Genomic DNA, 42,987 nt, shown 5'->3' on the forward strand with positions numbered 1-42,987 from the left:
CACCGCGCAATTGCTGGCCGTTGTCGAGGGTCACCAGCGTCGAGAGTTCGTCCACTTGCAGGTCGACCACTTCGCCGCGCACATGCTCCACGGTGGACGCCGACAGCGCCTTGGCCTCGGCCAACCGCTGCTGGGCATACAAGCCGAAAATCCCCCGTGGCGGGAACAGTTCGCTGATAGGCACGTGTTGTTGATCCGATTCCGGCCAGCCACCGGCAACGATGTAGTCGGTGAGCCATTGGGTCAGGTCATCGGCGTTGTCCGGGTCGACACTCATGCGTGCGGCGTTGCCGTTCAGGGTGTGGCCCAGTTCGACCGCGCTGTAGGCCTCGCCACGGCCCAGTTCGGCACGCGGCTCGATGACCAGGATGCGACGCTCGCCCGGCTGGCGCAGCAGTTGCACCGCCAGCATCGTGCCGCTTAGCCCGCCGCCGATGATCAGTACATCAGCGTTGCGGATGGAGTCAGTCATGCAGGTTCGCCTTTACTGTTTACCCAGATAAATGTCATGCAAATCGCCCCGCGACAATAACTCGGCGGCGCTGCCACTCACGGCCACCCGGCCAGTATCCAGCACGTAGCCGTGGGACGCATAGTTCAGCGCGACGTTGATGTTCTGTTCGGCGATCAAAAAACTCACCTGCTGCTCGCGATTGAGCTGGGCGATGATCTCGAAAATTTCCTGCACGATCATAGGCGCCAAACCCATGGACGGTTCATCAAGCAGTACCAAAGTAGGACGGGTCATCAAGGCCCGGCCGATGGCGACCATCTGCTGCTCGCCACCGGAAGTGAGGCCGGCGCGGGTGTGGCGCTTGGTCTTGAGCCGTGGGAACCAGGCGTAGATGCGTTCCAGGTCGTGCTCCATGTCCTTGCGGCTCAAACGCCGCACAAAGCCGCCGCTGCGCAGGTTGTCTTCCACGGTGAGCTGGCCGAATACATGGCGGCCTTCCAACACGTGGACCATGCCCTGGCGCACGCGCTGGCTGGGGTCGATGCCGGCCAAGTCGTGGCCGGCATACTCGATCACCCCACGGCTGACCTCGGCGCGCTCGGCCCGCACCAGCCCGGAGATCGCCTTGAGGGTGGTGCTCTTGCCCGCGCCATTGGCGCCGAGCAAAGCGACAATGGCGCCCTTGGGCACGCTCAGCGACACGCCGGCCACCGCCAGGATCGCGCCGTCGTAGATCACTTCGATGTCGTTGACCGTCAGCAACGACGGGCTAGGGGACTGCGCGGCAGGCTGGCTCATGGCTTATTCATCCCCGGTGCAAGTGCGCGGCGTCAGGCCTTTTTCCTTGGCGAACGCGGCGGATTTTTCATCGATCAACGGGCGCAGCAATGCACGGTCCGCCGGGATCCACTCACTGACCAACGTCCAGTTAGCGCCGTCCCATTGCTGCACCCGGGCCGAGCCGCCGCCTTCGTGGTCGCGGCATGACAGTTTCAGGTTCTGCATCAGGCCCAGGTAACCCATGGCCTTTAAGCGCGCATCGTCGATGTTCAGGTGTTCCAGGCCCCAGCGCCCTTCTTCGCCATTGAGCGGGCGCTTGCCGAACTTGGCCTGGCCGGTGCGGATCGCTTCCACCGCCACCGCAGCGTTCACCAGGCCGGAGTTGTAGTAGACGCTGCCAAAATTCTTCAGGTCCTTGAGGTCGCTGTGGCCCTTGTCGAGGATGTACTGCTTGAGGCGCTTGTGGATCTCAAAGTCGGCACCCGCCGGGTACGGCGTGAGGGCCAGGTAGCCCTTGGCGGAAGCACCGGCTGGCAGCACGTCTTCGCTGGAACTGGCCCAGATGTCGCCGATGATATGGTCCACCGGAAAGCCGAAGCGCGCGGCGGTCTTCACCGCGACCGGGGTGGACACGCCCCAGGTGCGCAGGAACACCCAGTCCGGGTTGGCCTGGCGCACCTGGCGCCATTGCGCGGATTGCTCGTTGCCAGGGTCGGCCACCGGGATCTGGATGTTCTCAAAGCCATACTTCTCGGCCAGCAACTTCAGCGGGCCGAGGGTTTCGCGACCGTAGGCCGAGTCGTGGTACACCGTGGCGATCTTCTTGCCCTTGAGTTTGTCGAACCCGCCCTCGCGCTGGGCGATGTAGTTCACCAACGTCGAGGCCTCGCTGTAGAAGGTCAGCATCACCGGGAAGTTGTAGGGGAACACGGTGCCGTCGGTGGCTTCGGTGCGCCCGTAGCCGAGGGTGATCAGCGGGATCTTGTCCACCTCGGCCCGCTCACTCAGGGCATAGGCCGCCGGTGCGCCGTTGGGCTGGTACACCGCCACCGGCGCGCCATCCAGGCCATTCTTGAAGCGCTCGTAGCACTCAATGCCCTTCTCCGCCGTCCACTCGGTTTCGCATTCCTGCCATACCAGTTTCACGCCATTGATGCCGCCTTCGACCTCGTTGATATAACGCAGGTAGTCAATCATCCCCGCCCACACTTGTACGCCGCTGGAGGCGTAAGCGCCCACGCGGTAGGTGGCCAGGGGGAAGAATTGCTGGTCGGCCGACGCCACGGCCTGTGGCACTGCGCCGGCCAGTGCAGCCAGCGCGAAGGCGGTGCCGACCAGGGAACGTTTCAAGGATGCACGCATGGAGAGTTCTCTTAGAAGTTAGAAGCGCAGCGGCCACTGCCGCAGACGGTCACGCAGGTGGTGCAACAGGCGAATCAAACCCTCGGGTTCCTTGATCAGGAACACGATGATCAACGCGCCAAAGATGATTTTCTGCAGGTTCTGCAACTGCCCCGCATCCACCGAGCCACCGAACAACACCTGCCCGGCATGGCTGAGAAAGATCGGCAGCAAACTGATGAAGGCCGCGCCCACGAAGTTGCCGGCAATGCTGCCCATGCCGCCGATAATGATGATGAACAGGATCTGGAATGAGCGATTGATATCAAAGCTGCTGGCGCTGGCCGTGCCCAGGTAGGCAAAGGCCCACAGCGCACCGGCAATCCCCAGGTAGAACGAACTGACCGCAAACGCCAGGCGCTTGTAGCGCACCACCGGAATGCCGACCACGGCGGCGGCGGTGTCCATGTCACGGATCGCCATCCAGTTGCGGCCGACCTGGCTGCGCACCAGGTTGATGGCGGTCCAAGTCAGGATCACCACCGTGACCAGCGTCAGCAGGTAACGGCCCAGCGGGGTATTGAGGTCATGCCCGAACAGCGCAAGCCTGGGCGCGGAAATGGTCCCGGACGAGCCGTAGTTGTAGAACCAGGGGAATTTGACGAACAGCCACTCCAAAAAAAACTGCGCGGCCAGCGTGGTGACCATCAGGTAGAACCCTTTGATCCGCGAACTGGGCAGCCCAAACAGCAAGCCGACCAACGCGCTGATAATCCCGCCGCCGAGCAATGCCACTGGCAAGCCCAACTCCGGCAAGCGCAGCAAAAACCCGTAGGTGGCGAACGCGCCGACCGCCATGAAGCCCGCCGCCCCCACCGATGTTTGCCCGGTGTAACCGGTCAACAGGTTCAAGCCCAGCCCGGCCAACGACAACACCAGGAATGGGATCAGGATTGCATTGAGCCAATAGTCATTGCCCCACAGCGGCACCACGATAAACGCCAGCGCCAACAGGCCGAGCAGGCCCCACGGGATGCGCCGCTGGATCAGCACTAACGGCGCGGTTTCTTGCACAACGGGAATCGACATGGTTTCAGACTCGCTCGATGGCGCGTTCGCCGAACAGGCCGGCGGGACGTATATACAGGAAGGCCAGGGCCAATACATAGGCGAACCACGGTGTGATGCCGCCGCCAATCAGCGGGCCGATATACACCTCGGCCAGGTTCTCTGCGGCGCCGACGATCAGCCCGCCGACAATCGCCCCGCCAATCGAGGTAAAACCGCCGATGATCAACACCGGCAAGGCCTTGAGCACCACCAGCGACAGCGAAAACTGCACGCCCTGGCGCGCGCCCCACAGCAAGCCCGCCACCAAGCCGACAATGCCCGCGACGGCCCAGACGATCTGCCAGATGCGGTTGAGGTTGATGCCAATGGACAGCGCCGCCGTGGTGTCATCCGCCACGGCACGCAGCGACACGCCGATGCGGGTCTTGTTGAACAGGAGCGCCAACACCGTGACCAGCACTACCGCAGCGGCGGCGGCGATCAGGTCGAACTGGCTGAGCATCAACGGGCCGACGAACAGCGGCACGTCGTCGATGCCCAGGTCCAGAGCGCGTACTTGCGAGCCCATCAACCCTTGGGCCAAGCCTTCGATGATGAACGACAGGCCCAGGGTGGCCATGAACAAGGTGATCTGCGAGCGGTTCACCAGCGGGCGCAGTACCAGGCGCTCGATCAGCAACGCGCCGACGATCATCACGATCACCGTCAGCAACAACGCCAGGGCAAACGGCACGCCCTGATCATGCAGGCTGACGAAGGTCAGCGCGGCAAACAGCAGCATCGCGCCCTGGGCAAAATTGAACACGCCGCTGGCCTTGTAGATCAGCACGAAGCCGATGGCGACCAGGGAATACATGGTGCCGGCGAGCAGGCCGCCGAGCAGGGTTTCGAAGAAAAACGTCATCAGTGCACCACCCCAAGGTAAGCCGCGATCACGTCCGGGTTGGCCTGCACTTGGGCCGGTGTGCCGTCACCCACCTTACGCCCGTAGTCCAGCACCACCACGTGGTCGGACAGGCCCATCACCACGCCGATGTCGTGTTCGATCAACACCACCGTGGTGCCGAGGTCACGGTTCACATCGGCGACGAAGCGTGCCATTTCCTGTTTCTCCTCGGCGTTCATGCCGGCCATGGGTTCGTCCAGCAGCAACAGGCTGGGCCCGGCGATCAATGCGCGGCCCAGCTCTACGCGCTTTTGCAGGCCGTAGGACAGGTTGCCCACCAGCACATCGCGGTGGGCCTGCAACTCCAGGAATTCGAGAATGGCCTGGCCGCGCAGGCGGAAGGCTTCGGCCTCACGCCGCGCACGGGGCAGCCCCAAGGCCTGTTCGATAAAACTGCTGCGCATGTGCCGCGACAGGCCGGTGAGAATGTTGTCCAGCACGCTCATCTTCTTGAACAGCGCATTGTTCTGGAACGTGCGGCCAATGCCCCGGCGCGCCGCGCCCAAGGGATCGATACGCTGCAAGTGCTGGTCTTCAAAAACGATCTCACCGGCGTCGAAGCGGTACACGCCGTTGAGCACATTGAGCAACGAACTTTTACCGGCACCGTTGGGGCCGATCAGCGCGCAGATTTCACCGCGTTGCACCTCAAAGGACAGGGCATTGATCGCCTTGACCCCCTTGAACGACAGCGAGATATCCCGCACCTGGAGAATGGCTTGGCTCATGCGATGTCCCGTTTGAATTCGGCCAACCACGACGGTTCGGGGGTGGATTTGAGGGGTTGCCAGATATACGCCAGGCGTTGGAAGCCCAGCAGTTTGCGCACACGGTTTTTCAGCAGGCGGCGCAGGCCGCTTTGCGGGTGGGCGATGGCCCAGTCGCACAGGCGACGGCGCCAGGTGCCGTGGGGCGCCAGGCGGCTTTCGATCTCGTCCGCCAAGTGTTCCAGGCGCGCCGTGGACAACAACAGGCCCGTGGGCGCGACTTCACGGCGATCGCGCTGCGCTGAGGCCACGCCTTCCGGGAACGCCAGGCCATGGCCGCTGTTCAACCACTGCCCCATCACCACCGCCAGGCCGCCTTGCCAATGGGTGCCCTCCTCGCTCCACAACACGGTTTCACCACTGGGTTGCCACCAGCGGGCGAGGTGTTGCGCGGGGTCCACCGGGCCCAGCAGTTGGACGAAATCCAGCAGATTGGCGCCTTGCCAATGCCGCGCTTGCTGACGGCCTTGGGTGTAGGAATGGGTGGGGCGAATGCGCCACAGGTGTTGCTGCAACGCCTCGGGGTCGAGGTTGTCGGCCAGGGTCAGCACCTGCCCGCCGATGGACTGGGCCGCCAGGGTCAGCAGCAACAGGTTCGGTTCAAACGCACCGCTTAAGGCCAGCCGCGATTGCTCGCCGAAACCCTGCTGGCGCAAACCATCGGCCAGGCGCTCCACATCACGCAGGATGTCGATCCAGCGCCACGCATACCACTGGCCCTGGCGTTTGTGGCGCAAGGCGGTGTGCAGTGGCGTGATCTGCGCCCAGTGGTGCAGTTGTTCCAGGGCCTTGGGCAGGTCGTCGAGCCGTTCGGCGGGCCATTCCAGGGCCAGTGGGCGTTTTAGTTCATGCACGCTCATAGGGGGAAGCTCCTATTGGGTGGTTAAGCGTGCGGTGGTCCGCTGGCTGACGGGAGAATGAGTATGTGTTGCACGAGTTGTGCCGACGCGCAAAGCCCAGTAATTGACGGGGGGAATCCGCCTTCAGGGGGGGGCAGACATCCGCGGTAGAACATATTGTCTATTCACTGTTGCTGGACGAACACCTTGGCTGGCCTGCCCCTGTGCAACGGCAGTACGTATTCGAGATAAAAATGTCCTGCTTTAAACCTGTCAACGTTGACAGTAGTCACCACCGTGCAACGCACCTAAGCTCGAAGAACCTGAAGCTTCTACAGCTTCAAACCTGATCTGGGAGGACACAAAATGGCAAACCCGACCTCAACTCAAACGAAGGCCACCGTTGGCAGCTGCTCCTGCGCAGTGACAGGTGATCCAAACTTCACCAACTACGCTGCCTCTCAGTTTTTCTTTGTTCCAACAGACGCCACGGGTGAGTGGCATATCGTCACTTCAAACGGAAATACAGGCGAGTACCAGATAATAGGATTCACCCTTCCCAATAGAGGTGATCAGCTCGACGTACATTACTCACTTGGCCCTGGCAGTAGCGCCTTCGTCAGCTACCAATCGGTGATACCGGGTGAGCAGCGACCCTATACAACCACCAGCGGAAACTTGAAGGTCACCGTGGACGTACAGAAAAAAAAACTCACCGCGACGTTTGACCTTACAGCCGTAAACGGCTCAAGAACTGTTCACTTGACCCAAGGTTCAGTTGAAGTGGAGGGTTACAGTGACGAGCCCAAAACACAGGATTCCGGCACTCTCGACGCGCTCATAGCTGGCGATGCAACGCTTGACTACGCATCGACCGACGTCTGGTTGTCAGACTCGCCAGCCAGCAACTTCCCTGACTCGTTCCTGGCGGGCTCACAACTGGTTGAAAGTCGCCCTACCCCTCAGCACTTTCTCTTGTCATTACAACTGGCAAACACCTTGGCTCCGGGCACCTACCCCATCGCCCTCGACAGCAGCGAAGCCAGGGTGACGTTCATAGACGCAACGAATCGCCTGGACGTTTTTCGAGGCACAAGCGGCCAGATCACAATCAACGAACTCCCCCAAAGCAACCCTCTGGCCGGCAAGTTGCGGGCAGAGTTGTTCTGCCAAGCACTCAACGACGATAACGTGCGGACTGTCTCGATCAGCAATTGCAGTGTCAACATCGAAAAATGACGTCCGAATTGAGGCCATCAGAACAGTTGGCCCCAAACTTGGGCCTGCACCGGACTCGGAAAACAGGCGCGTCGCCAAACCTTGTGGGAGCGGGCTTGATCTCGCAAAAGCGGTGGGTTAGTCGACACAAACGTGAATGTCAGTCCGCTTTCGCGAGCAAGTCGAATCGTCGCACCGCCGCTCCCACATTGATTTTGTGTAGGTTTGATAGATCGCGGTAGCTGGCGCCCGGGTGATTGGCGCCCAGTCGATCGCCATCACCAAACAGCTTCTCGCGCAGCGTACCCTGTGCATATTCGGTCTTGTACACCCCGCGCTTCTGCAACTCCGGCACCAGCAGTTCCACGGCGTCGATGAAGGTCTCGTGGGTCAGCGCATAGGCCAGGTTGAAGCCATCCACATCGGTGTCTTCCACCCACTCTTGCAGCAGGTCGGCCACGGTTTCCGGGCCGCCGACGAACAGTGGGCCAAAGCCGCCGATACCGACCCAGTCGGCCAGCTCATTGGGCGTCCACACCTTGTTCGGATCAGCTGTGGAAAACGCTTCCACCGCCGACTGGATCGCGTTGGTGTGCACATGCTTGAGGGGTTCATCGGGCTTGAACTGGCTGAAATCGATACCGGTCCAGCCAGAGATCAGCGCCATCGCACCTTCGTAGCTGACGTAGGATTTGTATTCGTCGAACTTGGCCTTGGCCTTGGCATCGGTCTCGCCGACGATCACCGTTTGCAAGTTGAAAATCAGGATTTTCTTCGGATCACGCCCGGCTTCAGCCGCTCGGCGGCGGATGTCGGCCACGGTCTTTTTCAGCAGCACCTTGGACGGCGCAGCGACGAATACGCATTCGGCCTGTTCGGCGGCGAACTGTTTGCCGCGGCTGGACGCACCGGCCTGGTAAAGCACCGGCGTACGCTGCGGTGACGGCTCGCACAGGTGAATGCCGGGCACCTGGAAGTGTTTGCCGACGTGGCGGATCTCGTGGATTTTGCTCGGGTCGCTGAAGATGCGGCGTTCACGGTCGCGTAGTACGGCGCCCTCCTCCCAACTGCCTTCCCAGAGCTTGTAGCAAACCTCCAGGTATTCCTCGGCGTAGTCGTAGCGCGCGTCGTGTTCGGTCTGGGCCTTCTGGCCGAGGTTCTTGGCGCCGCTTTCCAGGTAGGAGGTGACAATGTTCCAGCCGATACGGCCTTTGGTCAGGTGATCCAGGGTGGAGAGCCGGCGCGCAAACGGATACGGGTGCTCAAACGACAATGAAGCGGTCAGGCCAAAGCCTAGGTGTTCGGTGACCAAGGCCATCGGCGCGATCAGCGACAACGGGTCGTTGACCGGCACTTGGGTGGCCTGGCGAATGGCGGCGTCACCGTTGCCGTTGTACACGTCGTAGATGCCCAGCACGTCAGCGATAAACAGGCCGTCGAACTTTCCGCGTTCAAGGATCTTGGCCAGATCGGTCCAGTATTCCAGGTCCTTGTACTGCCACGAACGGTCGCGAGGGTGCGCCCACAGGCCTGGAGATTGGTGGCCGACGCAGTTCATGTCGAAGGCATTCAAGCGAATTTCACGGGCCATCACAGCACTCCGTTGAGGTGATAGTTGCCAACAATCTGGTATTTGGCACGCAGGGGGTCGTCGAGGGTCGAGGGCAGCGCGGTGCGTTGGCCGGTGAGTTCAAATTCGGCGTTGCTCGCGGCAATCAAAGCTTCGGCGGCGGCGATCTGGGCTTCGGTGGCGGCCACCGGGCTTGGGTGGGTTGCGGCGCGTTCGAGCAAGGCGGCGGCCACATCGACGCGGATCTGCAAGTCGCCGAAGCGGCTGATTACGTAGGGGTCGGCGCTGGTTGCAACGTGGCGGCGGGTGCTGTCCAGCAACTGGCGCGCTAGGTTCAGGATGGTCATGGGTAAGCTCCTCAGTTCCAGGCGTGGCGCGCAGGCTTCACGCCGTTGAGCACGAAGTTGCCGATCAGATGGTATTTCCAGCGGGCCGGGTCGTGCAGGGTGTGGGTGCGGGCGTTACGCCAGAAGCGGTCGAGGTTGTGCTTGCCGGTGACCGAGCGGGTGCCGGCCAGTTCGAACAATTTGCTGCTGGCGAGCAAGGCGGTTTCGGCCGACAGCACTTTGGCTTGGGCGACCACCAGCGAGGCATGAGCGACCGTGTCCTCACTCGGCTCGGCAAGGGCGCGATCTACCGCCAACCCGGCCTTGGCGAGGATCGCTTCGGTACCGTGCACGCGCCACGCCAGGTCACCAATGGCGGCAATGGTGAACGGGTCTTGCCAGCCGTGATCCTGCTGGCTGTCGATCCACGGGCGCGCTTGGCGGGCGTAGATTTTCGCTTGTTCCAGGGCGCCCAGAGCGATGCCCGTATCGACGGCCGCCTGGATAATCTGCGAAATCGGACCGTTGGCGGTGGGTTGATCGAACGCCAGATGGGCGGGAATCACCGCACTGAGAGGCACTGTCACGCCATCGAGGGTCACGCCGCCGCTGGCGGTAGTGCGCTGGCCGAAGCCGTCCCAGCTGTCGATCACGCTCAAGCCTTGGGCGTCACGCTCGACGAAGGCTATGAACGCCTGGTCTTTTTCGTTGTTGCCCACGGTGGGCACGATATGGGCGAACAGCGCGCCGGTGCAGTAGAACTTCTCACCGTTGATTTGTGCGGTGTCGCCGTTGAAACGAATCTGGGTATCGAAGGTGCCGGCGTTTTTGCTCTTGGCTTCGGAGAACGCGTTGCCAAAACGATAGCCCGCCAGAACCTTGCCGAAGTAATAACGCTTTTGTTCCTCGGTGGCGGTTTGCAGCAGGATGTCCACCACGCCCAGGTGGTTCTGCGGGATCTGCCCCAGGGACGGGTCGGCGGCGGAGATCAACTTGATCACCTCGGCCACGGTCACATAGGACACCTCGGCGCCGCCATAGGCCTTGGGAATGGTGATGCCCCACAGGCCGCTGGCGGAAAACTCGTCGAGCTCGGCAACCGGCAAGCGACGCTCGCGGTCGCGCTCACTGGCCTCGACGGCAAAGCGTGCGGCCAGGCGCGTGGCGACTTCGATGGCTTCCGCATCCGAGCGGATGATATGGGCAGGGTGTTGAGGGTGGGCTGACATGGGCCGACTCCAGGCTTCGAAGGAATACCTGGGTGATTGCAGGAGTCGTGCCCGTTATTGATCATCAATAAAATCAATTACTTACTGGATGATTTACCAAGCAACCGTGAACATAAATCGACAAAGTGCCTAACTGCTGTTGCTCCAGCAACAGCACTGCCTGCTACCAGAACCGTCGACTTATCATTACCGTGTTTAATTCACCACCGTGTATTCCGTCGCGTCCGAAAGAATTTGACAATTCACTATATAAGTCACCGTGGCCTTTGTGACGGGATAGGTAAAGATCATGTCAGGCACCTGCACTTCGAATCTGTCAACCAAAGAAGTAATCTGACCGTCTAGCGCATAATAATAATCGCTATCGGTGATTATATATCCAAACACCCCATCACCAATGCGAATGTCACGATAAATGGGGATATACCATACCGCTTTGCCACCCGAGATGGCCGCACGAGAAATAACATTATTATTTGAAGGCTCAATTGTGGCTGCCGCCAATAAATTTTGGCGTGGAATAATATATCCGCTCATCGAACTGTCCTCGCAATGGATGGCATCTAGCTATTCACTAACAACTGTACAGAGGCTGGAATTGAAGAGTACCGGATCCCGTTAATCCGCACGTGATGGAAGGCCTCGATCGAGCTATGGTTAAACAGCTGTCTGCCCAGTACGACCTCAATAAAAGGTCTAATAAGCCGATCTTCAGGTGGTACATCGTGATCGTCCATCGTTGAACTCTCTAACAGATATGATCTGTGACGAGTTCAACATAACCCTGAATGCTTCAAGAAATAAGCTGTGAAGTCTGACAGTTGACAAACTAGATAACGACGTTCCGTACGAACCTCGCAGCCACCACTCCATCATTGCGATAGACATGCTGCTGATGGCTGGCAAACATAAAGAACTCACCGGCACCAATGATGTTTTCGACACCCGCCACCACCAGCGTCAGGCTGCCTTCGAACACAAACAACTGCTCGCTCCACCCCTCCAGGTCGGGGTCCGGGCAATAGCGGTCGCCGGGCTCCAGCCGCCACTCCCAGAGTTCCACTTCACGGCGCGCAGTGGCCTTGGCCAGCAACACCGCCTTGCTGCCATCGATCTCACCGGCCCAGGCCAGTTCGTTGATGCGGCTGTGGTCACGCACGTCTGGCGCCTGGATCAGGTCGCTGAACGCCACATCCAAGGCTTCGGCCACCCGGTCGAGGGTGGACAGGCTGACGTTCTTCTCCCCCGCCTCGATGGCCACCAGCATGCGCCGGCTGACCCCGGATTTTTCCGAAAGTGCGGTCTGGCTCAAGTCGGCGGCGTGGCGCAGACGACGAACGTTCTGGCTGACGTGCTGCAGGACCGAGGCCCGTTGCGGGTTTTCTTTGTGCACTATATTGCTCAATGGGTGGGTGTGCGCAGTATACTGCCCAGCGTGCGGCGCATTGTGCGGTCCGTACCTTTCCCTTGCAAGACCGAGCCGCCATGACTGCCCCCAAATCACCCTCGCGTTTCAACCGTTTCAGCAAAGCCGAATGCATCCTGGTGTTTATCACCATGATCTGGGGCGGCACCTTTTTGCTGGTGCAGCACGCCATGACCGTCAGCGGGCCGATGTTCTTTGTGGGCCTGCGCTTTGCGGCGGCAGCGATTGTGGTGGGGTTCTTTTCCTTGCGCACCCTGCGCGACCTGACATTGTTCGAGTTCAAGGCCGGGGTGTTTATCGGTGTAGCGATCATGTTTGGCTACGGGTTGCAGACCATTGGCTTGCAGACCATCCTCAGCAGCCAGTCGGCGTTTATCACCGCGTTATACGTGCCTTTTGTACCGCTGCTGCAATGGCTGGTGCTGGGCCGTCGCCCGGGACTGATGCCGAGCATTGGCATCATGCTGGCGTTCACCGGCTTGATGCTGCTGACGGGGCCGGCAGGCGCTTCGCTGAATTTCAGCCCCGGTGAAATCGCCACCTTGATCGGTGCCGTGGCGATTGCCGCCGAGATCATCCTGATCGGCGCCTTTGCCGGCCAGGTGGACGTACGCCGGGTGACCGTGGTGCAACTGGCCACCGCTTCGGTGCTGTCGTTCATGATGGTGGTGCCGATGGGCGAGGCGCTGCCGGGCTTTTCATGGTTGCTGCTGTTCAGCGCAGTGGGCTTGGGCTTGACCAGTGCAGTGATTCAGGTGGCGATGAACTGGGCGCAACAGAGCGTTTCACCGACGCGGGCCACGTTGATTTATGCAGGTGAGCCAGTGTGGGCTGGCGTGGTTGGGCGGATTGCCGGGGAGCGCTTCCCGCCGATTGCAATGGTCGGGGCGGCGTTGATTGTGGCGGCGGTGATTGTCAGTGAAATGAAGACAAAGAATCAGCGGCAAGCCGCAAAGGACAACGCACTGGAACAAGAAACGCTCTGATAGAACGTCCCCTTGGGAGGAACGTTCAAGAACGACAATCAAGAGTCACTGCTCGACGATCCTATAGAGAGCTTTTTTGGATTCTCCAATCACCTGGCCGTTTTCTATGACCTTGTAATAGACGTTGATCGCAGGCGAGCTGGCTAGCGCTTTTACAACCACTACGCTGATGGTTTTCGTCTCATCTGTCACGGGCACCGTGTCAAAATATCCTACAGAACTCAACGGGAAAGGCTCCTGGATCCAGGTCACTTCCCGCCCCATTGCGATATCGGGAGAGGGCAAGATTTTCATCTCGGCAGTTCCGTTCTCTATATGCACTTTATGAACTTCACCGTTCGAGCTGGGTTCAATGGTTGCGTCAGGGTACGCAGTTGGGTTTGTTGAGGTCATGTCACACCTTCCTGGTTGGCAGATATCGGCCGTGGTTTGTAGGCCGCCCTGGCGACAGTACTCGATAAGATTCCTGACGAAACCTGTAAGAGTTGACAGTTAGAGACACCTCAGCGACGAGTGGGCGATTTCGAAAGATCGCGTGCAAGTCAGGCCCCCTCGGGGAACAATCCGACAGTGCCAAATGGGAATTTTCAGCCTACCTTGTAGGATCCTGCCACATGTTGCCGTTTGGTGATCGAGAAAGCGGCACGTATGATGCATCCCAAACTCCCGCAGATTAGAAGCCTATGTCCCTGATAGTTCTACTGCTTCTGCCGTTTCTCGGCAGCTGTCTGGCGGCCTTGCTGCCGCACAATGCACGTAACACCGAATCCCTGTTGGCCGGCCTTGTGGCCCTGGTCGGCACCCTTCAAGTCGCCCTGCTCTACCCCCAGATCGCCCACGGTGGCGTGATACGCGAAGAATTCATGTGGTTGCCCAGCCTTGGGTTGAACTTCGTGTTGCGCATGGATGGGTTTGCCTGGCTGTTCTCGATGCTGGTGCTGGGCATCGGCACGCTGGTGTCGCTGTATGCGCGCTATTACATGTCGCCGGACGACCCGGTGCCGCGCTTCTTCGCGTTTTTCCTGGCCTTTATGGGCGCCATGCTTGGGCTGGTGATCTCCGGCAACCTGATCCAGATCGTGTTCTTCTGGGAGCTGACCAGCCTGTTCTCGTTCCTGTTGATCGGCTATTGGCACCACCGCGCCGATGCGCGACGCGGCGCGTATATGGCGCTGATGGTCACCGGCGCGGGCGGCTTGTGCCTGTTGGCGGGGGTGATGTTGCTGGGGCATATCGTCGGCAGCTATGACCTGGACCAGGTGCTGGCGGCGGGCGATCAGATTCGCGCCCACGCGCTGTACCCGGTCATGCTGGCCCTGGTGCTGGTCGGCGCCTTGAGCAAAAGCGCGCAGTTCCCTTTCCACTTCTGGCTGCCCCACGCGATGGCAGCGCCCACGCCGGTGTCGGCGTACCTGCACTCGGCAACGATGGTGAAGGCCGGCGTGTTCCTGCTGGCCCGCCTGTGGCCGTCGCTGTCTGGCAGCGAAGAATGGTTCTACATCGTCGGCGGTGCCGGCGCGATCACCCTGCTGCTCGGCGCTTACTGCGCAATCTTCCAGAACGACCTCAAGGGCCTACTGGCCTATTCCACCATCAGCCATCTGGGCTTGATTACCCTGCTTCTGGGCCTCAATAGCCCGCTGGCCGCCGTCGCGGCGGTGTTCCATATCCTCAACCACGCCACGTTCAAGGCTTCGCTGTTCATGGCGGCGGGCATCATCGACCACGAAAGCGGCACCCGCGACATTCGCAAGCTCAGCGGCCTGGTGCGGTTGATCCCGTTTACCGCCACGCTGGCGATGGTCGCCAGTGCGTCCATGGCCGGGGTGCCGTTGCTCAATGGCTTCCTGTCCAAAGAGATGTTCTTCGCCGAAACCGTGTTTATTTCCTCGACCGCCTGGGTGGAGTTCGCGCTGCCGGTGATCGCCACCGTCGCTGGCACGTTCAGCGTGGTGTATGCCCTGCGCTTTACCGTGGATGTGTTCTTCGGCCCAACCGCCACCAACCTGCCCCACACCCCCCACGAGCCGCCGCGCTGGATGCGCGCACCGGTGGAACTGCTGGTGTTTACCTGCCTGCTGGTGGGGATCTTCCCGGCCCAGGTGGTGGGTTCGATCCTAGCGGCTGCTGCACTGCCCGTGGTGGGCGGCGTGCTGCCCGAGTACAGCCTGGCGATCTGGCACGGCTGGAACGCGCCGATGATCATGAGCCTGGTGGCCATGAGCTGCGGCGTGGTGCTGTATTTGATCCTGCGCAAGCAACTCAAGCGCGGGCGCTTCAAGTACCCGCCGATCATCAGCTACTTCAACGGCAAGCGCATGTTCGAGCGCAGCCTGGTGGTGATGATGCGCGGCGTGCGCAAGATCGAGAAACGCATCAGCACCAAGCGCCTGCAAACCCAGCTGTTCCTGCTGGTGCTGGTGGCCGTGGTCGCCGGTGTGATCCCGATGCTGCACAGCAGCCTCAGCTGGGGCGACCGGCCGAAGATCCCCGGTTCCATCGTGTTCGTGACCTTGTGGCTGCTGGCGATTGCCTGCGCCCTGGGCGCCGCGTGGCAAGCCAAGTACCACCGGCTGGCGGCCCTGACCATGGTCAGCGTGTGCGGCCTGATGACCTGCATCACCTTCGTATGGTTCTCGGCGCCGGACCTGGCGTTGACGCAGTTGGTGGTTGAAGTGGTGACCACCGTGCTGATCCTGCTGGGCCTGCGCTGGCTGCCCCGGCGGATCGAAGAAGTCTCGCCGCTGCCAAGCTCGTTGCGCAAGGCACGCATCCGCCGTCTGCGCGACTTCCTGCTGTCCACCGTGGTGGGCGGCGGCATGGCGTTGCTGTCCTACGCCATGCTGACGCGCCAGACCCCCAACGATATCTCCTCGTTCTACCTGAGCCGCGCCCTGCCCGAAGGCGGCGGCAGCAATGTGGTGAACGTGATGTTGGTGGACTTCCGCGGCTTCGACACCCTGGGTGAAATCACCGTACTCGGCGCCGTGGCACTCACGGTGTACGCGCTGTTGCGGCGTTTCCGCCCCTCGAAAGAAAGCATGCAATTGCCCGCCCAACAGCGCCAACTGGCACCGGACGTGGCCACCGACCTGGTCAACCCGCGCCAGGCCAGCGACACCGCCCTGGGCTTTATGATGGTGCCGGCGGTGCTGGTGCGCCTGCTGCTGCCGATTGCGCTGGTGGTGTCGTTCTACCTGTTTATGCGCGGCCACAACCAACCGGGCGGCGGTTTTGTCGCAGGCTTAGTGATGTCGGTGGCGTTTATCCTGCAATACATGGTGGCTGGCACCCAGTGGGTCGAGGCGCAGATGAGCCTAAGGCCGATGCGCTGGATGGGCTTCGGGCTGTTCTCGGCCACACTCACGGGGCTTGGCGCGCTGTTTGCGGGTTACCCGTTCCTGACCACCCATACCTGGCACTTCAGTTTGCCGGTGCTGGGAGATATTCATGTCGCCAGCGCATTGTTCTTCGACGTCGGCGTGTACGCCATGGTCGTCGGTTCCACCCTGCTGATGCTCACCGCCCTGGGTCACCAGTCGGTGCGTGCGCACAAACCGAGCAACCAGGCCAAAGTGGTCGCCGCAACAGAAGGAGCCGCCTGATGGAAGAAGTCATCGCAATCGCCATTGGGGTGTTGGCCGCCTCGGGCGTGTGGCTGATCCTGCGGCCACGGACGTTCCAGGTGGTGATGGGCCTGTGCCTGTTGTCGTACGGGGTGAACCTGTTCATTTTCAGCATGGGCAGCCTGTTTATCGGCAAGGAACCGATCATCAAGGACGGCGTGCCGCAAGACCTGCTCAACTACACCGACCCTCTGCCCCAGGCCCTGGTGCTCACGGCCATCGTCATCAGCTTCGCCATGACCGCCTTGTTCCTGGTGGTGCTGCTGGCCTCCCGGGGCTTGACCGGTACTGACCATGTAGACGGCCGGGAGCCCAAGGAATGACGTGGATGAACCAACTGATCATCGCGCCGATCCTGCTGCCGTTGCTCACCGCCGCTTTGATGCTGATGCTCGGCGAGAAACGCCGACCGTTGAAGGCCAAGATCAATCTGTTTTCCAGTGTAATCGGCCTGGGCATTGCGATTTTGCTGCTGTACTGGACGCAAAAAGGCGGCCCCGGCTCGATTGGCGTGTACCTGCCGGGCAACTGGCAGGTGCCATTCGGCATTGTGCTGGTGGTGGACCAACTGTCAGCGCTGATGCTGGTGCTCACCGGGATTATCGGCGTGAGCGCGCTGCTGTTCGCCATGGCCCGCTGGGACCGTGCGGGCACCAGTTTCCACGCGTTGTTCCAGGTGCAGATGATGGGGCTGTACGGTGCGTTCCTCACCGCTGATCTGTTCAACCTGTTCGTGTTCTTCGAGGTGCTGCTGGCGGCGTCCTATGGCTTGATGCTGCACGGTTCGGGCCGGGCGCGGGTGTCGGCGGGCTTGCATTACATTGCGATCAACCTGCTGGCCTCGTCGCTGTTTCTGATTGGCGCGGCGATGATCTACGGGGTTACCGGCACGCTGAATTTCGCTGACCTGGCATTGAAAATCCCATTGGTGCCGGAAGCTGATCGTGGCCTGTTGCACGCAGGTGCCGCGATTCTTGCGACAGCATTCCTGGCCAAGGCCGGCATGTGGCCGCTGAACTTCTGGCTGGCGCCCGCCTATTCCTCGGCGAGTGCGCCGGTGGCGGCGATGTTTGCGATCATGACCAAGGTTGGCGTGTACACCGTGCTGCGCCTGTGGACCCTGCTGTTCTCCGGCCAGGCTGGTGCGTCGGCGCTGTTTGGCGGCGATTGGCTGGTGTACGGCGGCATGGCGACCATCATCTGCGCAGGTCTGGCGATGGTGGCGGCGCAGCGCTTGGAACGCATGGCCAGCTTGAGCATTCTGGTGTCAGCGGGGATTCTGCTTTCCTCCGTCGGTTTCGCCCAGCCAAGCCTGACGGCGGGTGCGTTGTTCTACCTGGTCAGCTCTACGTTGGCGCTGAGCGCGCTGTTTCTGTTGGCGGAATTGATCGAACGCTCGCGCTCGGCCAATGACCTGCCGTTGGATGAAGAAATCGATGCGCTGCCTAAGGCCATGGAGTCCCTGCATCCGCGCCCTGGTGTGAACCTTGATGATGAACAGCAAGCCGTGGTCGGCCAGGTGATCCCCTGGACCATGGCGTTCCTGGGTTTGAGCTTTATCGCCTGCGCGCTGCTGATCATCGGCATGCCGCCGCTGTCAGGGTTTATCGGCAAGCTCAGCTTGTTGAGTGCGCTGGTCAATCCGCTGGGCCTCGGAGTCAGCGTTGACGCACCGATCCGCCCGGCTGCGTGGGGCCTCGTGGCGCTGCTGATCCTCTCCGGTCTCGCCTCGCTGATCGCCTTCGCGCGCTTGGGCATCCAGCGCTTCTGGACCCCAGAGGAGCGCCCATCGCCGCTGCTGCGCCGCTATGAGTGCGTGCCGATCTTCTTCCTGCTGGGCCTGAGTATCCTGCTGACCTTCAAGGCCGAGCCTTTGTTGCGCTACACCCAGGACACTGCTGTCAGCTTGAACAACCCGGAGCATTACGTGATGGCCGTCATGGCGACGCGTCCCGTGCCCAGTCCGGAAGCCAAGGCCGCCGCCCTGGAGGTGCAGCCATGAAGCGCCTGTTCCCTGCCCCGTGGTTATCGTTGGCCTTGTGGCTGTTGTGGTTGGTGCTGAACCTGTCGGTAAGCCCCGGCAACTTGCTGCTGGGCGCACTCCTGGGCTTTCTGGCACCGCTGCTGATGGCGCCGTTACGGCCGCTGCCGATCCGCATCCGCCGGCCGGGGGTGATCATCCGCCTGTTCTTCGTGGTGGGCCGCGATGTGATCGTGTCCAACCTGCGAGTGGCCTGGGGCGTATTGACCTGCGGCTCACGCCCACCGCGCTCGCGCTTTATCAAGATCCCCCTGGACCTGCGCGACGCCAACGGCCTTGCCGCGCTGTCGATGATCACCACCGTGGTGCCCGGCACCATCTGGTCGGAACTGGCGCTGGACCGCAGTATCCTGCTGCTGCACGTGTTCGACCTGGACGATGAAGCGCAGTTTATCGAGCACTTCAAGACCACCTACGAGCGGCCCCTGATGGAGATCTTCGAATGAGCGCCCTGCTCTCCAATGCGATCCTGTTCAGCCTGTTCCTGTTCTCCCTGGCCATGGTGCTGACCCTGGTACGCCTGTTCAAAGGCCCCTCGGCCCAGGACCGGGTACTGGCGCTGGACTACCTGTACATGCTGGCGATGCTGATGATGCTGGTGCTGGGCATTCGCTACGCCAGTGACACCTACTTTGAAGCGGCGCTGCTGATTGCGCTGTTCGGCTTTGTGGGCTCGTTTGCCCTGGCCAAATTCCTGCTGCGTGGCGAGGTGATTGAATGATGCCGATATGGGTGGAAGTGATCGTCGCGGTGCTGTTGGTGCTCAGCAGCGTGTTTGCCTTGATTGGCGCGATCGGCTTGCTGCGCATGAAGGATTTTTTCCAGCGCATGCACCCGCCAGCGCTAGCCTCGACACTGGGGGCGTGGTGCGTGGCGTTGGCGTCGATTGTGTACTTTTCGGTGCTCAAGTCCGGGCCGGTGTTGCACGGGTGGTTGATCCCGATTTTGTTGTCGATCACGGTGCCGGTGACCACGTTGCTGCTGGCGCGCACGGCGTTGTTCCGTAAGCGCATGGCCGGGGATGATGTGCCGGCCGAAGTCAGCAGCCGCCGCTAATTTCTCAGGTAAACACAGTTCAAAAATGTGGGAGGGGGCTTGCCCTAATGCCAGTCAGTTAAGGGCAAACACCGTCAGTGTGGCGAGGGAGCTTGCTCCCGCTGGGCCGCGTAGCGGCCCCAAAGATGGGACTGCTGCGCAGTCCAGCGGGAGCAAGCTCCCTCGCCACAGGTTAGCTTTTACTCTTTCTAACCCTTAACTGACTGGCATTGGGGCTTGCCCCCGATTGCGGTGGATCAGCTAAAAACTAGTTGGCTGACACACCGCTATCGGGGGCAAGCCCCCTCCCACATTTGGATTGGGCACCACTGGATTGGCTGCGTGACCCAGTAGAAACCCGCAGAAATTTCCGACAGCGTTTTAGGGTTGCCCTCGGAAGATGGCTGCCTAATCTTCGGCGGTCGCTGCAAATTCAGCGACCGGGTTTCGCAGCCCGGTTAAACTCTAGACGCACAGCGTCCACCTCAGATAGCGGGCGCTTTTTTATGCCTGATGTTATGGCGGCTGTGCGCGGGATACCTTCGGGTATGCCGGGTGCCTAGAGTCCCGGTCTGCGAACCTGCGTACAGCTGCCACCCGATTGTCGTTTCGCAGCGATGGGGGGCGGCTCCAATACTCTAGGAGCTTTGCCATGATTAAAGACAGTCCGAATCCGCTATCAGATTCCACCACACATCATAGCGCTGTTCATCGAGCAATTAATCGTCATCTGAACCCGTTAGAAATCAAACATAGAAAGGACGAAGGTGCGCCTCTACGTGTGCACAAATCGATTCACACCCTTAGCCTCTAAAAACCCCAAAGCGGAATATTCAGTCATCTAGGCAACATATGGCAAAGCGAATAGCTTTTTAAACGAAAACTCCTACTCCCACATCAGAATACCTCACTTCCTTGAAACTAGCGCCTAATGCAAATTCCTTCCCTTGCTGCCTGGCATTTTTGCCGGACGATATGTGCGGGATATATTTTCGCTTAAAAGCAAAACCATAGGCCGATACAGTCGTGCTTAAAGATTGAAACCCTTCCTCAAATAAATGGACAGCCAGGATGCAGCTCACGTATAAGATTTTTTTTGTAGCCCTAGGACTCGCAGCAAACATTACATATGCACACGCTGAACACATTCACCCCTCTACAATCCTAAACATAAAAATGAACGCAACCTATCTGGATATAGACCCTGACAAAACGGGACATTCCAGTATAAAACTAATGCCCGCAGTACGCTTGACACTCTCAACCCCACACAGTTGTGGCACCTCCCAAGTACATATAACTCCAGACTCTATCGGTGTACCCGTTGAAAATTTTCTTGGGGAAATTGTAAAAATAAAAAAATACGCAGATGATGGAATTCCATTATTCATCACTTACGCAAACTGCGATCAAAAAATACCGATGATGACTAAACTCGGCCCCTGCAGCGGCGCTGTGTGCCGCTCGCTCACCGAGGAACTGATTGAAGGAAAGCTGTATTTAGATCAGGGCTACCGACCTACGCCAGCGGCACGTAGTCGTTTTTTTATAACACTGCCCCTGACTCACGACAAAAAATTACAAGCTTGGAAAGTGAAAATTTACGACGTAACAACCAAAAAAGTCGCTGCCGATGGTTTTGTTAACCATGAAGATTATGCTGCCAGTAAATTCACTCATCGGCTTAGAACCTTCCACACTAACGGCATGGTTGCCAGCGCTACGGAAATGAACGCTCATGGGCAGCGAGAGGGAAAGACGATTACTCGCCATAAGAACGGAAAAATTGAAAAATCTATTAATTATATTAGCGACATTATCGTTGACGGGGAATATGTAACTTATTACCCGACGGGAAGTGTAAAAATTCGCGAAAATTTCGTAGAGGGCATGCTACACGGACCAAGAATTAAGCTGTACGCGAACGGAACCCCTGAAGCGATGGAAAAATACCTACACGGAAAACGCTCAGGAATTTCAAGTTATTATTACAACAACGGCACACTAAAAAACATACAAGATTATGACCGTGGACAATTGGACGGATGGGAAGCTGAGTACTTCCCTAACGGCGAAATAAAATCGCAAACACTCTATGAAAATCATCACATTAGAGCTAGCCACGAATGGAATATCGACGGTATAAAAATCAGCCAATGGGAAAAAGACCAAAATCACAACCAGCAGGGTGACGATATAGAGTGGTATGACAACGGCCAAAAAAAGAAACACTCAATATATAAAGATGGAAAGCTTCATGGAAAAATGCAAAGTTGGTCTGAGAATGGCGCTCAACTTTTTTCTATCGAATATGCGCACGGCCAGAGAAACGGACAATCTCAGATGTGGCACAGAGATGGGACATTGATAGAAGACTGCCAATACCAAGCAGGCAAAATTTCAGAGCCGTGCTCGGTAAAACCTCAGTTCTGACTCTCCAAATATTGGACGCGGATAGAAGTTCGACTCGCAAAACTTAGCTATACGTATAAAAACGCCCCGAACCAGTCGGGGCGTTTTTTATTCAGCGCTAACCGATCAAGCCTGATCCGCCAACCGCCACGTCGTCCCACCCTTCCCATCTTCCAACACCACGCCCATGGCGGTGAGTTGGTCGCGGATACGGTCGGATTCCGCCCAGTCTTTGTTGGCACGTGCAGCCAAACGCGCCTGAATCAGCGCATCTACTTCGGCCGCATCCACACGCCCTTCGGCGCCGGCTTGCAGGAAGTCGTCGGCTTCCATCTGCAACACGCCCAGCACGCTGGCCAGTTCTTTCAAGCGCGCCGCAAGACCTGCCGCTGCGTCGAGATCGCTCTCGCGCAGGCGGTTGATCTCGCGCACCATCTCAAACAGCACGGCGCAGGCTTCGGGGGTGCCGAAGTCGTCGTTCATCACCTGGGTGAAGCGCTCAACGAACGCTTCGCCGCCGGCCGGGGCAACCACTGGCAAGCCTTTCAACGCGTGGTAGAACCGCTCCAGGGCGCCCTTGGCGTCCTTGAGGTTGTCTTCCGAGTAGTTGATGGCGCTGCGGTAGTGGCTCGACACCAGCAGATAACGCACAACCTCTGGATGGTACTTTTCCAGCACGTCGCGAATGGTGAAGAAGTTGTTCAAGGACTTGGACATCTTCTCGCCATTGATGCGGATCATGCCGCAGTGCATCCAGGCGTTGGCGTAGGTCTTGCCCGTGGCGGCTTCGCTTTGGGCGATTTCGTTTTCGTGGTGCGGGAACTCCAGGTCGCTGCCGCCTCCATGAATGTCGAAGGTCTCGCCCAGGCAGCAGGTGGACATCACCGAGCATTCGATGTGCCAGCCCGGACGCCCGGCGCCCCATGGCGACTCCCAGCTCGGCTCGCCGGGCTTGGTGGCTTTCCACAGCACGAAGTCCAGCGGGTCTTGCTTGGCTTCGTCCACTTCGATACGTGCGCCGATGCGCAGGTCTTCGATTTTCTTGCGCGACAGCTTGCCGTAGCCCATGAACTTGGCGACGCGGTAGTACACGTCGCCGTTGCCTGGGGCGTAGGCGTAACCCTTGTCGATCAGGGTCTGGATCATGGCGTGCATGCCAGGGATGTGGTCCGTGGCACGCGGTTCCATGTCCGGCTTGAGGATGTTGAGGCGCGCCTCGTCCTCGTGCATCGCCGCAATCATGCGCTCGGTCAGCGCGTCGAACGACTCGCCGTTTTCGTTGGCGCGGTTGATGATCTTGTCGTCGATGTCGGTGATGTTGCGCACGTACGTCAAGTCATAGCCGCTGAAACGCAACCAGCGGGTCACCAGGTCGAAGGCCACCATGCTGCGGCCATGGCCGATGTGGCAGTAGTCGTACACGGTCATGCCGCACACGTACATGCGCACCTTGTTGCCATCGAGCGGCTTGAAGACTTCTTTGGTCTTGCTGAGTGTGTTGTAGATCGTTAGCACGACAAATCCCTTAAATCACTGGCCCCACGAATCACGCAAGGTCACGGTACGGTTGAATACCGGAGCACCAGGTTTCGAGTCCTTGATATCCGCGCAGAAGTAACCTTCGCGCTCGAACTGGAAACGGTCTTCCGGCTGTGCTTCGCCCAACGACGGCTCGGCACGACAACCCGTAAGAACTTGCAGGGAGTCAGGGTTGATGTTGTCGAGGAAACTGGCGCTGTCTTCGGCCTTCTCAGGGTTCGGCGAGCGGAACAGGCGATCGTACAAACGCACTTCGCACTCGATGCTGGCGGCGGCCGGCACCCAGTGGATCACGCCCTTGACCTTGCGGCCTTCAGGGTTCTTGCCCAGGGTTTCCGGGTCGTACGAGCAGCGCAGTTCGACGATGTTGCCATCGGCGTCCTTGATCGCTTCGTCGGCGCGGATCACGTAGCTGCCACGCAGGCGCACTTCGCCAGCCGGTTCCAGGCGCTTGTAGCCCTTTGGCGGCTCTTCCATGAAGTCATCGCGGTCGATGTAGATTTCACGGCTGAACGGCAGCTTGCGCACGCCCAGTTCTTCTTTTTGCGGATGACGCGGCAACTCGAGGTTGTCGACTTTGTCTTCCGGGTAGTTGGTGATCACGACTTTCAGCGGACGCAGTACGCACATGGCGCGCGGGGCGCTGTGGTCGAGGTCGTTGCGGATGCTGAATTCGAGCATGCCGAAGTCCACCACGCCGTCGGAACGGTTGGTGCCGACCATGTCGCAGAAGTTGCGGATCGAGGCAGGCGTGTAGCCACGGCGGCGGAAGCCCGACAGCGTGGACATGCGCGGGTCGTCCCAGCCGTGAACGTGTTTTTCATCGACCAGTTGCTTGAGCTTGCGCTTGCTGGTGATGGTGTAGTTCAGGTTCAGGCGACTGAACTCGTACTGGCGCGGGTGCGCCGGCACCGGCAGGTGCTCCAGGAACCACTCGTACAGCGGGCGATGGCTTTCGAACTCCAGGGTGCAGATGGAGTGGGTGATGCCTTCGATGGCGTCCGACTGACCGTGGGTGAAGTCATAGTTCGGGTAGATGCACCACTTGTCACCGGTCTGATGGTGATGGGCGTGGCGGATGCGGTACATGATCGGGTCGCGCAGGTTCATGTTCGGCGAGGCCATGTCGATCTTGGCACGCAGCACGCGGGCGCCGTCGGCGAACTCACCGGCGCGCATGCGGGCGAACCAGTCGAGGTTCTCTTCCACCGAACGGTCGCGGAACGGGCTGTTCTTGCCCGGCTCGGTCAGGGTGCCACGGTATTCCTTGGCTTGCTCCGGGCTCAGGTCGTCAACGTAGGCTTTGCCAGCCTTGATCAGCTCGACGGCCCAGTCGTGCAGTTGGTCGAAGTATTGCGAGGCATAGCGCACTTCACCGGACCATTCGAAGCCCAGCCATTTCACGTCGCTTTCGATGGCGTCGATGTATTCCTGGTCTTCCTTGGCCGGGTTGGTGTCGTCGAAACGCAGGTGGGTGACGCCGCCGAATTCCTGGGCCAGGCCGAAGTTCACACAGATCGACTTGGCGTGACCGATGTGCAGGTAGCCGTTGGGCTCAGGCGGGAAACGGGTGACGATCTGCGTGTGCTTGCCCGAATCCAGGTCCGCCTGGATGATCGGGCGCAGGAAATTGACCGGGACGGCAGGTCCGGCCTTGGAATTCGAGGTAGGGTCGACAGTGGGCTTGCTCATAGGATCCTTGAACAGACAGGTTCGTGGCCGGGTAAGGCCAGATAAAACAAAGCGCTCATAATAGCCGAAGCCGTCAAGACACTGACAGAGCGTGGCCAAAAACTGCTGCATTTATTGCATAGGCGGTAAAAAACCACCTCGAAATTCCTACAGGTCACGCTAAACTGCGCGCCTTGGCCGCTGTTTTGCCAAAAGTGTCGCCAAACCGGTAAGGCGCCCCGGCGTCCACACCCACGAATTCCTTGAAAGAGAAACGACCATGACTCAAGTCAAACTGACCACCAACCACGGTGACATCGTCATCGAGCTGAACGCCGAGAAAGCGCCGATCACCGTCGCCAACTTCATCGAGTACGTGAACGCCGGCCACTACGAAAACACCGTTTTCCACCGCGTGATCGGTAACTTCATGGTCCAGGGCGGCGGTTTCGAGCCAGGCATGAAAGAAAAGAAAGACAAGCGCCCAAGCATCCAGAACGAAGCGGACAACGGCCTCTCCAACGACAAGTACACCGTCGCCATGGCCCGTACCATGGAGCCGCATTCGGCCTCCGCGCAGTTCTTCATCAACGTGGCCGACAACGCCTTCCTGAACCACAGCGGCAAGAACGTACAAGGCTGGGGCTACGCAGTATTCGGTAAAGTCACCGAAGGCCAGGACGTTGTAGACAAGATCAAAGGCGTGCAAACCACCGGTAAAGCCGGTCACCAGGACGTTCCGGTAGAAGACGTAATCGTCGAGAAAGCCGAGATCGTTGGGTGATATTGCTGATTTCAGATTTGCATCTGGAAGAGGAGCGCCCGGATATCACCCGGGCGTTTCTGGATTTACTCCACGGCCGCGCCCGTGGTGCTCAGGCGTTGTACATTCTGGGGGACTTCTTTGAAGCCTGGATTGGCGACGATGGCATGACCGCCTTCCAGCGTTCGATTTGCGCGGCTCTGCGCGAGCTGAGCGACAGCGGCACCCCGATTTTTATCATGCATGGCAACCGCGATTTCCTGATCGGCAAGGCGTTCTGCAAAGCAGCAGGTGCCACCTTGCTCAAGGACCCGAGTGTCGTGCAGCTCCATGGTGAGCCGGTGCTATTGATGCACGGCGACAGCCTCTGCACCCGCGACGTCGGCTATATGAAGCTGCGGCGCATCCTGCGTAACCCCATCGTGTTGTTTATCCTGCGGCACTTGCCGTTGCGCACCCGCCACAAGCTGGCGCGCAAACTGCGCAGCGAAAGCCGTGCGCAGACGCGCATGAAGGCCAACGACATCGTGGATGTGACCCCCGAGGAAGTACCACGGGTGATGCAGCAGTTTGGCGTGCGCACCCTGGTTCACGGCCACACCCACCGCCCGGCCATTCACAAGTTGCAGATTGGTGACCAGGCGGCCAAGCGTATTGTGCTGGGGGATTGGGACAAGCAGGGCTGGGCGTTACAGGTGGATGAGCAAGGGTTTCAGTTGGCGGCGTTTGATTTTGTGAACCCGCAGTTGGCATTGCCTGGCGCCTAAGACCAGACAACACAGCTCCAATGTGAACAGAGATCCAATTGTGGGAGGGGGCTTGCTCCCGATAGCTGTGGGTCAGTGATAGATGTACTCACTGACACATTGCTATCGGGGGCAAGCCCCCTCCCACATTTGATTGCATTCCAACATTAGATTGCATTCCAAACTCTGGATTGCATTCCAGCTTTTGTGGATCAGTGGCCGCTTGCCGCCGGCCCCGCCTTCGCCGTAAACGGCGGCTTCGCCAGCCACACCAACAACATCAAGCCCATGAACATCCACCCCAGCAACGTGAAGTAATCCACGGTGGACATCATGTACGCCTGGCTGGTGAGGATTTGGTCCAGTTGCGCATAGGCCTTGTGCCCTGCCCCGCCCAACGCCTGCACCGCATCGCGGGTGGCGGAGTCGTAGGTGGTCATGTTTTCGCTCATGTACGCATGGTGCTGGTCCGCCCGACGAATCCAGATCCAGGTGGTCAACGAGGCCGCGAAGCTGCCACCCAAGGTGCGCAGGAAGGTGGCCAGGCCGGCGCCATCGGCAATCTGGTGCGGCGGCAGGTCGGACATCAGGATGCTCAAGGTCGGCATAAAGAACAGCGCCACGCCGATCCCCATGAACAACTGCACCAGGGCGATGTGCTGGAAGTCCACTTCATTGGTGAAACCCGCGCGCATAAAGCAGCTCAAGCCAATCGCCAGGAACGCCAGGCCCGCCAGCAAGCGCAGGTCGAACTTGTGCGCGTACTTGCCCACGAACGGCGACATCAATACCGGCAGGATGCCAATCGGCGCCACCGCCAGCCCGGCCCAGGTGGCGGTGTAGCCCATCTGGGTTTGCAGCCACTGCGGCAGGATCAGGTTGATGCCGAAGAAACCGGCGTAACCGAGGATCAACACGATGGTGCCGATCCTGAAGTTGCGGTAGGCAAACAGCTTGAGGTTGACCACCGGGTGTTTGTCGGTGAGTTCCCAGATGATGAACACCGCCAGGGCAATCACCGAAATCGCCGCACCAATGATGATGAAGTTGGACTCGAACCAGTCCAGGTCATTGCCCTTGTCGAGGATGATCTGCAAGGCGCCCACCCCCACGATCAAGCTGAGCAACCCAACGTAATCCATCGGCTGGTGACTGGTGACCACTGGGCGTTTCTTCAACTGCGAACGCACCACCATCACCGCAAAGATGCCGATAGGCACGTTGATAAAGAAGATCCACGGCCAGCTGTAGCTGTCGGTGATCCAACCGCCCAGAATCGGCCCGGCAATCGGCGCCACCACCGTCACCATCGCCAATAACGCCAGGGCCATGCCGCGCCTGGCGGGGGGATAGACCGCGATCAACAGCGTTTGGGTCATCGGGTACAACGGCCCGGCGACCAAGCCTTGCAACACCCGAAACCCGATCAACTCGGGCATGGACGTGGAAATACCGCAAAGGAACGAAGCCAGCACAAACAGGATGGTTGCCCACAAAAACAGCTTCACCTCGCCGAACCGGCGGCTCAGCCAGCCGGTGAGCGGCAAGGCAATGGCGTTGCTCACCGCAAACGAGGTGATCACCCAGGTGCCCTGCTCCGAACTCACGCCGAGGTTGCCGGAAATAGTCGGCAGCGCCACGTTGGCGATGGTGGTGTCGAGCACCTGCATAAAGGTCGCCAGCGACAGGCCAATAGTGGCCATCAACAGGCTGGGTGGCGTGAAGGAGGCGTTATTGCTCATTAGCGTTGCACAGCCTTGGGCGCGGCGAGGCTGTTGTCATGGATCAGCTGGGTGATCATGGCGTCGGCTTCGGCCAGTTGGCGGTCGTACACGTTGGTGGTGAAGGTGGCCTTCTGCGGCGCCTGTTGCGCCAATACCGGGCCGCTCTGGTCGTGCAGGTCGACGTTGACCACGGTGGACAGGCCTACGCGCAGTGGGTGTTTGGCCAACTCGTCAGCGTTGACATGAATGCGCACCGGCACCCGCTGTACGATCTTGATCCAGTTACCGGTAGCATTCTGCGCAGGCAGCAAGGCAAACGCGCTGCCGGTACCGGCGCCGAGGCTGTCGATGGTGCCGCTGAACTTGACGTCGCTGCCGTAGATATCCGACTCGATGTCCACCGGCTGGCCGATGCGCATATTGCGCAGCTGGGTTTCCTTGAAGTTGGCGTCGATCCACAGCTGGTCCAGCGGGATCACCGCCATCAACGCGGTGCCTGGCTGCACGCGCTGGCCCAATTGCACGGTACGTTTGGCCACATAACCGGTGACCGGTGCAATCAAGGTGCTGCGCGCATTGGTCAGGTAGGCCTGGCGCAATTGGGCAGCGGCGGCTTGCACGTCGGGGTGGGACGAAATCACCGTGTCATCCACCAGCGCGCTGCTGGTCTTGAACTGTTGCTGCACGTTGGCCAGGGCGTTTTGCGCCGAGGTCAGGTCATCGCGGGCGTGGGACAGTTCTTCCTGGGAAATCGCCCCGCCAGCGGCAAGGTTCTTACGCCGGCTGTAGTTGTCCTGGGCCTTTTGCACGTTGGCTTGCTGCGCCAACACCTGGGCCTTCATGCCATCGACGTTGCTGTACAAACCACGCACCTGGCGCACGGTGCGGGCCAGGTTGGCCTGGGCACTTTGCAGGCCGACGGCGGCGTCGTTCGGGTCGAAGTTGATCAGCACCTGGCCTTCGTGGACCAGGTCACCATCGTCGGCACCGATGCTCACCACGGTGCCGGTAACCAGCGGGGTGATTTCCACCACGTTGCCGTTCACGTAGGCGTCGTCGGTGCTTTCGTTGAAGCGCCCGTAGAGTTCGTGCCAGGCCCACACGCCGGCGATACCGAGGATGACGATCAGCGCCAGGCCGATCAGCATGACCTTGCGTTTGCGTGGGTTGTTGTCTTGCGGTGTTGCGGCGTTGCTGTCGGCAGTGGCCATGACTAATACCTCAAATTATTGCGTACGCGTGGCTGGGGTGGTCGCGGCCACGTTATTGGCGTTGAAACCGCCACCCAGGGCCTGCATCAGTTGAATCGACAGATCGATCTGCGCGGCATTCAGGCTTGCCAGCTGGCGCTGGGCCTGCAGCAATTGCTGCTCGATGCTGAGCACATCCAGGTAGTTACCGATGCCGGAGCTGTAGCGCTGCACACCGGTGTCGTAGGACTGCTGGGCAATGTCCGCGGCATGTTGCTGGGCCTGGATTTGCCGGCCGGTGTCGCGCAGTTGGGCGAGGGTGTTGCCGATGTCGCCCAGGGCTTGCACCAGGGTTTTGTTGTACTGGGCCACGGCCAGGTCGTAGTCGGCGTCGCGGGCATCGAGGTCGGCGCGCAGGCGGCCGCCGTCGAATATCGGCAGCGAAATGGTCGGCGCAATGTTGAAGAAGCGGCTGGCCGAGCCAAACATCGCATCCCCCAGCAACGACTCGGCCCCGGCGCTCGCGCTCAGGTTGAGGTTGGGGTAGAAGCGGGTCTTGCTCGCGGCCACGTTCTTGCTGGCCGCCTCGACACGCCAGCGGGCGGCGATCAGGTCGGGGCGACGGCCGAGCAATTCGGCGGGCAGCACCGACGGCACCGCGACGGCGCTGGGCTTGAGCACGTTGGGACGGGTTAGTTCGCCGCCACGGTCCGGGCCTTTGCCGAGCAACACCGCCAGGGCGATCTTGGCGCTCGCCAGTTGTTTCTCCGCGTCGATCAATTGCGACTGGGAGCTGGCTTCCAGGCTTTCGGTCTGCTGGTACTGGTAGTGGCTGTCGATGCCCGAGTTGAGGCGACGTTTGCCCAGGTCCAACATTTGGCGGGTGCGCTTAAGGTCGTCATTGGCCAGGTCACGCACGATATGCGCCTGGCCCAGGTCGCTGTAGGCCTTGGCCACGTTGGCGGCCAGGGTCAGGCGTGCGGCCTGTTGATCGACTTCGGCGGCGCGGGCCTGGCCCAGCGCGGCTTCCCAGGCGGCGCGCTGGCCACCCCATAGGTCGAAGGTGTAGTTGAAGCTGGCGCCGATATTTCGCACCGTGGCGTAGGCATCGCCCTGGCCCAGTGGGTCCTGGTCTTTGGCCAGGCGCGAACGGCTCACACCGGCGCTGGCGTCCAAGGTCGGCATGCGTGCGGCGTCGGCGGCAAAGGCAGCGGCTTGCGCCTGGTGGGCACGGGCGCTGGCCACCTGCATGTCGGGGCTGTTTTGCAAGGCCTCAACGACCAGGCTGTCGAGCTGTGGGTCGCCGAGGCTTTTCCACCAATCGGCGCTGGGCCAGGCGGCTTGCGAAAGCGTCACGCCACTCAGGGACTTACCGGTTTGCAGGGTGTTGGCGTCGAGGTTTTTACCTTGGGTGTCGAGGCCGCTGAAGTTGGCGCAACCGGCCATGCTCATGGCGGTGAGCACCAGGCAAAGGGCACGTGTGTTCATCATTTACCTACCCGCAGCAGCGTGATCGAGTCACCTGCGGCTATCAGAATTTTCTTGAGGATGCGTTCCAGGTCTTCCAACTCGCCGGGCTCCAGGGAGCCGGCCAGTTGGTTCAGCGCTTCAGTGCCGACATGGGGCAAGGTGTCCGCCAGTTTCTGGCCATCCGCAGTGAGTACAAGCTGCACCTGGCGACGGTCCTGGGCAGAGCGTTGGCGTTCGAGCAAGCCCTTCTGCTCCAGGCGGTCGAGCATGCGGGTCATCGAGCCGCTGTCCAGCGACAGGTGGCGACACAGCTCGGCCGGGGTGTCGATGCCGTAGAGCGCCATGATCACCAATACCTTGAATTGCGCGGCAGTGATGCCGTACGGCTCCATGTGGGTGTCGATGATGCGGTCTTTGAGCAAAGCGGCACGACCCAGCAACAGGCCGAGGTGGCAGTTGTGGAAGTTGTCGGGGGTGAAATGTTTCATTGGGAAGTCACCTTATTACTGCCTAGGCAGTGAAAGTATGACCAGATGTTACTGCTTAGGCAGCGAATGTCAAATGGAATAATTAGCTTGCTTTGTATTTCTTCAGATAGGGAAGTGGAATGCGGACACCTGTGGGAGCGGGCTTGCTCGCGAATGCGGTGGGTCAGTTAACACATTCATTGACTGATCCACCGCATTCGCGAGCAAGCCCGCTCCCACATTTTTACCGTGTACGGCTTTAGAAATCCCGTTTGTAGAAAATGTCGAGGGAGCTCGCCACCCCGCTTGCCACCTCGAGATACACCTTCTTGCTCAACAAATACCGCAACGCAATGGTGCTCGCCGGCTCAAACACCCCCACCCCATAACGCAAGCTGAGCTTCTCGGTGATCTTGCCGCTGGCCACCACCGCCGTATTGTTGCCGCTGCCTTGGGTGTCGAGTTCAAAGTCCTGGATGCCCAGGTTCTTGGCCAGGTCCGAGGTGACCCCGGCGCTGCCCATCAAGCCCAGGCCCAACGCGGCTTGCGCCAACATGTTGTTGTCTTCACCGGTGCTGCTCAGCGGACGCCCCAGTACCAGGTAGGACAGCGCCTGCTCCTGGCTCATGGCCGGTTCTGAGAAGATTTGCGTGGTGGGCTGCTCGGCGCTGCCGCTCAGGCGGATACCGGCGATGATGTCGTCGGTCTTGCGGATGGCTTCGATGTCGAGGTACGGCTGGTCCAGGGGGCCGGCGAACAATAGGCGCGCACGGCGCACGTCGAGTTTCTGGCCGTAGGCGCGGTAGCGGCCATCGTTGAGCCACAGCTCGCCACGGGTGTCGAGGTTGTCACCGATATGCACATGCCCCTGGACCTTGGCGGTGAGACCGAAGCCCGAAAAGTTGAGCTGGTCTTCGCCCACTGCCACGTCGATATCCATGGCCATGGCCATCGGCGGCTTGCCCTCTTCGGTCTGGCTGCCGACGATCACGGTGTCATCCGAGACCTTGACGGTGGACGGTGGCAACTCGCGCACGGTGATATCGCCACGGGGGATCTGCACCCTGCCGGCGATGGCCAGTTTGTCGTCCTTCAGGCTGATTTTCAGGTCGGGCGCCACTTCCAGCACGGCGTAAGGCTCTACCGTGACCGGCAGTTGCGAGCCTTGTAGGCTGAGGTCCACCACCAGCGCCCGGCCCCAATCAATCTGGCCCTTGAGACTGCCCTGCCCGGCCTTGCCGCTGCGCCAGGCGCCATTGAGCTGCACGCTTTCGCCCGCAATCAACGCTTGTACGTTCAGGCCTTCAAGGCTAATGGGCAGCTCTGGCCCCGAGACTTCACCGCCCACCAGGTTCACGTTGCCGTTGACCTGGGGTGCCAGCAGGCTGCCGGAGATGCGGCCGTTGCCGTTGAGTTTGCCGCTGAGGGTCTCCACCATCGGCACAAACGGCCGCGCCACGGCGAGGTCGAGGCCCGCGAGGTTGAACGTGCCGGTGATCGGCTTGTTCTTCGCCAGGGGGTTGATCTGCGCCTGCACCATCAGTTCGCCCAGTTTGCCGCCGCGGAAGTTCAGCGCCGTGTCGATGCGCTTGGGGTTGAGGGTGGTTTCCAGTTTCAAGGTGTCGTAGGGGAAATCCACCCACTGGGTCTTGTCCTTGACCCGCAACGTGCCGCCGCTGGCGTCTACCGACACTACACCTTTGGGGCCGCTAGCGGGCAGGTCGAGTTGCACGTCGGCGTTGAGCTTGCCCTGCCACGCAAAGTCCTTGGGCAAAAACGCCGCCAGGCTGTCGATGGGGAACTGCTTGAGGTGGTAACGCAACTTGGGCTCGGGCATCAGGCGCTGGTCTTCGCCGCACAGGCTGGCCGGGCCGGAGACCCAGCAGTGCGCGGCAAAGGTCAGCTTGCCATCGGCCAGACGCTCGATCTTGGCTGGGGCTTGCAGCTTCCAGTCCTGACCACCGGCTTGCACGTCGCCGCTGGCCAGGCGCCCGCGCCAGTTGCCTTTGTCGAGGTTGCCGTCCAAGGCCAGGGCCAGTTTTACCAATGGACCGGCCAGGTCCAGCTGCACTTTCTGGCTTTTGATATCGCCCTGGGCGCTGGCGGTGAGGGTGCCCACCTGGGTGTCGCCGGATTGGATGCCGCTGCCCTTGAGGTCGATCTTGGCGCGCTGGGCACTGTCCAGCGTCGCATTGAGGGTCAGGCTTTGCAGGCGATTATCGGCAAACGCCAGTTGCTGGCCCTTGAGGTCAAGCTTGCCTTGGGGCGCCTTGAGGCTACCGGCCACGTCGAGGCGGCCGTTGATTTGCCCGCGCAGTTGCGGCCAAAGCTGGGCCAGGCGCGCCAACTTGATGTCGATCTGCCCGGCCAGGCGCTGTTGCAGGCTGCCGCTGCCATTGATGCGGTTGTCGCCCAGGCGAATGTCCAGGTTGGCCAGGGTCCACTGCTCACCCGCGCCTTCGGCCTTGGCCGCCAGCACCGCGGTTTGCCCGCGCAGACGGCCCTTGAGGTCGAGGTCGGCGTTGAGCTTGAGTTGCTCGTTCTTGAACTCGCCCTTGCTGCGCAGCGGGCCGGCCAGGGTGCCGGGCAGTTCCGCGACCCAGTACGCAGGGTTAAGCGCGGAGAGATCCAGCGCGGTATCCCAGGCGATGCCATCGGCAAATTGCACGTTCAGGTGGCCTTCGGCCTTGCCTTGACCGGCGGTGAGTTTCAGCTCGGGCAGGAAGATTTGCTTGAGGTCGCCGCTGAACGGCGTGACCACATTGAACTTGCCTGCCGGACCGTCGAGGTCGGCCGTGAGGTTGCCCAGGTAGTTGCCGTCCTTGTAGGAGATTTCACCGTTAAAGGTGCGCAACACGACCTGGGGCTCGTCGATCAGTGGATAGAGGCGATGCCAGGGGAAGTCCAGCCAGTCGATCTTGGCATCGGCGCTGAAACCTTGTTGCCAATCCAATTGGGCGCTGAGCTTGAGGCTTTGTTTGTCGCCCGCCGTCAGGTCCAAGCCGGCGAGCTGCGCGCCCTTGGCGTCAACCCTGCCTTGCAGCAGCAGGTCCACCGGGCCTTTTTCCGCAGGCAGCACGGCCTTGCCCAGCAATTGGTAGCCGCTGTTCAGATCGCCCTTGGCGGTGAGGTCCAGTTGATTGAGTTGCAGGGTGTCGGGCAGGTCGGCACTGGGCTTGAAGCCATCGGCGGTGATGTGCAACTGCGCGGGGAGGTTATCCGCCAAGGGTTGCAGCTCGCCCGCGAGTTTGGCGGGTAGGTAACCGCTGCTGTCAGCGTCGAGTTTGAGGGTCTTGAGCAGGTCGCCTTCGACCTTGAGCGCGACCGTCCAAGGCGCCCCGCCCGGCGCGTACGGCAGGCTCAGGTTACCGCTGGCGGTCAACGGCCAGTCGCCGATGGGTTGCAATAAGCCATTCAGGTCCAGCACCAGGCCGTCCCGTTGCAGGTGCACCGAGTCGATCTGCATACCGGCGTTGGTCCAGTGCGCCGCCAGTTGCAGGCCCTTGAGTTCTTCGCTGCCGTTATACAGCAGGCTACCGACGCGAACGTCGCCCAACTGGATAGCAATCGGCAGTTTCAGTTCGGGCAACTGGATCGGCCCGCTGCTTTCCTCCGTACTGGGCGCAAATTGCAGGCTGACTCGGTCCACATCCAGTTGATTGATACACAGGGTCATGCGCAACAGGCACGCCGGCGACCAGTCAAACGTCGGCGTCGTGAGTTCGACACGGCTGCCGTCCTGCTGCCATAGAAGATGATCGGCGCTCCACTGGCCACCTAAGTGGCCCTGGAAGTTCTCCACCGTCAATCCCGGCACACGACCCAATGCCCAACGGCTGCCCGCCTGGGTGCCGAGCACCGTCCACAAGGCCAGCAACACCAGGGCGAGGACAGCCACCACGGCCAGCCCCGCTATTTTCACACCACGCATCACAGCTCAGGCCCCATGGAAAAGTGCAATCGAACGCCGCCCGGATCTTCGAGGGCATGGGCCAGGTCGAGGCGGATCGGCCCCACCGGCGAAACCCAACGAACACCGATGCCTACGCCGGTTTTCAGGCTGGGCAGGTCCAGGCTGTTAAAGGAGTTGCCCTGGTCGATAAAGGTCGCGACCCGCCATTTGTCGGTGATGGAGTATTGATACTCGGCGCTCAACGCCACCATGTAGCGCCCGCCGATGCGGTCGCCCCGGTCGTTTTCGGGTGACAGGGTCTGGTATTCGTAGCCACGCACGCTCTGGTCGCCACCGGCAAAAAAGCGCAACGACGGCGGCACCGATTTGTAGCCGTTGGTGGCGCTGCCGCCCACTTGTGCGCGGGCGAGGAAACGGTGGTTGTCCCACAGGGTGGTCAGGCCTTTGACCATGGCCGTGCCGTACAGCAGGTTGGTGTCGGAACCCAGGCCCTCTTTGGCTACCTTGGAATCAAATTGCAGGCGATAGCCGTTGTGGGGGTCGATACGGTTGTCGCTGCGCAGGTACGAATAGCTGATGCCCGGCATCACTAGGTTACTGAGGCCCGAGTCGTTGCCCAGGCGATATTCTTCGCGCTGGTATTTGAGCGAAATCACTCGCGTCCAGCCGCTGGGCAACTTGCTGTGCCATTCAGGGCCTAAGGTGAGCAATTTACTCACGGTGTCGGTGTTGGCGATTTCTTCATTCTGGTAGCCGCCGGCAAACCGCAGTTTGTCGGTGAGGGGCGGGTCCAGCGGAATGTCGTACCACAGGCCGACGTTCTGGCGCGGCGCCGACAGTTCGGCTTCCCACCCGTAGCTATGGCCCTGGGGGTTGACCCAATGGCGGGTCCAGTTGGCCTTGCCGCGTGGGCCGACGTCCGTCGAGTAGCCCAGGCCAAGGCCCATGGTGCGCGGTTTGCGGGTTTCCAGTTGCACGGCCACCGGGATCACATCGTTGGTTGAGGCAGCAGGTGTTGCGTCCACGCGCACGCCTTCAAAGAAGCCGCTGCCTTGCAGGTTCTGGTTGAGTTCGGCGATCAATTCGGAGTCGTAGGGCGTGCCACTTTTGAACGGCACCATGCGTTGCAGCAGTTCGTCATCAAAGGGTGTGTCGCCCTTGAAGTTGACCTGGCCCAAGGTGTAGCGCGGGCCGCTGTCGTAGATCAGTTCAATATCGGCAACTCCCGCCTGGGGGTCTACCGAGAGCTTCTGACTGGTGAAGCGCCCGCTGAAAAAGCCGTAGCGTGAGGCCTGGTTCTGGATCAGACGCTTGGCGTCTTCGTAATGGCCGTGGTTGAGCACGGCGCCGGATTTGAGGTCGTCGCTGACGGGCACGCGAAACGCCTTGAGGTTCGCGGCCTCGCCGTCGACCCGAATGGTCACGTTGCGCAAATGCACCGGCTCGCCGGGGTCGATGGTGAGGGTCAGGCGCGGGTTCTTGCCGCCCTTCACATCGCTTTCGATCTGAGGCTGATAAAAGCCCAAGGCCTGGGCGGCTTTACGCGCCTGCTCCTCGGCACCACGGCTGAACCGCAGCAAGGCCTCTTCATCACGATCGCCCACCCCGCCGATGTAGCCTTCGATGTTGGCTTTCAACGCGTCGTTTGAGGGTTTGATCCGCACGTCCAATTCGCTTTGCGCCAAGGCGCTGCAGCTTGTGAACAGCAGAACCAAGCCGCTGGTGTATCTTCCTGGAAACTTCATAGGCGCGGATGCTACACGAGCTTGGGAGGTTGTTAGAACTCAGACGCGTCTGAAAAATGCTGCCCTAAGCTGTTACAGCCTGTACCACTTGGGGATTGGGGTGAAAAAAAACATGTTCCAGGATAGGTCCTACGGCAACCTCGCCGATTTCCTCATAGCCCTGGCGTTTGTAGAATTCCAGGTAGCGAGAATTCCCCGTGTCGAGGACCACACCGGATGAATGCGGGTCTTCGGCGCACCAATTGTGCACCGCCTCCAATAGCTGCTCGCCGTAGTGTTTGCCTTGGAATTGCGGGTGAATCCCCAATAACGGCAGCACATGCACCGACTCGCTGGGCAGGCACGCCAGCACCGCGTGATGGTAGTCCAGATAGCGCCGGGTACCGCGCACGCCGGTGCTCAGCCACATGCGCAATTGCCAGGCCCAGCTCTCGGTAATCCCCAGGCGCCGTTGCGGAGGAGCAATCAAGGCGATGCCGATCAAGCGGTCGTTGACGAACAGGCCGATGGCGGGAAGTTTCTGAAAGAAATGCTGCTTGACCAACTCACGCACGGTGGCGCGAACCCGCTGTTCGTAGCCTGGGCGCTCAGCTTCAAAGATGTAGGCGAAGGTCGGCTCGTGCCGATACGCCTGATACAACAGTGAACGGGCCTCGCGGGAATAACCGCTATTGAGCAAGCGAATGTCTGCAGTTGTGTCCGGCATACCATCAATCTCCCTGGGCGCGGCTCAAAGGGCCACGTTCTTATGGGTACGAACCTACACAGCACGAGTCGTTCCCAGACATTAGCAGTGCAACTGCCCTACCGCCACGCTGGCCCCCGTCCGACTTGTCGGCTAGCATCGCCCTTTTGCCAAGACCGGACTGCCGACCATGAAAATCGTCTCCTTCAATATCAACGGGCTGCGCGCCCGCCCTCATCAGCTGGCGGCACTGATCGAGAAGCACCAACCCGACGTGATCGGCCTGCAGGAAACCAAGGTCCACGATGACCAATTCCCCCTCGCCGAAGTACAGGCCCTGGGCTATCACGTGTACTACCACGGACAAAAAGGCCATTACGGCGTAGCACTGCTGTCGCGCCAGCCGGCGCTGAGCCTGCACAAAGGTTTTGCCAGCGACGAAGAAGACGCCCAGCGCCGGTTTATCTGGGGCACCTTCGCCGATGAAAACGGCAACCCGATTACCATCATGAACGGCTACTTCCCCCAGGGCGAAAGCCGCGACCACCCCACCAAGTTCCCGGCCAAGCAGCGCTTCTACGAAGACTTGCAACAGCTGCTGGAAAGCCAGTTCAGCAATGAGCAAGCGCTGGTGGTGATGGGCGACATCAACATCTCCCCCGAAGATATCGATATCGGCATCGGTGCCGACAACGCCAAGCGCTGGCTGAAAACCGGCAAGTGCAGCTTCCTGCCGGAAGAACGCGAGTGGATGGCCCGCCTGAAAAACTGGGGCCTGGTGGACAGCTTCCGCCACCTTAACCCTACCGTGGCCGACCGCTTCAGCTGGTTTGATTACCGCAGTCGTGGGTTTGAGGATGAGCCTAAGCGTGGGCTGCGCATTGATGTGATTTTGGCGTCCAATGGGTTGTTGCCGCGGGTTAAGGATGCGGGGGTGGATTACGAGTTGCGGGGGCTGGAGAAGCCTTCGGACCATGCGCCGATTTGGCTTGAACTGAGCTGATTTCAAGCTGCGCGCATTCCTAATGTGGGAGCGGGCTTGCTCGCGAAAGCGGGGTGTCAGTCAACTCATTCGAGTCTGACCCGCCGCTTTCGCGAGCAAGCCCGCTCCCACATTTTGCCCTCTAGTGTGCCAGTCATATTTGTGAAACCTGCCTGACTTATTCTCGCGGCACTCCCTTTGGCTTAAGAAGGTGCCGGCATGAGGCTGCGCGTTCTGTTCCTGCTGGTCCTGTTTCCCCTGTTCGCGGTTGCTGCCGCCCTTCCCGTTCCTGACCAAGGTCCCGCGTTGCGCATCCAGGGTTCCAACACCATTGGCGCGGCGCTGGGACCGGCATTGGTCAAGGGATTGATGGAGCAGCAGGGCTTACAGGCGGTGCACAGTGAACCCGCCGAAGGTGGCATTGAACAGCGCATCATCGGCAAGACACGCCAGGGCAAGACGGTGATCATCGAAGTCGCTGCCCACGGCTCCAGTACCGGGTTCAGTGCGTTGAAAAAATCCAGCGCCGACCTGGCCGCGTCGTCCCGGCCGATCAAGGACAGCGAATTGGTCGACCTCGAACCCCTGGGCGACCTGAAAAGCCCCGGCGCGGAACAAGTGATCGCCATCGACGGCCTGGCCATTATCCTCAACCCGCAAAACCCATTGAATACCCTGAACACCGAGCAACTGGCGCAGATCTTCAATGGCGAAGCCAGCACCTGGGAAGCGCTGGGCGGCGTCGGCGGAGCTATTCATTTATATGCGCGGGATGATCAGTCCGGCACCTACGACACGTTCAAGGAGTTGGTACTGCGCCTGCGTGGCAAGCCCTTGGCCGCGACGGCGCAGCGCTTCGAGTCCAGCGAGGCGTTGTCCGACGCGGTCAGCCGAGACCCGCAGGGTATCGGTTTTATCGGCCTGCCCTATGTGCGCCAGGCCAAGGCGGTGGCGATTGTCGACGGCGACTCACAACCGATGCTGCCCTTGAACAGCCTGATCGCCACCGAGGACTACCCGCTGTCGCGGCGGCTGTTTTTCTACCTGCCGCCGTCGGCACACAACCCTTGGGCCAAGGCACTGGTGGACTTTACCCAGGGCAGCAAGGGCCAGGCGATTGTGGCGGCCAGCGGCTTTATCGCCCAGCAGGTGCAGGCGATGGCGGTGGAGGCGCGCTCGTCGATGCCTGATGAGTACCAAGCCATCGCCCGTGAAGCGCAGCGCCTGACCGTGAATTTTCGTTTCGAAGAAGGCAGCGCCAGCCTCGACAACAAGGCTCGCCAGGATTTACAGCGGGTGGTGGTGTACCTCAAGGCCCACGGCAAGCTGAATAAACAGGTGACGCTGGTAGGGTTTGGCGATGCCAAAAATGACCCGCAGCGGGCAGCGCTGCTGTCGAAGTTGCGCGGCATGGCGGTGCGCCGAGAGTTGGTGAAAAGCGGCGTGGTGCTGAGGGATATCCGCGGGTTTGGTGCGCAGATGCCGGTGGCGGCGAATACGGCGGATGAGGGGCGGATCAAGAATCGGCGGGTGGAGGTTTGGGTGTACTAAGGGCTGGGATTTGTGGTGTGAATACTGGCCTCTTCGCGAGCAAGCCCGCTCCCACATTAGACCGCATTCCCATGTTGGAACTCGGTCAAGTGTGGGAGCGGGCTTGCTCGCGAATGCAGGCAGCTCGGTCTTAATTATTGCCCACTACGCAGCAACTCCCGAGGCACATACTTGCCCAACTCAAACTTGCCAATCGCCGCCCGGTGCACTTCATCCGGGCCATCTGCCAGGCGCAGGGTGCGTTGCATGGCGTACATGTAGGCCAGCGGGAAGTCGTTGGAAACCCCAGCGCCACCGTGGATCTGAATCGCACGGTCGATCACCTTCAGCGCCACGTTCGGCGCTACTACCTTGATCTGGGCGATTTCGCTTTTCGCGACCTTATTGCCTGCGGTGTCCATCATGTACGCCGCTTTAAGGGTAAGCAGGCGCGCCATGTCGATTTCCATGCGGGAGTCGGCGATCTTGTCGATATTGCCGCCCAAGCGGGCCAAAGGTTTACCGAACGCGGTCCGGCTGACGGCGCGTTTGCACATCAATTCCAGCGCACGCTCGGCCATGCCGATGGAGCGCATGCAGTGGTGGATTCGGCCTGGGCCAAGGCGACCCTGGGCGATTTCAAACCCACGGCCTTCACCGAGCAGCACGTTTTCGTACGGCACCCGCACATTATCGAACAGCACTTCGGCGTGGCCGTGGGGCGCGTCGTCGTAGCCGAATACCGGCAGTGGTCGTACGATTTTTACGCCGGGGGTGTCCACCGGCACCAAGATCATCGAGTGCTGCTGGTGGCGCGGCGCATCGGGGTTGCTCAGGCCCATGAAGATCAGGATCTTGCAGCGCGGGTCGCAGGCGCCGGAGGTCCACCATTTCTTGCCGTTGATCACCCACTCGTCACCCTGGCGCTCGGCGCGGGCGGCCATGTTGGTGGCATCCGAGGAGGCCACGTCCGGTTCGGTCATGGCGAATGCAGAGCGGATCTCACCGCGCAGCAGCGGTTGCAGCCAGCGTTCCTTTTGTTCTTCGTTGGCGTAGCGCACCAACACTTCCATGTTGCCGGTGTCGGGGGCGGAGCAGTTGAACGGCTCCGGGCCCAGCAGGGAGCGGCCCATGATTTCGGCCAAGGGCGCATATTCAAGGTTGGTGAGGCCTGCGCCCAGTTCGGATTCAGGCAGGAACAGGTTCCACAGGCCTTCGGCCTTAGCCTTGGCTTTCAACTCTTCCATGATGGCGGTGGGCTGCCAGCGGTCACCTTCGTTGACCTGGCGCTCAAACACCGGCTCGGCCGGGTAGACGTAAGTGTCCATAAACGCGGTGACGCGTTCACGCAGTTCCTGAACCTTGGGCGAATAGGCGAAATCCATGAGCAGCTCCCTTCTCTGAGAGGTTGTTTAGGTCATGCAATCGATGCTAGAACAGCGCTGATAATTTACCTAGCCTATTCTCGGCGTGTATTAACATTCATCACCGATATATGATCGGGCTATCGCCACCTAACAATAAGAGCGCATCGCACATGAATCTGAGCAAGGTCGACCTCAACCTGTTTATCGTCTTTGACGCGATCTACACCGAAGCCAACCTGACCCGCGCCGGGCAGATCGTGGGCATCACCCAGCCGGCGGTGTCCAACGCGCTGGCGCGCCTGCGCGAGACTTTCAACGATCCGCTGTTCGTGCGCACGGCCCAAGGCATGGTGCCCACGCCGATGGCGCAGAACATCATCGGCCCAGTGCGTAACGCGCTGTCGTTGCTGCGGGTATCGGTACAGGAAAGCCGCATTTTCAACCCGCAGCAGGCGGCCAAGACCTATCGCATCAGCATGACCGACCTCACCGAGGCAGTGATTCTGCCGTTGTTGTTCCAGCGCCTGCGTCGCCTGGCGCCGACGGTGGTGATCGAGAGTTTCCTGTCCAAGCGCCGCGAAACCACCAAGGAACTCGCCGCCGGCCGCCTGGACTTCGCCGTGGATGCGCCGCTCAATACCGACCCGCAGGTGCGCCACGTCAAGTTGATGGAAGACCGCTACGTGTGCGCCATGCGCAAGGGCCACCCGCTGGCGACCAAGGACAAGCTGACGCTGGATGATTACCTCGGCCTGACCCACATTCACATATCCAGCCGCCGCAATGGCTTGGGCCATGTGGACCTGGCGTTGGGCAAGATGGGCCTGCAACGCAAGATCGCGCTGCGCTCCCAGCATTACCTGATGGCCTCCCAGGTGCTGCAGCAGACCGACATGGTGATGACCGTGCCCGAACGTTTTGCCCGCCGCCATGAACTGCATTGGTTCAACCTGCCGGTCAACGATGTGCCGCCGGTGGAAACCCATTTGTATTGGCATGAGAGCACCGACCAAGACCCGGCAAACCGCTGGATGCGTGAGCAGATGATCGAGTTGTGCCAGCAGGTGACGGCCCATGAGAAGAAGTTGGATGGCAAGCAGGCTTGACCTGTGGTGGGGGGGGGGGGGG

Annotated in this window: 37 protein-coding genes (1 of these 37 only partly in view); 14 read left to right on the forward strand and 23 right to left on the reverse strand. The window is 60.4% G+C overall.

Annotation, left to right across the window (positions count from 1 at the left end):
• The 7 genes in view from ACLD1Y_RS16725 to ACLD1Y_RS16755 are tightly spaced (at most 18 nt apart) and all read right to left on the reverse strand, a layout consistent with a single transcriptional unit that may run on beyond the window.
• Window positions 1-472, reverse strand: the 5' end (the start) of a protein-coding gene (locus tag ACLD1Y_RS16725) for an FAD/NAD(P)-binding protein (RefSeq protein ID WP_429478978.1). It extends 923 nt beyond the left edge of the window; 472 of the gene's 1,395 nt are visible here — the first part of the coding sequence; its start codon is at window positions 470-472; its stop codon lies beyond the left edge, outside the window.
• Between the two features lie 12 nt (window positions 473-484).
• Window positions 485-1,252 carry an ABC transporter ATP-binding protein gene (locus ACLD1Y_RS16730; protein WP_429478979.1) on the reverse strand — a complete coding sequence of 256 codons (768 nt, stop codon included), beginning with the start codon at window positions 1,250-1,252 and terminating at the stop codon, window positions 485-487.
• A 3-nt stretch (window positions 1,253-1,255) separates the two neighbouring features.
• Entirely contained in the window at window positions 1,256-2,596 is a 1,341-nt protein-coding gene (locus tag ACLD1Y_RS16735) for an ABC transporter substrate-binding protein (protein WP_429478980.1), read from the reverse strand.
• Between the two features lie 18 nt (window positions 2,597-2,614).
• Entirely contained in the window at window positions 2,615-3,664 is a 1,050-nt protein-coding gene (locus ACLD1Y_RS16740) for a branched-chain amino acid ABC transporter permease (RefSeq protein ID WP_429478981.1), read from the reverse strand.
• Window positions 3,665-3,668: 4 nt separating this feature from the next.
• Complete coding sequence (locus tag ACLD1Y_RS16745; protein ID WP_429478982.1) at window positions 3,669-4,550, reverse strand: branched-chain amino acid ABC transporter permease; 882 nt, start codon at window positions 4,548-4,550, stop codon at window positions 3,669-3,671.
• Window positions 4,550-5,320 (reverse strand): ABC transporter ATP-binding protein, encoded by a 771-nt coding sequence (locus ACLD1Y_RS16750; RefSeq protein WP_135288865.1) that lies wholly within the window; start codon window positions 5,318-5,320, stop codon window positions 4,550-4,552. The genes ACLD1Y_RS16745 and ACLD1Y_RS16750 overlap by 1 nt, the downstream gene beginning before the upstream one ends.
• Window positions 5,317-6,219 (reverse strand): AMP-binding protein, encoded by a 903-nt coding sequence (locus ACLD1Y_RS16755; RefSeq protein ID WP_429478983.1) that lies wholly within the window; start codon window positions 6,217-6,219, stop codon window positions 5,317-5,319. The genes ACLD1Y_RS16750 and ACLD1Y_RS16755 overlap by 4 nt, the downstream gene beginning before the upstream one ends.
• Window positions 6,220-6,564: 345 nt before the next feature.
• Between ACLD1Y_RS16755 and ACLD1Y_RS16760 the strand changes: the two genes are divergently transcribed.
• Window positions 6,565-7,437: a hypothetical protein gene (locus tag ACLD1Y_RS16760; RefSeq protein WP_429478984.1), complete on the forward strand. Its 873-nt coding sequence runs from the start codon at window positions 6,565-6,567 to the stop codon at window positions 7,435-7,437.
• Window positions 7,438-7,576: 139 nt separating this feature from the next.
• Here the strand turns inward: ACLD1Y_RS16760 and ACLD1Y_RS16765 are convergent, their stop codons facing one another.
• From ACLD1Y_RS16765 to ACLD1Y_RS16785, 5 genes are all read right to left on the reverse strand, one after another.
• Complete coding sequence (locus ACLD1Y_RS16765) at window positions 7,577-9,007, reverse strand: LLM class flavin-dependent oxidoreductase (RefSeq protein WP_429478985.1); 1,431 nt, start codon at window positions 9,005-9,007, stop codon at window positions 7,577-7,579.
• Window positions 9,007-9,333: an acyl-CoA dehydrogenase gene (locus ACLD1Y_RS16770; RefSeq protein WP_429478986.1), complete on the reverse strand. Its 327-nt coding sequence runs from the start codon at window positions 9,331-9,333 to the stop codon at window positions 9,007-9,009. Before ACLD1Y_RS16770 ends, ACLD1Y_RS16765 begins: the two co-directional genes overlap by 1 nt.
• 11 nt (window positions 9,334-9,344) lie before the next feature.
• Window positions 9,345-10,541: an SfnB family sulfur acquisition oxidoreductase gene (locus ACLD1Y_RS16775; RefSeq protein WP_429478987.1), complete on the reverse strand. Its 1,197-nt coding sequence runs from the start codon at window positions 10,539-10,541 to the stop codon at window positions 9,345-9,347.
• A 195-nt stretch (window positions 10,542-10,736) separates the two neighbouring features.
• The gene (locus tag ACLD1Y_RS16780; RefSeq protein ID WP_429478988.1) at window positions 10,737-11,078 is read right to left on the reverse strand and encodes a hypothetical protein; all 342 of its coding nucleotides are present in this window, start codon (window positions 11,076-11,078) and stop codon (window positions 10,737-10,739) included.
• 292 nt (window positions 11,079-11,370) lie between these two features.
• Window positions 11,371-11,934, reverse strand: a complete 564-nt coding sequence (locus tag ACLD1Y_RS16785) for a helix-turn-helix domain-containing protein (protein WP_429478989.1) — start codon at window positions 11,932-11,934, stop codon at window positions 11,371-11,373.
• Between the two features lie 92 nt (window positions 11,935-12,026).
• On the opposite strand from ACLD1Y_RS16785, the gene ACLD1Y_RS16790 reads away from it, so the two are divergent.
• Window positions 12,027-12,953: a DMT family transporter gene (locus tag ACLD1Y_RS16790; protein ID WP_429478990.1), complete on the forward strand. Its 927-nt coding sequence runs from the start codon at window positions 12,027-12,029 to the stop codon at window positions 12,951-12,953.
• Between the two features lie 45 nt (window positions 12,954-12,998).
• Here the strand turns inward: ACLD1Y_RS16790 and ACLD1Y_RS16795 are convergent, their stop codons facing one another.
• Window positions 12,999-13,346, reverse strand: a complete 348-nt coding sequence (locus tag ACLD1Y_RS16795; RefSeq protein WP_429478991.1) for a hypothetical protein — start codon at window positions 13,344-13,346, stop codon at window positions 12,999-13,001.
• Window positions 13,347-13,636: 290 nt separating this feature from the next.
• On the opposite strand from ACLD1Y_RS16795, the gene ACLD1Y_RS16800 reads away from it, so the two are divergent.
• The 7 genes from ACLD1Y_RS16800 (at window position 13,637) to ACLD1Y_RS16830 (ending at window position 22,088) form a co-directional block, all read left to right on the forward strand.
• Window positions 13,637-16,558: a monovalent cation/H+ antiporter subunit A gene (locus ACLD1Y_RS16800; RefSeq protein WP_429478992.1), complete on the forward strand. Its 2,922-nt coding sequence runs from the start codon at window positions 13,637-13,639 to the stop codon at window positions 16,556-16,558.
• Window positions 16,558-16,902: a Na+/H+ antiporter subunit C gene (locus ACLD1Y_RS16805; protein ID WP_003192163.1), complete on the forward strand. Its 345-nt coding sequence runs from the start codon at window positions 16,558-16,560 to the stop codon at window positions 16,900-16,902. Before ACLD1Y_RS16800 ends, ACLD1Y_RS16805 begins: the two co-directional genes overlap by 1 nt.
• Complete coding sequence (locus ACLD1Y_RS16810; RefSeq protein ID WP_429478993.1) at window positions 16,899-18,581, forward strand: monovalent cation/H+ antiporter subunit D; 1,683 nt, start codon at window positions 16,899-16,901, stop codon at window positions 18,579-18,581. Before ACLD1Y_RS16805 ends, ACLD1Y_RS16810 begins: the two co-directional genes overlap by 4 nt.
• Window positions 18,578-19,066, forward strand: a complete 489-nt coding sequence (locus ACLD1Y_RS16815; protein ID WP_429478994.1) for a Na+/H+ antiporter subunit E — start codon at window positions 18,578-18,580, stop codon at window positions 19,064-19,066. Before ACLD1Y_RS16810 ends, ACLD1Y_RS16815 begins: the two co-directional genes overlap by 4 nt.
• Complete coding sequence (locus ACLD1Y_RS16820; RefSeq protein ID WP_105522735.1) at window positions 19,063-19,341, forward strand: K+/H+ antiporter subunit F; 279 nt, start codon at window positions 19,063-19,065, stop codon at window positions 19,339-19,341. The genes ACLD1Y_RS16815 and ACLD1Y_RS16820 overlap by 4 nt, the downstream gene beginning before the upstream one ends.
• Window positions 19,338-19,676, forward strand: a complete 339-nt coding sequence (locus tag ACLD1Y_RS16825; RefSeq protein ID WP_429478996.1) for a Na+/H+ antiporter subunit G — start codon at window positions 19,338-19,340, stop codon at window positions 19,674-19,676. The genes ACLD1Y_RS16820 and ACLD1Y_RS16825 overlap by 4 nt, the downstream gene beginning before the upstream one ends.
• Before the next feature lie 1,050 nt (window positions 19,677-20,726).
• Window positions 20,727-22,088, forward strand: a complete 1,362-nt coding sequence (locus tag ACLD1Y_RS16830; RefSeq protein ID WP_429478998.1) for a toxin-antitoxin system YwqK family antitoxin — start codon at window positions 20,727-20,729, stop codon at window positions 22,086-22,088.
• 105 nt (window positions 22,089-22,193) lie between these two features.
• Here ACLD1Y_RS16830 and cysS read toward each other — a convergent pair whose 3' ends face one another.
• Both cysS and ACLD1Y_RS16840 read right to left on the reverse strand, forming a co-directional pair.
• A complete protein-coding gene (gene cysS, locus ACLD1Y_RS16835) occupies window positions 22,194-23,582 on the reverse strand; it encodes a cysteine--tRNA ligase (protein WP_429479000.1) in 1,389 nt (462 codons plus the stop codon).
• Between the two features lie 15 nt (window positions 23,583-23,597).
• Entirely contained in the window at window positions 23,598-25,298 is a 1,701-nt protein-coding gene (locus ACLD1Y_RS16840; protein ID WP_429479002.1) for a glutamine--tRNA ligase/YqeY domain fusion protein, read from the reverse strand.
• Between the two features lie 259 nt (window positions 25,299-25,557).
• Between ACLD1Y_RS16840 and ACLD1Y_RS16845 the strand changes: the two genes are divergently transcribed.
• A complete protein-coding gene (locus ACLD1Y_RS16845) occupies window positions 25,558-26,061 on the forward strand; it encodes a peptidylprolyl isomerase (RefSeq protein WP_016977438.1) in 504 nt (167 codons plus the stop codon).
• On the forward strand, window positions 26,058-26,807 hold the full coding sequence (lpxH, locus tag ACLD1Y_RS16850; protein WP_429479004.1) for a UDP-2,3-diacylglucosamine diphosphatase: 750 nt from the start codon (window positions 26,058-26,060) through the stop codon (window positions 26,805-26,807). Before ACLD1Y_RS16845 ends, lpxH begins: the two co-directional genes overlap by 4 nt.
• A gap of 191 nt (window positions 26,808-26,998) precedes the next feature.
• Here lpxH and ACLD1Y_RS16855 read toward each other — a convergent pair whose 3' ends face one another.
• From ACLD1Y_RS16855 to ACLD1Y_RS16885, 7 genes are all read right to left on the reverse strand, one after another.
• On the reverse strand, window positions 26,999-28,528 hold the full coding sequence (locus ACLD1Y_RS16855; protein WP_429479006.1) for a DHA2 family efflux MFS transporter permease subunit: 1,530 nt from the start codon (window positions 28,526-28,528) through the stop codon (window positions 26,999-27,001).
• Entirely contained in the window at window positions 28,528-29,721 is a 1,194-nt protein-coding gene (locus ACLD1Y_RS16860) for an efflux RND transporter periplasmic adaptor subunit (RefSeq protein WP_429479008.1), read from the reverse strand. Before ACLD1Y_RS16860 ends, ACLD1Y_RS16855 begins: the two co-directional genes overlap by 1 nt.
• Before the next feature lie 15 nt (window positions 29,722-29,736).
• Entirely contained in the window at window positions 29,737-31,188 is a 1,452-nt protein-coding gene (locus ACLD1Y_RS16865) for an efflux transporter outer membrane subunit (protein WP_429479010.1), read from the reverse strand.
• Window positions 31,188-31,658: a MarR family winged helix-turn-helix transcriptional regulator gene (locus ACLD1Y_RS16870; RefSeq protein ID WP_429479012.1), complete on the reverse strand. Its 471-nt coding sequence runs from the start codon at window positions 31,656-31,658 to the stop codon at window positions 31,188-31,190. The genes ACLD1Y_RS16865 and ACLD1Y_RS16870 overlap by 1 nt, the downstream gene beginning before the upstream one ends.
• Before the next feature lie 238 nt (window positions 31,659-31,896).
• Window positions 31,897-35,568: a translocation/assembly module TamB domain-containing protein gene (locus tag ACLD1Y_RS16875; protein WP_429479014.1), complete on the reverse strand. Its 3,672-nt coding sequence runs from the start codon at window positions 35,566-35,568 to the stop codon at window positions 31,897-31,899.
• Window positions 35,568-37,295 (reverse strand): autotransporter assembly complex protein TamA, encoded by a 1,728-nt coding sequence (locus ACLD1Y_RS16880; RefSeq protein ID WP_429479016.1) that lies wholly within the window; start codon window positions 37,293-37,295, stop codon window positions 35,568-35,570. Before ACLD1Y_RS16880 ends, ACLD1Y_RS16875 begins: the two co-directional genes overlap by 1 nt.
• A 64-nt stretch (window positions 37,296-37,359) precedes the next feature.
• The gene (locus tag ACLD1Y_RS16885) at window positions 37,360-38,001 is read right to left on the reverse strand and encodes a GNAT family N-acetyltransferase (protein WP_429479017.1); all 642 of its coding nucleotides are present in this window, start codon (window positions 37,999-38,001) and stop codon (window positions 37,360-37,362) included.
• 169 nt (window positions 38,002-38,170) lie between these two features.
• On the opposite strand from ACLD1Y_RS16885, the gene xthA reads away from it, so the two are divergent.
• Together xthA and ACLD1Y_RS16895 are read left to right on the forward strand one after the other, a co-directional pair.
• Window positions 38,171-38,983 carry an exodeoxyribonuclease III gene (gene xthA, locus ACLD1Y_RS16890; RefSeq protein ID WP_429479019.1) on the forward strand — a complete coding sequence of 271 codons (813 nt, stop codon included), beginning with the start codon at window positions 38,171-38,173 and terminating at the stop codon, window positions 38,981-38,983.
• Between the two features lie 198 nt (window positions 38,984-39,181).
• Entirely contained in the window at window positions 39,182-40,513 is a 1,332-nt protein-coding gene (locus tag ACLD1Y_RS16895; RefSeq protein ID WP_429479020.1) for a substrate-binding domain-containing protein, read from the forward strand.
• A gap of 134 nt (window positions 40,514-40,647) precedes the next feature.
• Here the strand turns inward: ACLD1Y_RS16895 and ACLD1Y_RS16900 are convergent, their stop codons facing one another.
• Window positions 40,648-41,877 carry an acyl-CoA dehydrogenase gene (locus ACLD1Y_RS16900; protein ID WP_135288893.1) on the reverse strand — a complete coding sequence of 410 codons (1,230 nt, stop codon included), beginning with the start codon at window positions 41,875-41,877 and terminating at the stop codon, window positions 40,648-40,650.
• 152 nt (window positions 41,878-42,029) lie between these two features.
• Between ACLD1Y_RS16900 and ACLD1Y_RS16905 the strand changes: the two genes are divergently transcribed.
• Window positions 42,030-42,965: a LysR family transcriptional regulator gene (locus ACLD1Y_RS16905; protein WP_429479021.1), complete on the forward strand. Its 936-nt coding sequence runs from the start codon at window positions 42,030-42,032 to the stop codon at window positions 42,963-42,965.
• Window positions 42,966-42,987: the final 22 nt, after the last annotated feature.

The sequence above is a fragment of the Pseudomonas sp. 18175 genome (genome assembly GCF_050432925.1).
Classification (GTDB): domain Bacteria; phylum Pseudomonadota; class Gammaproteobacteria; order Pseudomonadales; family Pseudomonadaceae; genus Aquipseudomonas.

What these genes read in the sequence shown, in the direction of transcription:
- ACLD1Y_RS16805 (WP_003192163.1), top strand. Translation starts at nt 16,558, where the DNA reads ATGGAAGAAGTCATCGCAATCGCCATTGGGGTGTTGGCCGCCTCGGGC.
- ACLD1Y_RS16800 (WP_429478992.1), top strand. Translation starts at nt 13,637, where the DNA reads ATGTCCCTGATAGTTCTACTGCTTCTGCCGTTTCTCGGCAGCTGTCTG.
- ACLD1Y_RS16780 (WP_429478988.1), bottom strand. Translation starts at nt 11,078, where the DNA reads ATGAGCGGATATATTATTCCACGCCAAAATTTATTGGCGGCAGCCACA.
- ACLD1Y_RS16770 (WP_429478986.1), bottom strand. Translation starts at nt 9,333, where the DNA reads ATGACCATCCTGAACCTAGCGCGCCAGTTGCTGGACAGCACCCGCCGC.
- ACLD1Y_RS16760 (WP_429478984.1), top strand. Translation starts at nt 6,565, where the DNA reads ATGGCAAACCCGACCTCAACTCAAACGAAGGCCACCGTTGGCAGCTGC.
- ACLD1Y_RS16830 (WP_429478998.1), top strand. Translation starts at nt 20,727, where the DNA reads ATGCAGCTCACGTATAAGATTTTTTTTGTAGCCCTAGGACTCGCAGCA.
- ACLD1Y_RS16775 (WP_429478987.1), bottom strand. Translation starts at nt 10,541, where the DNA reads ATGTCAGCCCACCCTCAACACCCTGCCCATATCATCCGCTCGGATGCG.
- ACLD1Y_RS16735 (WP_429478980.1), bottom strand. Translation starts at nt 2,596, where the DNA reads ATGCGTGCATCCTTGAAACGTTCCCTGGTCGGCACCGCCTTCGCGCTG.
- ACLD1Y_RS16905 (WP_429479021.1), top strand. Translation starts at nt 42,030, where the DNA reads ATGAATCTGAGCAAGGTCGACCTCAACCTGTTTATCGTCTTTGACGCG.
- xthA (WP_429479019.1), top strand. Translation starts at nt 38,171, where the DNA reads ATGAAAATCGTCTCCTTCAATATCAACGGGCTGCGCGCCCGCCCTCAT.
- ACLD1Y_RS16870 (WP_429479012.1), bottom strand. Translation starts at nt 31,658, where the DNA reads ATGAAACATTTCACCCCCGACAACTTCCACAACTGCCACCTCGGCCTG.
- ACLD1Y_RS16810 (WP_429478993.1), top strand. Translation starts at nt 16,899, where the DNA reads ATGACGTGGATGAACCAACTGATCATCGCGCCGATCCTGCTGCCGTTG.
- ACLD1Y_RS16820 (WP_105522735.1), top strand. Translation starts at nt 19,063, where the DNA reads ATGAGCGCCCTGCTCTCCAATGCGATCCTGTTCAGCCTGTTCCTGTTC.
- ACLD1Y_RS16845 (WP_016977438.1), top strand. Translation starts at nt 25,558, where the DNA reads ATGACTCAAGTCAAACTGACCACCAACCACGGTGACATCGTCATCGAG.
- ACLD1Y_RS16895 (WP_429479020.1), top strand. Translation starts at nt 39,182, where the DNA reads ATGAGGCTGCGCGTTCTGTTCCTGCTGGTCCTGTTTCCCCTGTTCGCG.
- ACLD1Y_RS16825 (WP_429478996.1), top strand. Translation starts at nt 19,338, where the DNA reads ATGATGCCGATATGGGTGGAAGTGATCGTCGCGGTGCTGTTGGTGCTC.
- ACLD1Y_RS16755 (WP_429478983.1), bottom strand. Translation starts at nt 6,219, where the DNA reads ATGAGCGTGCATGAACTAAAACGCCCACTGGCCCTGGAATGGCCCGCC.
- ACLD1Y_RS16875 (WP_429479014.1), bottom strand. Translation starts at nt 35,568, where the DNA reads ATGCGTGGTGTGAAAATAGCGGGGCTGGCCGTGGTGGCTGTCCTCGCC.
- ACLD1Y_RS16795 (WP_429478991.1), bottom strand. Translation starts at nt 13,346, where the DNA reads ATGACCTCAACAAACCCAACTGCGTACCCTGACGCAACCATTGAACCC.
- ACLD1Y_RS16860 (WP_429479008.1), bottom strand. Translation starts at nt 29,721, where the DNA reads ATGGCCACTGCCGACAGCAACGCCGCAACACCGCAAGACAACAACCCA.
- ACLD1Y_RS16815 (WP_429478994.1), top strand. Translation starts at nt 18,578, where the DNA reads ATGAAGCGCCTGTTCCCTGCCCCGTGGTTATCGTTGGCCTTGTGGCTG.
- ACLD1Y_RS16865 (WP_429479010.1), bottom strand. Translation starts at nt 31,188, where the DNA reads ATGAACACACGTGCCCTTTGCCTGGTGCTCACCGCCATGAGCATGGCC.
- ACLD1Y_RS16880 (WP_429479016.1), bottom strand. Translation starts at nt 37,295, where the DNA reads ATGAAGTTTCCAGGAAGATACACCAGCGGCTTGGTTCTGCTGTTCACA.
- ACLD1Y_RS16765 (WP_429478985.1), bottom strand. Translation starts at nt 9,007, where the DNA reads ATGGCCCGTGAAATTCGCTTGAATGCCTTCGACATGAACTGCGTCGGC.
- ACLD1Y_RS16840 (WP_429479002.1), bottom strand. Translation starts at nt 25,298, where the DNA reads ATGAGCAAGCCCACTGTCGACCCTACCTCGAATTCCAAGGCCGGACCT.
- ACLD1Y_RS16855 (WP_429479006.1), bottom strand. Translation starts at nt 28,528, where the DNA reads ATGAGCAATAACGCCTCCTTCACGCCACCCAGCCTGTTGATGGCCACT.
- ACLD1Y_RS16900 (WP_135288893.1), bottom strand. Translation starts at nt 41,877, where the DNA reads ATGGATTTCGCCTATTCGCCCAAGGTTCAGGAACTGCGTGAACGCGTC.
- ACLD1Y_RS16745 (WP_429478982.1), bottom strand. Translation starts at nt 4,550, where the DNA reads ATGACGTTTTTCTTCGAAACCCTGCTCGGCGGCCTGCTCGCCGGCACC.
- ACLD1Y_RS16750 (WP_135288865.1), bottom strand. Translation starts at nt 5,320, where the DNA reads ATGAGCCAAGCCATTCTCCAGGTGCGGGATATCTCGCTGTCGTTCAAG.
- ACLD1Y_RS16885 (WP_429479017.1), bottom strand. Translation starts at nt 38,001, where the DNA reads ATGCCGGACACAACTGCAGACATTCGCTTGCTCAATAGCGGTTATTCC.
- ACLD1Y_RS16730 (WP_429478979.1), bottom strand. Translation starts at nt 1,252, where the DNA reads ATGAGCCAGCCTGCCGCGCAGTCCCCTAGCCCGTCGTTGCTGACGGTC.
- ACLD1Y_RS16740 (WP_429478981.1), bottom strand. Translation starts at nt 3,664, where the DNA reads ATGTCGATTCCCGTTGTGCAAGAAACCGCGCCGTTAGTGCTGATCCAG.
- ACLD1Y_RS16790 (WP_429478990.1), top strand. Translation starts at nt 12,027, where the DNA reads ATGACTGCCCCCAAATCACCCTCGCGTTTCAACCGTTTCAGCAAAGCC.